Here is a 57,671-nt window from a genome sequence, read left to right as displayed (position 1 = left end):
ATGCTTCTGCATCATTATCTAGATAAATACCAGCTGCTTTTCTTAATTTCCCTCTACCTTCATTATCATGAAACCAATTATGATGAATTTTACCGTTATGCGGACCTCCTACCGTATATAATAAAGCACAATCATCATTGATTAAATTTGCCCTATAGATATCATTATAAGAAAATTCACTATTATTATTAAAAAATTGAATTCCATCTCTTCCTCCTCTAAAAATGGTATTATTCTTAAACAAAGTGTTTTTACCTCCTCTGGCATTTATTGGGGCATCATAAGATCCTAAGTAATTAAAATCGTGAATTCTAGAATTTAGAATTTTATTTTTATCACCACCTACTTTAATACCATTTGCAGCTCCAAAGGCTATTTCACAACGTTCTACGATGTTGTTATTTCCCTCCATTAATACGCTTTGTTTATTGGCTGAAAATCCTTTTTGAACACCTAGTATATGATTCCCATAAAAAGAGGAAACTCCATAAATTAAATTATTATTCGAATTTCTCGGCATATCGATTGACCCACCAAATACAGCTAGGTTTTTAATATGTATATAACTTCTGCTACTAAGATCAACAGTAACTTTTCTTCTTCTCATTTGTACAGATCCATTACTAGGTGCTCCTCCACCAGGCATTTGCACAAACAATTCTTTTGTTTGGGAATTAAACCACCACTCATTTTGATAATCTAATGCTCCTTTTACTCCTTCTAAATAAAAGTCTCCTTTATCCTTTGGTGCGTGAAATGTACGTATCCAAGATGGATTTTTATCCAAACTAAAATTTACTCTACCAGAAGTACTACTAGTAATAAATGCTTTCCAAGCAATCCATCCTGAACCTGGTTTATCTCCATAAAAGAAGACAGATCCTCCTGTCCAATTAATATTGGGAATTTGGGATGATGTTAAAAATGCACCATTCACAACATTTGCGCCACTACCTCCATCATTTCTGCGAGAATTTAACGTAAAAGGTGTACCATCGGTGTTATTAGGCCATCTAGCAAGGTCCATTGCAGTATTGCCATTTAAAACAAAATTTTCCTGACCTAAATCCCAATCTACTTTTATCTTATAGATTGCACCATTGTCCTTCTGCCAGCCACTTAAAGCCTGCATAGCTGAGATAATTACTTTTTCTCCATTTTTTGCAATATATGTTATAGGTTGACCAGCACGTCCTGATCTAGCAGGCCTAACAATTTCTTCATAGGTTCCTTCTCCAATAATAATAACATCACCTGCCTCTGCTACTGCAGATGCCTTTGCAATTGTCTTATATGGACTTGATTGTGTTCCTGAATTTGAATCATTTCCGTTTTTTGCTACATAGATATTTTTCGCTTGTATTGAAGACACAAATATGAATAAAAGTATCCATATACATTTTCGAAAAAAGGTCTTGAGAGTTTGATTGTTTTTCATTGCTAATTGTTGAGTTTGATTATTTTCGGCAAAAATAATATTACCCCTTATTTCTGTATCGCTTGTTCTATTAACCGCAGGTATTATCCTAGAATTCGTAAAATCGAACCACAAGTTTGAGATCTAAAAAGCTTCTTTATTTTTTCCAATAAATTCTATTTTTATTTGTTCTTTTTTTAGATTGATATAGGCGATTATTTATAATTAACCACCTATATCGATCTTATATTTATTATCTATTGTTAATTATAATTTTTCTTCTTGAAGTTATATTTTGAATAACATCTTTAATCTCTAAAATATAGATCCCTTGTTCTAGTTTATCTAATGAAAATGTAATTGTAGATTGCCTTTCTTTTGGATTGGCTTTTTGAATCACATTTCCTACCAAGTTTGTTAATTTTACTTCTGCTCTTTCTAGAATTTCAAAACCTGAAACACTAATATAATTTTTGGCGGGATTTGGATACACTTTTATATTTTCTAGTATATCCATTGTAGCAAAAGAAGTAGATGGTTCGATACCCCAAACTAAACTCCCATTCACATACAATGTCATCTCATTATTAAACTGAAAATCGGCAATTAATGGTTTATAGGAATAGTCATTATTTTCATCAAAAGCACTCCAGTTTGTTTTAGCAAACCTTGTTTGTATAGGTCCAGAATTCTCTCCAGGTAATAACTGTCCAGAAGCAGGATCAAATGAAATTTCGAGATAATCTATAGTATTTTTCTTACTAAAAATACCATTAACAAGCTCTGATCCCAATTGCGCCCAATCACACCAGAAATTAAGGTCACTATTATCTTCTGAAGTGAACCAATATCTAATAGTTACGTCTTGATAAGGAAGAGCCACATCACTGTTGTTTAAAATTCTAAAGTGAGGGTTGATCATGTTATCCGTGGCATTACCATTGCCTCCATCTTTATATGCTACAGATATATCTGAAATTGGAAGTATTTCTTGTACTTGAATTATTATCGTACTCGTATCAATTCTCCCTAGTCCATTAGTTACTTCAAGTGTTACTGTATAAAATCCAACCGTATCGAAACTATGCACAACTGTTTGACCAGTTTCTGTTGTTCCATCACCAAAATCCCAAGAGTAACTTAACACATTATTAGAAGGGTCTACAGAACCGGAACCATCAAATGTTACTTCTAAAGGAGCAGGTCCCGAAGTTACATCTGCAATAATATTTGCAACAGGATTTCCATCAGAAATCACGATTTTTCTTATTATTGAATCTTCAGCTTTCCCGTCGCTTACAGTTAGGGTTACATCAAATTCTCCAACCGTTTCAAATTGATAAGCAGCAATCACTCCTGTAGCCGTATCACCTTTGCCAAAATCCCAAGAATAAGATAACGTGTCATTGTTGGCATCTGTTGATTCTGACGCATCAAAAGTAATACGTATTGGTGCCATACCTGTTTCGAAATCACTGGTAAAAGCAGCAACTGGCGCTACATTCGGATCTGTCACTGTAATAATAATTGTTTCCGTATCTGTATTTCCGTTACCATCATCTACTGTAAGAGTTACTAGTGCTTCTCCAAATTCAGTAAATTCTTGTAATACTATGATATCTCTAGCAGTATTGCCATTTCCAAAATCCCAACTATACGTTAAAACATCTCCATTTGGGTCTGTAGATCCAGATCCATCAAATGTTACGGATAAGGGGCCATCTCCACTGATAGTAGAAGCTTGAATTACCGCTGTAGGAGTATCTATTGTTGTTCCGGGTTCAACACCACTAACTAATTTTCCATTAAGATATAAAGCTACTTTATCCCAAGCAGCAAATTCCTTTTTGGTTCCGTCATATGAATAATCATTTGTTTGATCCGTGTCCGACCAATTACTATTTGCTATTTTAGGTTCCATTCTACCAGAACCTGCATTTCTTCCTAATATTCCGGCAGCTGAGTCGAATGTAATTTCTAGATAATGTTGATTAGCTTCTGTATTAACAATTTGTCCTTTAACATTACTACTTCCTATCATGGCATAATCTATAAAAAAACTAAGTGGCAAATCAACCTCTGTCTCGAACCAATAGCGAATACTTAGATCTGAATATGCAACATCCTGAGAAGAATTATTAAATAATCTAAAATGTGGTTTTATTACGTTTGTTATCGCCTCTGTAGAAGCATCCTTATATTCTAACGACAATACACCTTCTCCTCCTATTTGGATATTTCTAGGTGTTGATCTTTTAGTCATCCCATTAATGCCTGTAGCCACTGAAGTAATAATATAATTACCATCTGGTAAACCTGATACATCTAACTCATAAGGTGCTGTAGTGTCTTCTCCTATCAATTCTCCATTGCTAAAAAACTCTACTTTATTAATAGTATTATTTTCATTAAGCAAATTAGCCTCTACGTGTACAATACTACCGGTTACATATTTATCTCCGGACTTAGGAGATAACAACGATAAATAAATAGCCTCTCCTCCAGACATTTCTTCCATTCTCAAAGCATGTTCTTTATAAATAGCTACTTCTACATCGCCTTCGAACACTCCAAATTTATCTCTAGGTGTATTATTATCAGGAAACCACCAAAAACCACTTGCTCCTATCTTATTTTCTTCAATAAAAGCATACATTTCTTCCCACCACTCATAACGCTCTTGAATCTCTACATTAAACTCTCCGATATACAAAGGTTTTTTTATGATATTATGAGATTCGTTTGCCCATTGTTCCATTAATTTCATGGTTTGCTCTAATGTAAAATTGGACCAACTTTCTCTAATATATGGATGTGCAGATGTAAAATCAATGTATGGTGATTCATGTATTTTTATAAAATCATTTCCTTCGTCTCCACCAAAATTATATTTGGTTCCGTGTGCTTCTAAACCAGTTCCTAACAAATGATTGGGATCAAGATCTTTAATAAAGGCTCCCATATCATCAACCCATTCCCTTAGAACATCAGAAGTTACATCATCTCCAAACCCTTGATATCTAGGTTCATTCATTAATTCCCAAGCTAAAATCGTAGGATCGTTTCTATATTCTACATTATCATAATGATTGACACGAGTAAGAAAATACTCCACATAATCTTTATATCCTTGTACAGCCGATGGATTAGTAAAAAATTGTCCCTGATCATGTTCTCCAGCACCTTGTACATCGATTCCTTCCCATTTAAGACGATCTTTGATACCTCCGTAATCATTCCAATAATTTTCTAAAGCGACGATTAATTTTATCCCATTAGCTTCAGCTGATTTAATGATATAATCAAATAAAGAAAATTGAGCTTCACTATATACTCCTTTCTGAGGCTCAAACCCATGCCAATCTTCATGGCTAAAGCCCCATAGTCTTACAACTCTGATTCCATTTTTATATAACCTGCGCATATGTCCATCGATACGCTCTTTGTCCATAAACTGTGTTTCAATATCGCCACTGGAAGACCCATAAGTAAAAAAATCATATACATTAGCTCCGGAAAAGTAATAAGGCTTACCGTCCAACATGAATTTTTCTTCTTCTGCATATACAAATCCCATCGGAGCAGCTTTTTGTTTTTGAGCGAATACATGCATACTAAAAAGTATACTCGCTATCAATAAAATCTTAATGTTAGTTTTCATTTTTAAAAGAGTTAGTTGTGTGTGTTTTAAATTTGAATTGATACTCATTATTCCAACTACTCTTACTTGTGAATCCCCCGATTCCAAAAACACTCTATTTTGAGTGCTAAAAATTATTTTTTTTGAAAATTTATTATTTGATTTCTATTTTAGAATCATTGCTAGATCTCTTTTTTAGAAAGGGATCTAGCAATGATTTTTTTATTTAGTAATTTGTTTAATTACTGTTTTTTGATTCTTCTGAATTTGTATAAAGTATATTCCCGATTGGAACATACTCATGTCTAATTCAGTTGTTTTTATATTTCTGTGAATACCAACAGATGAAAGGGTTTTTCCATTTATATCGACAATCCTAATCAGAGTTCCTTTTAAATTTTGATCACTTTGAATAGTTAAATAATCTATAACAGGGTTAGGAAATGCCTTCACTATTATAAAATTATCTTTTAATGGTTCGCTCAATTTATTATCGCAGCTAGGAGCATTGTTTTGATTACTAAAGTATATCGTAAATGCTCCACTTTTAGAAACCAGCGCAAAGTTATCTCCATCCATTACAACATCATAGGCACCATCAAAATTTGATATTCCTATTCCGGAAAAAGTTACTGTTGGTTGTTCTTGATTAAATGTTTGACTTACAATACTAGCTGTCAGATCAATCCACCAAGCAGGGTTACCATTATTTGTGTTCATAGAAAATTGCCATAACCCATTGTTTTGTAAATCCCAATTGATAGTAAAATTCGCCATATTACTCAAATCAGGACCTCCTTCTCCTAAAACATAGACATAATCATATGAGAAATTAGATAGTGTAGGCAATGGAGTACTCATAGGAGCTCCGAATGTGCAACCTGTTGTTCCTGTTGATTCGTTTACAATAAGCGTAGTTGTTTGATTATCTGACAAAACACCATCACTCACTGTAAGAGAAATAATATATTCTCCTGCTAGATTATAAGTATGGGTACTATTTACACTATCTCCAGTTGTTCCATCACCAAAATCCCACAAATATTCTAAATCGTCTCCATTCGCATCAAAAGAAGCTGAAGCGTCAAAACTTACTATTAAAGGAGCGACACCCGAAGTTACAGACATATCAAAATTAGCTTGTGGAGCAACGTTGCCCTCAAGAACACTAATCGTAACTGGATCAGAAATATCCGAATTTACACCATCACTAATCGTTAATGTAGTTGCGTAAGATCCGGAACTAATATAAGTATGAGACGGGTTGGCTAAATCACTAGTGTTTCCATCTCCAAAATCCCAAATATATGTTATGGCCGATCCATCCGGATAAATGGAACTAGAGGAATTAAAATCTACAACCAAAGGCACGTCACCTGATACAGGAGTTGCTGTGAAATTAGAAGTCAACACTGGTGTTTGATCAATTACAGTAATTATAACCGATGTAGTATCAGACCCACCATTTCCATCATCTACCGTTAATAAAACCTCATAATCACCTGGGGTTGTAAATATAAAATCATTAAGTATCCCAGTTGCAATATCACCGTTACCAAAATCCCAAGAATAACTTAAAACATCTCCATCTGGATCACTAGATGCCGAAGCATCAAAACTTACAGATAATGGTGATACTCCTGATGTTATACTAGAATCTATTATTGCATTTGGTTTTCTATTCGTTACTTCACTACCATCTGGCTCTAGTCCCCAAACTAACTCTCCTTTATAATACAATGTTGTTAATACATGTGGTTTCAGAGCGGTTTTCCCAGCATCATAAGAATAATCATTACTTTGATTATGAGTCTGAAAACCTGAATGATGTAATCTAGTTTGAATTTGACCAGATTTACTATTAGGGTTTAGGTTTCCGGAAGATGAACTAAAACCAATTTCTAAATAATTATATTCTAAATTAGTTTTAAAAGTTCCTACCGTTCCCACTACAGCAGAATAATCTATATTAAAATTCATTGCTTCTGCATGTTCTGGAGTGTACCAATATCTAATTTCAAAATCACTTAGTTCGTGACTTTCTGATGATTCACTCACTATCTGAAATACAGGTTTTAATTCTGGTGTAGATACTCCAGAACTGTTATCTCTATATTCTAAGCTAAAATCAGTATCCGGAAGATTATTAAATCGTTCATCAACAGTTATTGTAATCTCTGCTGAATCTCCAGTGATTTCTCCGTTTTCTGTGGCTAATGACAATACAATTGTATGTACACCTTCTGACAAGCCTGAAATTGGTATTGGTGTTATTTGAAACATAGAACCTTGTTCTATTCCATCAATAAAATATTTAATATGTTGCCCTCCCGGATTAATATCCCATTTATAAGTAGAAAATTCTATTTCGAAATCTGGTCCTACCAATCCTCCATCCGACGGAGATTGAATAATCGCTGTTGGATCTTGAGGCAATGGATCATTGGTCACAATTACTGTTATTGTTTCTCCCAGATCAGTTACGGAATTATCACTTCGTTCCATTTGTAAGGATAATTCATGAGGACCTTCAGTAAGAGCTGTTCCATCTGTAAATTCTCCTTCTGAAGTGATCAATCCACGATCTTGGCCGTCAATTTTAAATCTTAGTTTATACTGCTGGGATGGTAAATCCCATCCTTCAGTATTAAAATCTATTTTTAGAGGAGTATTTACCAATTCGCCTTCTACAGGTGATTTAAAAAACACATCTGGTAATGATCCAATTGGAGTATCTGCATCACCTCCATGTAAGGTCCATAAAACAGCTGCATCAAACATAGAAAGTCCTTGATCTGTTAATAAATGCATAAACTGATCTCTCAAAGGAAAAGCGACTCTTCTTGAAGGAATATCTATACTGGCCTCATATCCAAATAAAATGGGTTTAGTCCCAGCTTTTGCAATTATAACGGCTTCATCTGTAGGGTTCCCAAAAGGTAAACTTTGACTTATGGAATATATGGATGTTTCCATACCTGAATCTACAGCCATTGGATGTTCTGGGGACGTTATTGTAATTGAAGAAAACCCTTGTTCTGTAATACCAAAACCTGTATTCAATTCTCCCGTAACCATCCGTAATTTATTATACATAAACGGATTCCAGGTCATTAATGGAACTCTAGCTCCTTCCAGATCATTACCTAGTTCTCTAGGATCAACTGTGGAGGAAATTAAAGCCATATCAAATGGATTAGCAGATTGTGGGCTAGTTGCTTCTTCATCCGAAAATAAAGTGATTTTAAATCCAAATTGTTGCTCTAATCGAGATTTTATACGTTGGTCTTCTAAAGTAAGTGCATTCTTATCCCCAACTACAAACATCACTTTTATTACATTCTTAAATTGAACAGTGATTTCTGGAGTTATTGAAGCTGTATTTCCATTATTATAAAAAACCTTAGCGTTAATAGTGTAGTTTTTCCAGAGAACAGGTGTCCATGATGATTCGAAAGGAGCACTTAATACTTCTTCTGTCATTTCATTATCTACATAATATTGAACCTTTGTAATATCATCTATATTGGTATCCACACTTAAAACTTGTGACTCTGCCCTATCAATTAAAGCCCCATCGATGGGAGAGGCCATTTGTATTTGCCGTTCTGATACTGTACCTAATTCAGAACCATCAATCTGTTTTATGTAGGCCTCTAATTGTTTTATTTGATTAGCGCTTAAAGAAGATGTAGCTCCATGCGCATCATTATTATTATAAATCGTAAATACCTCCTCTAATGTTTTGGCTATTCCATTATGAAGATACGGAGCTGTTGCCCAGACATCTTTTAACGTTGGGACATCAATCCCTAGTAACTGATTATCTAAACGGTTTCCTGTAGTGCTTGTAATTGTACCAACATCGTGTAATTTTCCAAAATTACTATCCGTAAAATTGTTTCCACTATGACATTGATAACATTTTAGATCTTCAAATAAAGCTTTACCAACAACTCCATCTGCGGTAAGGGATCCATCATTATTTCTATAAGGGCTAGGACTAAAAGAATTTAAAGATTCGATATAAGCTGTTAATGCATCTAAATCAACTGATTTTCCAATTTTAGGATCTCCAATTGTTAATGCAGTTGTACCATCATTAAAATCTTGGTCATTCATAAAACCTTGTCCTTTAAAATGAGAACGAATATCATTTTCGAAATCTTGAATTTCATCAAAATTAGCGCTCCAATGTACTCTTCCATGAGCAGTTCCCGCTCTACCAACTAAAGAAATTGTATTTCTCAATCCTTCTCCTCTATCTGTAAAATCCCAAACTCTACCATCCTCTGTTCCATCTATATGACAAGTAGCACAACTCACATAACCATCTGTTCCCATCCTGATATCTGCTGCATCATAGAATATTTGCTTCCCCTTAAGTTCCGTAAGAGATAGTAATTCATTATCAACGGTCACAATTGTTGTTAACTCTTCTAAAGTACTGCTACCATTCTTTATCATGTTATCGGCATCAAAAACTGTGATAGAGCGATCCATAAAATTCTTTACAAATACTCTATTATTTATGGGATCTATTGTCAATCCTTGTGGAGCCTTTCCAACATCCTTCTTAAGCAACTCCAGTCCTGTTTTAGGATCTATTACTACAATTCTATTATTACCTTGCATTGTAACAAAAAGATAATTCCCAGTTGGCGTATACAAAGCAGACGAAGGCTGACCGTGATTATCTATATCAAGTCTTTTATTCAAATTTTCTTTATCTACTGTTAAATCAATAGATGATATTGCAGTTCTAACAATATTGTCAAACGAAAGTGGTTTTCCATCTCTACTTAAACCTCTAACAACATTATCTTTTTTAGCTACTGACCAAGCTAATTTATTATTTGGATGAATCGTTATACCTGAAACATAATTAGGTAATCCCCTTCCTTGGTTTCCATTATCAGGAGTAAAATCATCCAACGGAAGTCCAATAGTTGTGTCTAGGGTAAATGTATTTAAATCTATTTTCCATATTTGCCCTTCTGGATTTGGAGAAATAAATCTTGTTACTAAAAGTGTATTCCCTTCTCCATCTATTGCCATTGCTCTAGGTTTTTCTCCGACTGCTAACTCTTTAACAATCGAATTCGTAGCTGTAGAGAATTCTAATACTTTTCCTGAACCAAAAGTTGATATAAACCCTCTACTTCCATTAGGTGTAAATACAATTCCATAGGGTTGTGATCCTTTGTCTAATGATATTATTGTCTCTAGCAATCCATCTTTTCTCAAGATATAAATCTCGTCAGAATCTCGACATGTAATCCAAGCTTTTCCTTGGGTATCTAGTGCTAAATTTACAGGATCTTTTCCTACTTGGATTTCCTTTACAATAGATAAATCATCAGAATTGATAAGCGTTACCGAATTATTATCGGGGTTTACCGACCATACAACTCTGTTATCAATATCTACAGTAATCGGTCCTGATTGTGTCGGCAAAATATTATATCTAGCATCTACAACAACAATTGATTGGGACCCTACTACAAAACCTCCATTATTATCAGAAACTTGAACCTGTACAAGATAATTCCCTGACTCAGAATACGTATGACTAATTGATTCTCCAATCCATTCCGTTTTAGGAGAGCCATCACCAAAATCCCATCGATACGTTAAATCATTTCCATCAGGATCACTTGCATTCGCTGAGAAATTAATTGTTGAACCTATTTCTACCGGAGAAGGATTATCTATATCTATTTTAGATATTTCAGGAGATTGATTCGAAGTATCACCACCCGTTGTAAAATAAAACACATATTCCTCCATTCCATTCCCTACTGCATCTTTAATCCCACCTTCAACAAGCTTTACTTCATATGTTGTGTTAGGTAACAATTTTTCTTTCGGTGCATAATTTATAACCTGATATGAAGTAGTTGTTACATCTCCCTCAATTGGTGTACCTCCTAAAGGGCTTACTTGTATGGTCTTATCATTAAGAGTTAAATCATTTAATGTTTCATTGATCACAAAACCTATAGTGGAAGAAATCGGTTGATTAATTGCCCCAGAAATAGGAAAATGATGACCTACCGATGGAGGATTTGTATCAAGTCCATCCTGATGAGCAAAAATCGAAGTCTTATCATCTCCACTAGCTATCAAAATATGACCTATTGGCATCCACTGATTATCTATAAACTGAAGTGTTTCGTCACTTGAAGGAGGAAAAAACTCTTGCTCAATTTCCATGGTTTCAAAATTAAATTTGACTCCTCTATCAAAACGACCAGAAAAACCAAACTCATCCTGAAATATCATATATCGTCCCAATGTCGCTTGATCAGAATGTAAGCTAAAACCTAGTTTAACATCTGTTGGATCGCTTATATCAAATCCAACCAATGCATCTGGGCCTTCATTACCACTCATAAAAACTAAGTGATTTCTCCATAATTGAAATCCGGTACTATATTGTTCATGAGGAATATCTCCTCCAAATGATCCAAGGAACTTAATATTACTAGGATCGCCAAAATCAAATACACTTATATTTCCAGTTTGTGGAGCATAAAAAACATAGTTCCCAATTCTAACTACTACGTCTGGTAAAGAAACTGAAGCCGGGATATCATCTAACTGTTCTCCGGTTCTCATATCAAACACTCTATTACCATCTATCGTATGCGGAAAAGTTTCTAAGTTATCGTAATTAGATTGTCCATCCTGAACAGTATAGAGGATATCCGAAGAAGTAATAGGTTTCCTTTCTAACATATTAGAAAGATCAAGGTATTTATATCCTGTACCTTGAACTTCTGGAACAGAATACTCTCGATAAAAAAGATCTCCTCCTAATTTCCACCATCTATGACCATTGTTTGCTGCGTCACTAAATTGTACTTTCTTAGGAGCTGTTGGGTTCGAAACATCCCATATGCCGGTTCCTGCTTGACCATTAATCATCAAGTAATTACGATGATATGTATTAATTCTATCTCCCTCAGGAAAATTAGAAAGAAATGTCCCTGCTGGCCAAGTTTGAGTTGTCATCATTGGGCCATCCGTGCCATCATATACATCTACAAATGATATGACCGCAAGACCTAATGATATTGATATTGCTATTGTGTAAAAGAGTGCTTTACGAGTATTTTTTATATACGCACGCCATCCACGCTTATTGTTTGGTGTTGGTCCCATAATAAGTGGTGAGTTTTGTAAATTATTTTGCCGTTCTTTTTCTAAAAAGAAAAGTTCGTTGTAATTCTTAGAGTATTAGTATGAAAGAGACTGTCAATAAATATTAAAGTCTCTTTCACACTATTTTTTAAATTATTGCTTTATGATTTGTTTGGTTACAGTATTCTTTTGGTCAAATATTTTTATAAAATAAACGCCCGCTTTTAGTTCTGAAACATTTAATTCAATCATATTGGTATCAGTAATTGTAGAAAATGTTTTAATTACTTTTCCTGATATATCGACTATTTTCATTTGCGCATTATTAAAACTATTATCCTGGCTTATTATTAATTTATTTGCAACAGGGTTTGGGTACGTTTTTATTCTTATTTCACTATCAACAATTGGGTCTTTTAACTGCTCTTGACAATTAGGAGCTGCATTACTATTACTAAAATAGATTGTAAAAGCTCCACTTTTAGATACCAATGCAAAATTATCCCCATCAATTGTTGCATAATAAGCACCATCTAGATTAGGAAAACCTGTGCCAGTAATTGTAATGCTAGGCTGCGCAGTATTAAAAGTTTGAATAGTAATATTACTTTTTAGATCGTTCCACCAATTTGGAACTCCATTATTAGTATTCATTGATAATTGCCAAAGACCACTATTCTGTAAATCCCAATTGATGGTGAAATTTGTTACATTACTTAAATCAGGTCCACCTGAGCCTAGAACATACATATTATTGTACGAAGCATTAGAAATTGTGGGTAAGGGGTTTGATAATGGTGCCCCAAAACTACAATCACCACCAGTATTTGGTTCTGTAATAATTATAGTAGTAATTGCGGTATCAGAAATTCCATCTGCATTAGAGACTGTTAAAACAACATCATAACTACCTACATCTACAAATTCGTGATTTATAGTTACTCCAGAACCCGCAGTTCCATCTCCAAAATCCCAACTATATACTAATGTGCTTCCATCTGACGATGTCGATCCTGTAGCATCAAAATTGATAATTGATGGCGCTACTCCAGAGTTGTTATCTGTTACAAGATTAGCAGTAACTGTAGGTACCGTGTCATCTACAACAGTAATCGTTTTGTTACTAGTATGACTTAATGATCCATCGCTAACAGTAAGGCTAACTTGATAAGTACCTGGTTGGGTAAACAAATGAGATATCCCTACTCCAGTAGCAGTAGATCCATCCCCAAAACTCCAAGAATATGATAAGTTATCTCCATCAGGATCAGAGGATTCAGATGCATCAAACTGAACTGTTAAGGGAGCATTACCTGAATCTATATCTGAAGAAAATTTAGCTGTAGGAGGAAGATTTCCTGTTCCCCCTACAACATTAGGAATAAATGGTGCCAAATGGGGAGTTAGCACATCTAATTTCCATTGATTAACATTTGTCCAATCATCTTGTAAAATTCCTCCTGTATCGCCAGAATTAGGGTTCATACTCCAAAATGTCCAAGAATAAATATCTCCCATAAAATCAGTAAACTCCGTAAACCAAGTATAAGAGATACCGCCAAAAGCATCTTGATCTTTAATTCCAAATTCTCCTAAAAATAATGGAGAAGTACCTTCTTCATATAGATAATGAAAATTATCCGTCCATAAACCTGGCATATTTTGAGGAAAATCACTAGCAGTAAACCAATCTTGTTGGGATACCTCAGGACCATATTCATGAGCAGAATACATAAGTTTACTTGGGTCAGATAATTGAACTGGATATTTCTTTGCTCCCATTAATTGTCCACCCCACCAATATGAGTTTCCTTCAAATTCGCCAACACCTTCTATTATAATTAGAACATTCGGATTTGCTTGAAGAACGGCATTACCACAACGTTCTGCTGCCTTGTTCCAATCTGTGGCAGGGTTACTATCACCCCAAGTAGATCCATGTGGTTCATTATTTAAATCCATAGCTACCACTGCAGAATAATTCTTATAACGATCAGCTATAAAAACCCAGTCGTTAATCCAACGTTCTTCAGAATATTCTGGAGTATACCAAACCGCTTCATTCAAAAACCCATCTGCAGCTCTAGAATGATTATCTAATACGATCTTCATATCATTTTCCTGACACCATTTAACAAAAATATCAAGTAATTCTATGGGCTTACTTACCGTTGTTTCTTCTTCATTCATTGGTGATACTCCGCTATATGGATCAGTACCATAAGAGTTTATTGCAATTGTAGAACTAGGGTTTAACATCTCATTACACCAAGGAACTCGTATTGTATTAAAACCTAAGTCTTTAATTTGTTGTAAAACGCTTTTCATATCTCTCGACCAAATACCATGTGGAGAATAGTTTTGCGTTTCAAAACCAAACCAATTCACGCCGGTTAGTCGTACTTCTTTTCCTGTAGTATCATATAACTTATTTCCAGATACGGTAAGGAAATTCTGTTGCTGTGCTATAATTTCTGATATACTGCCGAAAAACAGTAACAGAATCATCATATAATTTATAAATCGTTTCATGTATATATTTTTTTCAATAACTAGCATTGTAGTTATAGTAATTGGTATTAATTGTCATAGACGTATGATTACTAAAGAGTATATGATACAACTATGTTTTAGCAAACTTTCATTCGCGTAACTATCTTAAGAAGATTTAGTTTTATTGAACTAAAAAAGAAAGAGAGAGGTTTCACAACCTCTCTCCTTTTAAAACTAATTTTTGATAATCTTATTTCTGAATTTATCTCCAGTAGTTATATCATAAATTTCTAAAATATACATACCAGAAGGCAATCCATTAACAGAAAGTCTAGTAGACTTTTGCTCATTTTTCATAGATTCTGTCCTAATCACATTACCTGCAATATCTATCATTCTAATTCTAACATTTTTCATATCAAAATTAGTAGAAACGGTAATATAATCTGAAGCAGGATTTGGTGTCGCACTTACAGTAAGCTCTTTTTCTGGAGCTTTAACTCCTGGTTCTTGATCTCCAAAAAAGAATCCAAACTCTGCATTTGCTAAAGCTACTTCAATCTGAGCCCAACTTCTATGATAGCGTTGTGTATATTCTTCCCCAGCATTGTACGCTGCTTCCAACCTATCAAAATCAGGATCATTTTTATAATCAGATCTTATATCTAAGAACGTAATTCCAGGTTTGATCTGATCTCCATTAGGCATTGTTCCGCTGAATCCATTAGGAATATAAACTTCTTCTTCAAAAATTCTGCTGAAATCTCCTCTATCTTCCGGAGAAGAGACTCCTTTATCATCTCTGTAGGTATTCCACATTCTATCTAATACTTGTTTCGCTAAATCACGAGATTCTGTATCTAAGGTAGCATGCTTTTGAGTAGCTGCCGCATAATAAATAAGTGCTTTTGCCATAGAAGCTGCTACACCTAAATCTTTACCATAATCTGTAACGACTACGCTTAGGCTATTATTACTTCCAGGACTATCAGGATTCCAGGTATCTGGTTCACCTGTCCACTCTAACGTAGCTGGTATTTCGAAATCATCCGTACCGATAAGTTTTACTTCGCTTTTTACCCAAGTAGCCCATTTGTCCATTAAAGATTTTGCCATAGGATCATTTGTGATATAGTAATACTCTGCCACTCTCTCCATAGACCATGCTTGCCATCCGAACCAAGTTCCACTTCCCGGATCATGATATACAGGATCTGTATCAAAAGCCATATCATAGAATGTAGATTTACCAGCAGGATATGGACTATAATCTCCGTTCCAACTATTAGTTGCTCCACCAGCGATAGCACCTTCTTTAGACTGCAACCAAGTATAAAATTCCATTTGTCTTTTTAAACTTTCGGTCCAATCTCTTTCTCCATTTTGAGATATTGGTTTTAACTCATCTACCTGAGTTAAAGCATATGCAGCCATAGGATTTTGATATCCAAAGTGGCAGTGACTAGAACTTATTCTAAAGGCCCATTGCGAAGCAGGATCTGCCGAACCACCCCAAGACATGTACCACGACATTAAGTAATGTGCACTGTCATATCCAGATCCCGCTCCACTGGTTGCACTTTGTACTCCCATGGGTTTAAAATATTTATCAAACATTGATAGCCTTAAGAAATCTCCCATTTTAGATGCTTTATCTAAATCCAAGCTTCCTAAACTCGCTCCTTGTTCTTTTGCATAAACTTGAGCCCAGTACATTGCCTGTACTGCTCTTGCATCTGCATCAGGGGCACTTGTATACCTCCACTGCTGCGCATAATTTTGATCTTCAATAAATAATGGAAGATATCCATTGGTACCTCCCCAGTCGAAACTCTCCCAAGATGGGTGGGGTACAGTTTCATAAACTGACTCCTGTTCTCCTCTCTGGAACGTATTGATATAAGAAGGTGTACTTACACCATCACCTCTATTTCCAAATCCGTAAAAATTATCATTATCCAATAACCAGTGCATCTGATAAATATCAGCACCATATGTCGCCGTTAAATCCGGTGAAACTGGATCTGATCCAACAGGAGCACTAAAATTAAGTGGTGCCGGATAATCACTTGGTAAAGGGAATTCACTAGCAAATGCTGCTGGTGATGAAGCATTATAAGCTCCATTACTAGGTTGATCTGCTGTAGTAGGAATTATAAATTCTTCGATTTTATTCCAAACATTATTTAATGGAGCCCAATCTTTTGTGATTCTTCCATTCATCACTTCTAACCATAACCAATATGAATATAACTCACTAGTAGACTCATGACCGTAATCAGGAGCTTCTACGATTAATGTCTCTACTGAATGATGCGGAGAACCATCTGCACTAAAATATCCATTAGCAGGGTCATAAAATTCATTTCTCATTTCGATAAAACGATCGATATATGCATTTTCACCAGTAGGTGGGTTAATTATGATATCACCATCAGTTACCGTAATTGTTATAACTGCTTGATCAGTTCCTCCATTACCGTCATCTACGATTAGAGTCACCGAATAATCTCCTATGGAAGTGAATGTATTTTCTACAGTGACTCCATTAGCAGTATTACCATCTCCAAAATCCCAAGCATAACTTAATGCATCTCCATCCGCGTCAGTAGAGGCAACTGCATCAAAAGTTACTAATAATGGAGCTTCTCCAGAAATAGGCGTTGCAGAAATATCCGCTACAGGATCTGTATTACCTCCACCATTATTATCACAATCAGGTGCTGTAGAAGTTAAACTAAAATAAAGTGTAAATCCACCATTCTTAGAAACCATTACAAAATTATCTCCATCTACAGTAACCCAATACTCGCCATCCAAACCAGTAACCTGAGTTCCTGATAAAATTGCTTCTGGTTGAGGAGCATTAAAATTATGCGTTAGATTTCCAGTAAGGTCTATATACCAGTTAGGAGTACCGTTATTTGTATTAATAGCAAATTGATACAATCCATTATTTTCTAAATTCCAATTGATAGTAAACTCTCTAATGTTACTAGGATCTGGACCTCCATCACCTAATACAAATATGTTAGTATATCTATTATCTATAGATGGTAAAGCCGAAACAACCGGAGTTTCAAAAGTACAATCACTCCCTGTAGAAACTGGGTTTCTTACAACTGTTATAGAATTAGAAAAATCAAAATCTCCCACTAATGCGGATACATTGGTATCTGGTGTTAATCCTTGTAACCCATCCTCGTAACTAAGATGCCAAATTAAACAAGTTCCTGTTCCTGCTCCGTCAAAATCAACATCTTCTATATTTCCTGGTAATCCTAAAATAACATTCTGATCATCGGTTACTACCCATTGAGAATTAGCACCTGTATTCCCTGTTAAAGAAATTCCCGAAACATTATCTGCAATACCATCTCCTACAGTAAATGTAAATGGACCTCCTGAGATAACTCCTCCATCAGTTCCAGGCTGATCTACTGGATTTCTTACAACATCTATTGAATTAGAAAAGTCAAAATCCCCTACTAAGTCTGAAACATTAGCATTTGCATCCAAACCTTGCAATCCATCTTCATAACTCAGGTGCCAAATTAGACAAGTTCCTGTTCCTGCTCCATCAAAATCAACATCCTCTATATTTCCAGGTAATCCTAAAATAACATTCTGATCATCGGTTACTACCCACTGAGAATTAGCACCTATATTCCCTGCTAAAGAAATTCCTGAAACATTATCTGCAACACCATCTCCTACAGTAAACGCAAATGGACCTCCAGTTATAGTACCTCCATCGGTTATTATTGGATTAGAAATTCCTCCATCACAATCCGGTGCGGTAGCAGATGTACTAAAATAAATAGTAAATCCAGCTGTCTTAGAAACTAAAACAAAATTACCTTCATCGATTGTTACATAATATGAACCATCAAGCCCTGCAAAACCAGAACCTGTAATTGTAATTTCCGGCTGTGAAGAATTAAAATTTTGAGTAATATTTGGCAGGAAATCATTCCACCAATTAGGAGTACCATTATTAGTATTTACAGAAAACTGATATAATCCATTGTTTTCTAAACTCCAGTTTATGTTAAATTTAGCAACATTATCCAAGTTAGGACCTCCATCACCTAAGACGAATACATTTTGAAATTCTTCGTTAATAGAAGACAAGGCGTTAGGTATCGGTGTATCAAAAGCACAGCTAACGCTACCATCTGTAACATTAATAGTTTTTGTTTCTGAATCCGTATCGCCTAAAGCATTAGTCACGGTTAACGTTATAGTTATTTCTCCTATATCCGTATAAGTTGCAGAAGTTGCTATTGTAGAAGCAGTTTGACCATTTCCTAAATCCCAACTATATGAAAGGCTTCCTCCAGTTGGATCTGAGGACCCAGAAGCATCAAACGTAACATCTAGTGGAGCAATTCCTGAATCAGTGCTTACTGTAAAAGCAGCAACTGGACTTCCATCTGTAACCGTAATCGTAATTGTTTTTATATCTTCTTTACTACCATCACTTACGGTAAGTTGAGCATCATATTCTCCTATAACTGCATATTCATGTGCAATTGTTACTCCAGACCCTGATTCTCCATCACCGAAGTCCCATATATATGTTAACGAATCACCATTTTCATCAGAAGAAGTTGATGCGTCAAAATTTACGGTTACTGGAGCTACTCCTGTAGTTGGTGTAGCAGAAAAATCAGCTATCGGCGCTATATTACCATCAAGTACAGTAATTGTTCTTGTAAATTCTGAGGAAGTATTCGTTCCATCATTTACCGTAAGAGTTACTAAATAAGATCCTATTTCTGTATATGTAATTAATGGATCGGCTACCGAAGATGATTGACCATTACCAAAATCCCAATTATAACTCAATGAATCACCATTAGGATCTGAAGATGTAGAAGCATCAAATGATACTTCTAACGGAGCTGTTCCTGATTCTGGAGTAGCTGTAAAGGATGCTATAGGTACTTCTCCTCCATTTGGCTCTCTTCCTCCTACCAATACTCCATCTGCATAAATTGGTACATTATCAGAAATTTGTAACCCACTAGTTAATCCTTGATAAGAAAAATCGTTTGATGCATCCCATGCTGTTTCTGGTGCACTTGTCGGTAATGAAACTCTTAATTGAATCTCACTTCTATACTCACCTTGTCCTCCAGGAAAAGGCATATTATCTTGATCTACTTCTATTTCCGCATAATAAATATTACTAGAAGCATCCCATTCTTGTAACGCATTAATAGTAGTATTTCCAGCTCCACGAGCTGTAAGTTCATAATCGCTAACATTAAATCCTGCTGCAATACCTTCAGAAATATCCACAAAATAACGTGCAGTTAATGTATTAGGAACTCTTGCAGGCCATCCAGAACGGTTATTTAACCAAATTGCTACTTCAGTAAATTTTGATTGATCATTATTTAATTTCACCTCATTCGCAAACTCCAATCCAGGAGTTTCTGGTTGAGGAAAATTAGGTAAAGATGATCCTCCGAACTCCATTACCATTCTAGCCAATACTCCTTGATAACAAGCATTATAATCCGTAGCTACTTCATTTGCCTGAAAATCATCTCTGTCTTCAATAAAGAAATCATCAGGTTTAGCAGGACCTCCCATCAATGCTCCCCACATGGTATGTCTTGACTCTACAGGGTTAGCACTACTCCTAGACCAACTAGAATGTTGCCCTCTATGGTGAGGTTTTGTAGGTGGATTAACTCCAAATCCAGTTACTAAACTTCTATTATTTGGATTATCACCTAAAGCGTAGTTTACCTGATTTATAGCAAAATTACGATATTGAGCACTCTTAGGAGTATTCACATTATCACTATATATAAGAGCGGTTAATGAAGCATTCATTGCATGACGTAAGGAACCCCATTGTGTTAAATGCGCTTGACCTCCAGGAGAATAATTAACGCCTCCATTTCCTTCTTGCCACCAGTCTAAATGACGTTCTGCATCAACTTTATAGATTTCTTTTCCCGTAATAATTGATAACAAAACCATGTTCCCATAAGATTTATCTTCCCATACAAGACTCCATAAAAAATCCGGTTGTGCATATTCGGCTTCAGCCTTATCTAAGTACTTTTGATCTCCTGTAGCTTTGTATAACCAAAGTGCTCCCCAAGTTAATTCATCTTGAAAATTACCTGAAGTATAAGTTCCCACGGCAGGTATATTACCTTCAGAAGTGTAAAGTCCTCTATGGTTATCACCAAACTCATACAATTCTATAGCATGATCTAATAATGTTGCACTATAAGCAGGATCACTATCTTTAAAAATAATACTAGCTGAAGCTAGCGCAGCTGCTGTTTCGCAAGCTACATCTGTACCAGGATTACTAGTAGTTAACGCATACGATTTTCGTTGTCCATACATTGGATGTACATCAACCATCTCTGCTGGCATCCAAAAATTATGGTCCTGTGATTTACTATCCGCTACTTGCGCATAAAAAACATTAGGAGATGGGTGACACTTTATGAAGTAATCGGTTACCCATTTTATGTTTCTTTTAAAATGTTCCGTTTGATTTGCCGTATCATAACCGTCTTTGTACTCAAGGAATCCCCAATTTAGTGCGGTTACAGAAAAAGCCATTGGGAAACCAAATTTAACATGATCTCCAGCATCGTTCCAGCCTCCTGTAAGATCAAGTCCTACATCGGCACCATCATTGACTCCTGAATCAGATCGCCAACTTATTCTATTCCAATCGGGTAATTTTCCAGATTGTTGTGTCTCATAGAAAAGCAAAGATTTCTGCAAAGCTTCTCCATAATTAAACTGTGCGGATGATTTGGCACAGAATAAGCACAATAATATCATAGTGCTTATTTTAATTAAATTTCTCATTGTTAGTGTAGTTTTAAGAATTGTGTTTTGAAAATTGTTTTTTTTGATTTTGTTGTTAAAAAAGCATTGAAAGTAGTCTTATGCGAACTACTACTATACTTCAAATTATTAAATGGTCTGGTTTAAAGAGAATTCGTATTAGAAGGATTAGTATTCGATAAATAAATTGGTCAACCAATTTATTTATCTATATATCCTTTGTTTAAAACGAACTTTCTTTAAAATTTTAGTTAAGTATGTATAAGAGTCCTAAACGGTTCGGCTAAGACAAATTGATTTAGAATGATGATAAAAATTCGATTCTAAATAAAATAGTATAGAAGACAATGCTATTTTGTTGTTAGTAAGTTTGTTCATAGGTAGTATAGTTTTAAGTTAATTGTCATTAAAACCATATCAAACATAAATTGGGAAAATGCCTGACATGACGATTGTTACGTTTACTTGTCCGTTCATCGATAAACTATTTTTCAAAATCTTGATCTTGTAATTTTGATTTGGTATAGAAATATCGTTTGAATCGTTGAATAAAGTTATGACAACTCCGAGGTAAAAAAGTAACACCAATCACCTTTACTAACTCTTAACAAGTTTTATCTATAACTTTTTATTTTTAACTATTAATCTCAAAGCTTACTGTTTTTGGGCTATAAAAGAAAAGCCAATTTGTTTTTCTTAATTATTAAAAAACGAAAAAAGTTTCGTTGTTAAGAAGATGCTAAGAAAAAAGAATGAAAAAAAAGACAAAAAAAAAGACGATTTACAAGAAAAGAAAACTTCGCCAATGGTAAAACCACAGCATAATTTAACGAAAAATCATTTTTCAATAATATTTCTTATAAAAATTTTCATAAAAAAGTTAAATTCTTAAACAAGAAACAACTTACATTGTTTTTTCAATTTCACACAATATCAGACGAAAAGCGCAAATTCCCCCAAAAAATTATAATGTATTAATATAATATCCGAAGGTTTTTATCTATTAAAATACGAGTGATTTCTGAATTTTTATTTGAACCGTTCCAAAAATTTTACTTAACTCCATATTTATCGAAGAGATATACCAAACTTGCCATAGTAGCAGCACCTAATTCCAATTCTCTCTTATTGATAGCATCAAAAGTGTCATTTTTAGCATGATGATAATCAAAATAGCGTTGAGAATCTGGACGAAGTCCAGCTAATACAATTCCATCCTTTTTTAAAGGACCTATATCAGCTCCACTACCACCTCTAGCAAAATAATGAACTAAATAAGGCTCAAAAAGTGATTTCCAACTTTGAATCTGATCAAAATTATTACTGTCACAATCAAAAGAGAAACCTCTCGGTGTAAACCCCCCAGCATCGCTTTCTAATGCAAAAACATGATTCTCATTTTTGCTTTTGGCAACTTTTGCATATTTCTTTCCACCTCTTAACCCATTTTCTTCATTCATAAATAAAACTACTCTAATAGATCTTTTAGGTTTGTATCCAGTTTCTTTAAACAATCTAAGTACCTCCATAGATTGAACTACTCCGGCCCCATCATCGTGTGAACCATCACCTAAATCCCAAGAGTCGAGGTGTCCACCTACAACCATATATTCATTAGGAAATTCACTTCCTGTAATTTCTCCAATTACATTAAAAGATTCTACATCTTTCCAGCTACGACAATTCATATTTAATAAGAACTTTATTTTTGGATTTAGAGTTAACATAGAATGTAATAATTCTGCACCATTAGTACTTATAGCAGCTGCCGGAATTTTTTCTAAATCAGTTAGGTTTCCATAACTCATGGTACCTGTATGCGGAAAATCATCTAATCTTAAATTCATTGATCGAACAATTACACCTACTGCACCAAACTTAGCTGCTTCAGCTGCTCCGGAATATCGTTGATCCACACATCCTCCATAGGCTTCAAAAGTATTTATTAGATCAGCTTGCATTGGACGATTATAAAATACTATTTTTCCTTCTATATTATCTGTACCAAGTTTTCGAAGGTCTTCTAATCCTTTTACCTCAACTATTTCGGCTTTTACTCCTCCGATAGGTGTAGGTACTGACCCTCCAAGAGCACATATCGGAACATTAGTTGTTTGACCTGGATCAGTTTCTATATAAGCAAACTCAGTAACTCCTCTTGTCCACTTAGGAACCATTACAGATTGTAACCATACTTTATCCAATCCAACATCCTTAAGCTCTTGTTCCGTCCATTCAACTGCTTTTTGAGCGTTTAGAGATCCTGATAACCTTGGACCTATCTGATTGGACAAGTAATCTAACCAAGTATAACTTTTACCTTCTAATAATGAAGTATTGTAAAAGTTTCTAATTGCTATCGAATCTTCTTTTTTATTGTCCCTTTGACTATAAGAGGAAAAGGAAAAAGCTATAAAAAGGATAAGGACTATATTTCTCACAGAGGTATTTTTTTTATAATATTATTGTAATTATTCTATTATTCGTTTTCTAGTTGTTGTTTGTATTGTTCTATATTTGATTTGGTCTTTTCATCCAATTCTGGTTCTCTTATATCATCAAACTTTATCAAGGTATCGTATAATGTTTTTGCAACAATATACCTTGCCGTAGGCTTATCGTCCGCAGGAATTACATACCAAGGAGCATATGGTAAAGACGTTTTATTTATTGCATCCTGATAACAAGATTGATAATCATCCCAAAGTTTTCTTTCCTTAAGGTCTCCCGAAGAAAACTTCCAATTTTTCTCTTTCTTTTCTAACCTACGAAGTAGTCTGTTTTTTTGTTCATCTTTAGATAAATGAAGATAAAATTTATAAACTAGTGTTCCATTTTCTGCTATGTGTTTTTCAAAATTCCTTATCTGTTCAAAACGTTTTTCCCAAAACGCATCATCAATATCCGCTACTGAATTAATATTCGGTAGCTTTTCTCCCATAATATATTGTGGGTGTACTCTAGTCACTAAAACATTTTCATAATGTGTTCTATTAAAGACAGAAAATCTTCCTCGTTGTGGCAAGGCTATATAATGTCTCCATAAGTAATCATGACCAAGCTCTAATTCTGTTGGAACTTTAAAACTATGAACTACAATTCCTCTTGTATTAAAATCTTTAAAAACTTCACGGATAAGACTATCTTTTCCGGCCGTATCCATTCCTTGTAAACAAATTAGAATTGCATATTTATCATGTGCATATATTGTATCCTGAAACTTTCCTAATTTCTCCCGAACCTTTTCAAGTTCTTTTTCAACTTTTTTTTCACTTTCTCCCAAATCATATGTTGTAGGAATTTTTGACAATTCTATTGGTTGAGAAACTCTGAAATCTTCGTGATCTATTTTATTCATAGTTGGATTTGTATTATCTCTGGTAAGATACTAAAGTTTTAGATTGGTGAAAAAAGAAAAATGTTAAGTAAGACTAAATACCTAAAGAATATGTAAGACCAAAGGAGAATGTATCATAACGCCTTCCAAAACTCTTTAGATTTAACTCCAAAAACATATGTATAGGAGTAATAACATTATATAAACCTCTAAATTTAAGCTCTACGCCATGATTAAAATTTTCTGTAGAAAAAAAAAAGATTAGATGTGTCTTCTGCTTTGCTTAGTACTTCATAATCATTTCCTACATATCCAATCCCTCCTGTAACACTTAAACTTTCCCAATGAATTAATCGTACATTATAAGCAACACCAAAATCATTGTAGACCTCTGTATTTTCAAACTCTTTAATAAAAAAACGATTATACTCTACTATATATGTAGATTTTTTTGTCGAAGACGTAAACTGAGATCTTATATTAAAACCTACTTCTTCTTGTAGACCAACACTTATTACGGCTCCTAAGCCAAAATCTATACTCCCGTTTTCATAAGAATCTTGAGAAGATATCACGGTCGAAACTAAAAGAACAAAAACAAAGAGCACTATTTTCATCATAGAAAAATAGCATAATTATCTTGCATCAAAATCATAACTAAATCCAATTAGAAACGTATCATATCGTCTTCCCAAACTTTTTATATTAAATTCAGCAAAAATATGAACCGGAACCGCAATCTGATGTAAAGCTCTTAATTTAATCTGAGCTCCATGATTAAAGTCTCCGCTTGTAAAAGCTATTAATGCATCATCTTCAATTTCTTCAAAAGCACTTGAATCATTACCAATATAACCAAATCCAGCAGTTATAGTAGTAGGATACCAGTTAAACAAAATTAGATTAACTCCAAGAGCAAGTTCATTATATCCTTCTACTTCATCACTAGTCCCAATCGAGAACAAGCGATTATACTCTCCCATATAAGTTGTATAACAATTAGGAGCGTATTCTATTCTCACTCCTAATCCAACTTCTTCTATGGAACTAAAACTCTTAACGGCTACTACTCCATAATTTATAGCACTTGGTTCATATTGCGCATTCAACACAGTTGAAAGACAAGCTAATATAATTACAAACAGTATTCTCTTCATTTTGGGGTGAAAATATTTTAGAGGTAAGTCGCAATATAATGATTCTTCTTACTTAGCTGCAAAAAGTTTAACATCCTCCTCACTAACTTCTTTTCCTCCAAGTATAATAAGACGTTCTACTACATTGCGTAACTCTCTTATATTACCTGTCCAATCATATTGTTGTAATTGCTTAATTGCTTTATCGGAAAAAGTCTTAGACGGCGACCCTTGCTCATTAGAAATCTTTTTTGTAAAATAATCCACCAATAAAGGAATATCTTCTCTACGATCATTTAATGCTGGTACTTTTATCAGAATAACAGCAAGTCTATGATATAAATCCTCTCTAAAATTATTTTCAGCTATTTCCTTTTTAAGGTCTTTATTTGTAGCAGCAACTACTCGAACATCAACTTTGATATCTTTATCACTACCGACTCTCTGTATTTTATTTTCTTGTAAAGCCCTAAGCACCTTAGCTTGAGCAGAAAGACTCATATCTCCAATTTCATCAAGGAATATAGTACCTCCATTTGCCGCCTCGAATTTACCTGCGCGATCCTTATTGGCAGAAGTAAATGCACCTTTCACATGACCAAAAAGTTCACTTTCAATTAATTCTCCAGGAATAGCTGCGCAATTCACTTCAATCATTTGACCTTTAGATCGTTCACTTTTTTGGTGTATCCAATGCGCAACTAACTCTTTACCCGTACCATTCGGCCCGGTGATAAGAACTCTTGCATCTGTAGTAGCAACTTTTTCAATAATGTTTTTTATATCAGAAATAGCTGTTGACTCACCGATCATCTCATAATTTTTAGAGACTTTCTTTTTAAGCATTTTATTTTCGACAACTAGCTCTTTCCTATCTAAAGCATTACGAACTGTATTCAGTAATCTATTAAGGTCTGGCGGTTTAGAAATATAATCAAAAGCTCCTAACCTCATGGTATTAACAGCCGTATCTAAATCTCCATGACCAGAAATCATAACCATCGGAACCTCTGGTTTTATTTTCTTTACGGCTTCTAATACTTCTACTCCATCCATTTTAGGCATTTTGATATCACAGAGCACTAAATCGAAGTCTTCATTTTTGATTTTCTCAATCCCCACTAATCCATCTTCTGCTTCAAAAACTTCATATTTATCACTTTCTTCTGATAATATCTTAACGAGCACTCTTCTGATTGCCGCTTCATCCTCTATTACTAATATTTTTGCCATTATAATTTTAATTTAATTCCACCTCTCAGATAAAATGTATTTCTATCGTTGAGAATTAAAACATTTTCTTGATTCTTATCTCGTAAGCGAATTTCATTACTTAGTGTATATCCGCCATATGCAAATAACAATAAGTGTTCCGTAAAATAATACTCATACCCCAAAGCACTATTTATTAATAACATTGAAGCATTTTCCGCAGTTTTGGTTTCTCCATTTTCATCCACAAAAACTCTATTATTCTGTATGTTACCATAAAACCTATCTAATCCGATAAACGCTTGTAAAGTATTTGTTTCATTAAAAAAATACTTAATACTCGTTTTTGGTGTTCCTATCGAATACGACCAACTTGGATGAAATCGCCTAGTATAATTAATTATGGGTAAGGGGAAATTAATACTTGCTGGAGATGCATATCGCAATCCTAAAACTAACCTTGAAGATTTTGGAGAAGTCTTTTTTCCATAACTTTTCACAAAATATACAGACCCTACATATCTAAAATCATCACTTTCTATACCAGAACCTTCGAGATTAGAAGAAAGACGCGTTCCAATTTTAGCACCAAATCTCCAATTATTTTTCATTTTATAAGTATACCCTAATTCAAATCCAATGGTATGAAATTCTTCAAGACCATTTTTATCAACAATAATGGAATCATCATTTAATTGTAAATTATTCAATCTATACTGAAATGACATAACAAGATATGTACCCTTGTCATTCATTTTAATTGGATAGTTCCCAGAAATTCTTAAACTACTATATTCATTATCACTATTAGCCTGCGGAATATACGCGTACTCTACCCTAGCTAAATTAGTATCCTGCGATCTAACTGTAGTAAGAATACAGCAGATGATGATACAATTTATTAGTAGGCTTTTAGTATTCATTTCTTACATCTAGGGGCTATATTACTGTTTGGGTTTTAAGATAGTCACTTCGCGTTGAGGGAACGGGATATTTATCTTATGTTCTTTAAACAAACGATCAATTTCAAATCTTATTTCACTTTTTGGAATTCCTGCCTGAAAGCTATCATTCATCGTGAAAATAAGTTTAAAATTTAGTGAACTATCACCAAAACTAGTAAACAATACTAATGGTTCTGGAGTTTTCAGAATTTTGTCATTATCCTTTGCTATTTTTATCAGTAATTGTTTTACCAAGTTTACATCACTACCATAGGCAACTCCTATCTCAACGGACTCTCGTGTAATTGAACCATTTTGAGTCCAATTATAAAGTGTAGATGTAAGGTATTTATGATTAGGAATCACAAGCACTTTATTATCAATTGTTACGGCTCTAGTAGTTCTTAATTTAATCTCTTCTACCCTTCCTATTTTTCCATCCAATTCTATAATATCACCAACATGTACAGACTGATCAATAAAAATAAAAATTCCAGAAATTATATCCTGTATTAAAGTCTGTAAAGCTAAACCAACTCCTACCAATAGAGCTGCAGACGCAGCAAAAATTGCTGTAATATTAAAACCTATACTATCTAATGTAATAAGAACTATTATAATATAAACAAAGTATTTGGCAAAGGAGAATACTGAAACGAACTTCACTTTATCTTCTTCTGGAAGTTTTCTAGTAACTAATTTTCTAGTAAATTTTAAAAATATAGAAGTAACAAACAGAACGAAAACTACAAATAATAATAGCCCTACAGTAAGTACGATAGGGTCTTTATCAGGACCCAAATGAAAAATCTCAAAATCCAAGAACTTTTTGATAACGCCCCAAACATCTTCCTGGATTACTTCTTTGACTTGTTCTGTTATTTCTTCCTGAATCATATTAATACTTCAACCATTTAAATAACTCTTTGTAACTAGGTTTTTTACCGTACATCAAGATACCAATTCTATAGATTTTACCAGCAAACCAAATCATAAAAATGATACTACCTACAAGTAATGTTATAGAAATTAGAATTTCCCACCAAGGAACTCCGAATGGTATTCTCATAAGCATAACTATCGGAGAAGTAAGAGGAATCATAGAAAACACAGTAGAAACGGTTCCATGCGGATTTTCAATTACCGCAAAAAAACCGACATATATCCCTAGCATCAATGGTAATATAATCGGCAACATAAACTGCTGAGAATCTGTCTCACTATCTACCGCCGCTCCAATGGCTGCATATATAGAACTATATAAAAAATACCCTCCTATAAAGTATACAAAAAACGATAATACTAACGTTAGTAATGGGAGTTTTAGAATATCTTGAATCAGAAGTTGAATTTCCTGTTGATTGTTTTCTTGTAAGGCTATCGATGGATCTACTCCTACTGGCTGCGGATCAATCCCAAACAAAGATGTAGCAACCAAAAGAAGAACTCCTCCTAATAAAACCCATATAAAAAACTGTAGAATTCCTGCAAAAGATGTACCCAAAATTTTACCCATCATTAATTGCATCGGTTTTACAGAAGAAATGATAATTTCAATAATTCTATTCGTTTTTTCTTCTATTACAGAACGCATTACCATATTACCATAAATAATGATAAACATCATTAACAAATATCCTGCAAAACCACCAAATGCCATTTTTACATAATTAGACATCTTAGAAGTTTTCTCTCCAGAGAAATTCTCTATCTGAATATTTATTCTGGCTTTTGAGCTTTCTATTGCTTCTAAATTTAAACCTTCAGCTTTATAATTTTGATTCGTAAGTTTATTCGCTATTATTCCCTCTATCCTATTTAATATTGAAAAATTGGGAGACTCTTCGGCATAAAACTGTATAGATTCCGAAAGTTCCTTGTTCGTAGATTTTTTAGGGATGTATAGTAAGCCATATATTTTTTTAGAAATAACAGAATCTTTTGCCCTTTCTAGATTGTATTCACTAAAATCAATATATTCTACTTGATCAGTATTCTTAAGGTCTGTAGCAAATGATTTTGTCTCATCTACAAAGGCCACTGTCTTAACCTCATCATTATTAAGAGTCGTTAACCAGGCGATCAATGCAATCATCCCCACTACGATTAAAGGACTCAGAAAAGTCATTACAACAAAAGTTCTATTTCGAACACGAGATATAAATTCTCTCTTTATAATTAACTGTAAATTATTACTCATTTTCGGTGATGGTTTTAATGAATATTTCGTTTACACTTGGTATTACCTCGTTAAACCGAACAACTTGCCCTTTCTCGGACAAATACTTTAATAAATCATTTGAAGTAGTATTGGTATCCAAAGATATTTTTAATTTTAGTTGATCTTCAATAGTTTTAAAATCAGCTGGTTCAGTTACAAACTTATCACTTAAAGTTTTCTGTAATTCTAATATATTCTCCGACAACAGTCCTACTTCAAATGTGTTCGATTTATACTCCTTTTTAATATCGGTTACTTTTCCTTCTAATATTTTATTAGATTTATTTATTAAAGCAATATGATCGCATAATTCTTCTACACTTTCCATGCGATGTGTCGAGAAAATCACCGTAGCTCCTTCATCACGTAACTGAAGTATTTCATCTTTAATCACATTTGCATTTATCGGATCAAATCCACTAAAAGGCTCGTCAAATATAAGTAGTTTGGGTCTATGCAATACAGTTACTATAAATTGTACTTTTTGCGCCATCCCTTTTGATAATTCCTGTATTTTTTTATCCCACCAATGTGAAATATCAAACTTATCAAACCAATATTTAAGACGTTCTTTTGCATCTTTTTTACTCAACCCCTTTAATTGAGCTAAGTACAAGGCTTGTTCTCCTACTTTCATAGACTTATACAATCCTCTTTCTTCTGGCAAATAACCAATATCTTTTATATGATGAGGTTGTAGAGGTTCCCCATCTAAAAAAACACTTCCAGTATCTGGTAATGTTATTTGATTGATAATTCTTATTAAAGTCGTTTTACCAGCTCCGTTAGGACCTAATAAACCAAAAATACTTCCTTTAGGTACTTTTATAGAAACATCATTTAACGCGATAAAATCTCCAAATCGTTTCGATGCTTGTTGTACCTCTAAAAGATTGGTCATAAAAAGGTATGGTTTATTGAAAAATTAAAAACAATGCTAATTAAGTCAAAATATTAATGAAATGAAATAAATAAAGTATTTAAACTGATTACACAATACTAAGATTATCCATAGAAACAAAACACCAATCTAATTTAGCATTTCAATTACTTCAGAAATTCTTATTCTATATAAAAACAAAACCCACCCTAAATACAAGTATTAAGGATGGGAAAAAAATTGCTATGAAAAAGAAAAATTATCACTAAATGCGCTAGTGATGTTTCAAATATACGAATTTTTATTAAACAAAAATTAGCATTTGACAATGATTATAGTTATATTATATCATTCTCTTTTTTATGAAAACATATCTTTAACTTTTTCAAAAAATGATTTGTCTTTGCTATCAGGACTAGGTTTAAAATGATCATCCTGAGCCATTCTTTCAAAAAACTCTCGTTGTTCTTTATTTAATGTTTTTGGTGTCCAAACATTCACATGCACTAAAAGATCTCCTTTTCCGTAACCATTGATACTAGGAATTCCTTTACCACGTAATCTTAGTATTTTACCACTCTGTACACCTTCTTCTATTTTAATACGAACTTTTCCCGATACTGTATCGATTTCTCTAGATGCTCCTAAAGCAGCCTCAGAAAAACTAATATAAAGATCGTAATGAAGATTATCACCCTCACGTTGTAATTCTGTATGATCTAATTCTTCTATCGCAACTAAAAGATCTCCAGCGACACCATTTCCAGGAGCTTCATTTCCTTTCCCTGAAACTTTAAGTTGCATACCATCCTCTACTCCGGCAGGTATTTTTATACTTACAGTTTCTTCAGAAACTTTTAAACCTTGACCATCAGCGTCAGTCGGTTTTTTATCTATAACTTGTCCAGCTCCTCCACAAGTAGAACATGTAGTAGAAGTCTGCATTCTACCCAAAATGGTATTGGTAATTCTTGTCATCTGACCACTACCATTACACGTACTACACGTTTTATATGTAGTTCCTGGTGCCTGAACTTTACGTTTTACTTTAATCTTCTTTTCTACACCATTAGCAATTTCTTCTAATGTAAGTTTTACGCGGATACGAAGATTACTACCTTTTACGCGGCGTTGTCTTCCACCGCCACCAAAACCTCCGCCGAAACCACCTCCGCCAAAGATATCACCAAACTGACTAAATATGTCATCCATATTCATTCCGCCACCTCCGAAACCGCCACCAAAACCGCCGCCGCCTTCGAATGCCTGATGACCAAATTGATCGTAGCGAGCTTTTTTATCAGCATCACTTAATACTTCGTATGCCTCAGCTGCTTTTTTAAATTTCTCCTCTGCTGTAGCATCTCCTGGGTTTTTATCCGGATGATATTCTATCGCTTTTTTACGATATGCTTTTTTAATTTCAGCTTCAGTAGCATTTTTGCTAACACCTAAAATATCATAAAAATCTTCTTTCATCATTTATCTTATTGTCCGGTTACTACCTTAGGAAAACGAATTACTTTATCTCCTAATTTATATCCTTTTTCTATAACGTCTACGATTTTACCTTTTAATTCGTCTGTTGGTGCTGGAATCTGAGTTATTGCTTCGTGATCATCTGCATTAAAAGAATCTCCTGCTGCTACTTCTACTTCAGATAAACCTTTTCCTTTTAAAGCTTCCTTCAATTTATTATGAATAAGCTCTACACCTGTTAGTACATCCTTATCCGCAGACTTCTCGATCTCTTTCATCGCACGATCAAAATCATCTAAAACTGGCAGCATCGATTGCATTACATCCTGACCAGCTGTCTTGAATAATTCTATTCGTTCTTTAGAAGTACGTTTCTTGTAATTCTCAAATTCTGCAAAAAGTCTTAAAAATTTATCTTTTTCTTTCTCCAGATCTTCTTTTAATTGTTTTTCTACATCTACTTCCTCTACCTCAGTATCTTCAACAGTAGTTGTATCAAGCACTTCTTCTACTTGATCTTTTATATCTTCTGTATTTTTATTTTTCTTACTCATGTAACAAGTACCTTTTATAAGTTTCTTTTTTGAAGATGCAAAAGTACTGCCATTTTTGAATTAATGTCATAATGTCACAGGAATATTTTAGTATATATTTAAGAGTATTCATTTTCTAAAAAAATAATTTTGAAAGCTAGAACTTTAAACTAACATTATTATGAAGACCAAATTAATTAACCTATTCGCTATAACTGCTATTATTGTAGCTGCAACTTCTTGTAAAGGTGAGAAAAAAAACGAAACTGAAGCTACTGCAGCGGAAGAGGTAGTAGAGGCACCAGCAGAAGCAATTACTTTTATTGTGGATAATGCGGCTAGTACTATAGACTGGGTTGGAAAGAAACCTACCGAGAATCACACAGGAACAATCAACATTGCAAAGGGTAAAGTAAAAACACAGGATGGGAAAATCCAAAGTGGATCGTTTGTAATTGATATGACTTCAATCAACGTAACGGATTTAGAAGGTGACCAAAAAGCGGGATTAGAAGGACATCTTAAAGGAGAAGGAGAAGGCAAAGAAGACCATTTCTTTAATGTAGCTCAGTTTCCAAATGCTTCTTTTGAAGTGACAAGTATTTCTGAAAAAGAAGGTAAAACAATGATTGAAGGTAACCTTACTATTAAAGGTATTAAGAAAAATATTTCTTTTCCAGCGTCAACTTCTGTAGAAGGAAACACAATGACTTTAAATAGTGAAGTTTTTACTATCAATCGTACGGATTGGGGTGTAAACTATGGATCTAAATCAGTTTTTGAAAACTTAGGAGATAAATTTATATTAGATGATATTGAATTAAAAGTGAGCTTAAAAGCAAACAAAGCTTAATTCAAAAAATTATTATCTTATAAAAAAGGCCAACATTAAATAATGTTGGCCTTTTTTATATATTAAATTTACGGTATTAAATTAAATCTTCAACCGCCTGCGTAATGTTATCGTATTTAAATTGAAAACCTGTTTTTAAAATTTTATCACAACATACCCTCTGACTACTAAAAAGGAGTACATGCATTTCACCAAGAACAAGTTTCATAACAAAACGTGGAACGTTCGGTAAAACTATTTTTTTATCCATTTGATCCGCAATAACGTGCGTTAGCCTTTTATTAGAAATTGGATTAGGTGCCACTGCATTATACAAACCAGTTAATTCTTCTTGTACGACATACATAAACATTCTTGCCAAATCTTCCACATGTATCCAACTTTGCCATTGCTTTCCATCGCCAAAAATCGCTCCAAATCCTTTCTTAATAGGTTTAGCTATTTCCGGAAACGCACCTCCTTTATCAGAAAGTACTAAACCAATCCTTAGTAAACTAACATCTATATTTAGTTCATTAAATTTTTCAACAGCAGACTCCCATTTTTCAACTACCTCTCCTAAAAATCCGTCATCTACCTTACTTGAATCCTCCATATAATAATTCTGAAAAGAATCTGGATAAATTCCAATAGCACTAGCAGATACTATTTGACGAACTGAATGCTTTGTTTCTCGTAAAGATTCTAGAATTAGAGAAGTAGTAATTATACGACTATCGATTATTTCTTGCTTGTAACTACTAGTCCAACGCTTAGCAACTGTTGCACCAACTAAATGGATAATTACTTCTACATCTTTAAAACAATCTAAATCAATTTCTCCAGAACTTGGGTTCCAATAATATCCTTGATAATTCTTTTCAGATGTCAGTTTATTTTTACTTGTAGTAAGATAGTTCACATCAATTTCTGATTGATGACATAACTTTACAATCTCCTGACCGATCAGTCCGGTAGCTCCAGTAATTAAAACTTTCATAATAAAGTAATTTAATGCAAAATAACACGAGGGTTTAACATAACCTATCCATTTATTATAGGTTTAACAAACTAATAAAATTGAATCCTAACTTACAGAAATCTATTATCAATTCTATATATTTTTAGTAGCGCGAAGCATTTCTCTTTTTCCTGGAGGACCTGGAAGTCTTTCTACAATAAAACCTACTTCTTGCATAGCTCTTCTTACACTTCCTTTTGCAGAATAAGTAACTAAAACTCCACTATCTAAAAGCGCATCGTACATTTTTCTAAAGATCTCCACTTCCCATAACTCAGGCTGCACTCTTGCTCCAAATGCATCAAAATAAATTAAATGATACCTTGATTCATCTACAATATCCTCGAAAAACTGTTGTCGCTTAGTAAGAAAAAATGTGTCAGTTATCGCTTGTTGATTCTCCCAAGAAGATTGATGAAATTGATCAAAAATCATTAATTGATCTTGAGCTGATAATTGTTTTACATAATTTAAACATTCTACTTCTTCCATTAAAACAGGATACGCTTCCACCCCAACATAATTGATCTTTTGACAAATCTTAAGCGCTTTTAGATACGTTATAAAAGCATTTAAACCTGTTCCAAAACCAATTTCTAAAATATGTAATTCAGAAATTTTTTTAGATGCTAAAATATGATCAAAACCATTCTTAATGAAAACATGTTTTGACTCGTTGATAGCTCCATGTTTAGAATGGTAATGTTCATCTAGTTCGGGGAAATGTATGGTTGTCGAACCATCAGAGGTAGTAATAATTTCCCTTTTTAGATCCTTTTTCATTATTGCTTTACTAAAACTCCTTCTGCCATAAAAGAATATGTTTTCTTAGGAGCAGTAATTGCAGCTATTTCAGTTTCAGATTTTCCTGCATCAGAAGCTAAATGGCGCAACTCTTCAACTGAAGTTTCAGAAACATAAGCTCTTCCTTGCACAATTATTGTATCATTTTCTATATCCTTTGGCACAAAAAAACCGTAGTCCTTAAATTTCACCATTGTTTCCTGGTCATCGTTTAAAGCCACTTTCATCCAACATCCTTTAGCTTTGCAAACATCATTTACAGTACTAGAAAAAGCAATATCAATAGTATCTCCTTCATTAAGATCTTTATATTTTTCCGCTATTGCTTCTTTGTACAAAACTGCTTCTGATGATATTTCTTCACCAAAATTATCGTATTGACTTATTGTAATATCTTGAATTGAGAAAGACTCTTTTTCTTTTTCAACAGAATTACAAGCTACCAGACATGATAATCCAGCAAAAAATAGTGTGATTTTTTTCATGATACATTATTATTAATGATGTTTCGCAAAATTAAACATTTTTAAAATTCTTAATTTACAAGAAAAGGGTATTTTTGTTCAAAATCGTAACTAGTATACTTACTTATTGTTTTTTTTTAAGACTTATACAACGATTAATAAAACTTTCATAACCCAATAAATAATCATCGGATGAGAAATGCAGTTCCGCAGGAGATCGAAATCACCAAGATAAATGAATCAAAAATTAGTCAAGTAGATTTTGAAAACTTAGCTTTTGGTAAAGTTTTTACAGATCATATGTTTATATGTGATTATGTCAACGGAGAATGGCAAACCCCTAAAATTGTCCCATATGGACCTCTTACTCTAGATCCGTCTGCACGAGTATTTCATTATGGACAAGCAGTTTTTGAAGGAATGAAAGCATATAAAGATGATCAAGGCGATACTTTTCTATTTAGGCCTGACGAAAATTTTAAAAGAATTAACAAATCAGCAGAACGTTTGGCAATGCCAGAATTTCCTGAGGAGTATTTTTTTGATGGACTAAACACCTTATTAAAACTAGATGATCAGTGGATTAAATCTGGTTTTGGGAACTCATTGTATATACGTCCATTTGTAATTGCTACGCAACCAAGTGTTTCTGCATCAGAGGCTGATGAATATCGTTTTATGATTATTTGTTCTCCTGCACAATCTTATTACAGTGGTGATGTTAGCGTATTAGTTGCAGAAAAGTTTAGTCGATCAGCTAGTGGAGGTTTTGGATATGCAAAAGCTGCCGGTAACTATGCCGGTCAATTTTATCCAACCAAACTAGCTAAAGAGCAAGGATATCAGCAAATAATCTGGACAGATTCTAACACACACGAATATGTAGAAGAAGCTGGAACGATGAATGTTTTCTTTAGAATTAATGATACTTTATTAACGGCCCCAGTTAGTGATAGAATCTTAGATGGGATTACTCGTAAAAGTTTGATTGCGCTAGCAGAGAAACAGGGATACAATGTAGAAGTAAGACCTATTAAAGTTAGTGAAGTTGTAGATGCTTTTAATAATGGTAGTCTTAAAGAAATATTTGGAGCTGGAACCGCAGCTGTGGTAAGTCCAGTTAAAGCTTTTGGATATAAGGGAGAACATTATGAGCTAGAAAAACAAGAAAATTCTTATGCTTCCTATTTCAAAAAATCATTAATGGATATCCAATATAATAAAGCAGAGGATTCTTTTGGTTGGAGAACTAAAGTGTAATCAAAACACAACATAAAATCATATAACAAAAATCCGGAAATATTTTTCCGGATTTTTTATTTATCTATCGATCTAGAATTTCCTTAATGTTTGGTTTAAAATAATTGGGTCCTTTCAGTACTTTACCATCTTCTCTATATATTGGTTTCCCATCTTCTCCTAATTTACTCATATTACTTCGCTGTATCTCAGCAAACACTTCTTCGATTTTATGTTGCATTCCATGTTCTATAATAGTACCGCATAAAATATAAAGCATATCACCTAATGCATCCGCCACTTCTACAAGATCATTGTTTTGCGCAGCCTCTAAATACTCTTCATTTTCTTCTTTCATTAAGTTAAAACGTAGCGTATTTTTAGCTTCACCTAAATCAGCAATAGGCTCGTTTTTATATCCTATTTCGAATGCTGTATGAAATTCCTGTACAGCAGTAATTTTATCTTTCATGTATTTCTTGTAATAAGTTATCTTTGCCGTAAAAATAGCATAAATATGTTTAGTACAGGTCAATGGATATTTGCAGGGTGTTTTGTTGTAGCTTTTATTGTTTTAATGATCATTAGCTACCGAAAAGATCTCAAACTACATCGCAAATATTACAAAGGCAGTATTTTTATTCTCATCGGTTTTATTATCTTTATTTTGTTGCTTTTTGTACTTAAAACGTATTTAAGGCCGGAATAAAAAAACTATACCCCTAGTTTTCAATTAAATAATTACAAAAATCACTAGTATCAATCGATCACTAGCTAAGTATTCTATTGGTGTTTTTTAGATATCATAAGAAATATACCTTGTATTGGGTATGGGAAAATTATATTATAAAATGAACCTTTGTTCAAGCAGTTAATATTTAATTTTTAGTCGTTATGAATTATTGGAAAAAAAGAGCTGAGAAGTTCCAAAAACTAAAAGAAAAATACGATTCTTCTTTTCAAGAACCAAGTCCTAATGGTAGATACATTATTTTATCACAAAATGATCATAATGCTAATAGGATAGAAAAAAATATCAAACGTAGTGATCTTAATTATGAACCAATCAGCTATGACAAGGTTATAAGACAAAAAAAGAGTATCGATAATGTTCTTTCTGAAAAAAAAGTCATTGTAATTAAAAAAACAGGTATCGGTATCATCAAGCTATCTGATGAAGAATTTAAATCCTCCAATAAACATTCAGACTTCTTAATAATTCCTGACTTAAAAATTCAAAATTCTAATCAGCAGTCCTCAGAAGAAATCTTAACTCACGATGACCCAAATGCCAAGATGACTTATGGAATTAGAATGGGAGAAATTAAACTTGATTCTCATTTTAAAGGAAAGCAAGTTTCAATAGCAATACTTGACACAGGAATAGATAAAAAACACCCAGATTTAAAAGACAAGATTGCGGATGGAAAATCATGGGTTGATAATGAAAATGATTTTTGTGATACAAACGGTCATGGTACACATTGCGCTGGTATAATTGTAGGAGGAATGGACTCCAATGGACTAAGGTATGGTGTTGCTCCAGAGGCTAAGTTATTCGTTGGAAAAGTGTTAGATCATAATGGGGAAGGTTTTTTATCTAACTTACTATGCGCTATAGACTGGGCTATAAAAAATGAATGCAACATTATATCAATGTCTTTAACCTCCAAATTATACGACATTAGTAATGCTGTACATTCTGACTTATTTGAAAAAGCAGAGAAAAAAAGAATTGTTATGATTGCAGCCGCTGGTAACAATAGTGATCATTCTTCTGGTACGACCCATATAATATCAAACCCTGCTGCTTCACATTCTGTAATTGCGGTAGGAGCAATTGACGAATATTACAAACTATATAACAAAAGTAATGTTGGGGTGTATCCGAGACTCCCTTTAGGCTTTGTAGCACCAGGAGTAGATATTTATTCAACTTGGTTATCTAAAAATGGAGAAAGAAACTATAAAACTTGTACCGGAACAAGTGCTTCCGCTCCATTTATTGCAGGTATATTCGCTTTAACAATTTCAAAATTTCATAACAACAGAAGAATCAATAGTTACAGACGTAGAGCTAGTCCAGAACAATTATTAAACGCAATTAATAGAAATGTTTTAGATCCATGGGACAATTCTAATCTATATGGTATTGGACTTCCACTTGCACCTAAATAATAACTAATAACCAAATATTTATAAAATGTCAAACTTACACATCGGAAATGTTGATCTTACTGATAAAGAAAACTTTCAATTTTTATACGGAAGCCAACTTTACGGAACTCTTTTTGGAATTTATGGGAAATTTACCACAGCAAACGCTGATGAAGGATATTATATAAAAGAAATAGAGTTCAAAACAATTAATTATAAAGGAATATTGGATATTAACATTTCTGAAATTAAACGACCTGAATCTAAAGATTACCAACCTCCTCAAGATCCAGATGCTAATGAAGAAAGTCCAATGCCGACACCACAAAAAGTTCTAGTTTTCCTAATAGAAGTTCAAGCATTAAAAACTGCAGATTCAGATATCCAATACATGAACTTTATTCATCAAAATGGTGGTAATGAAAACGGTATAAAAGTTGACAAAAACAATTTTTTACATTTTGATAGAAGATTAAAGAAAATACACGAGAATGGAGAAGCATTAAAAAACAATGTTTTTGATTCGGAGTTTTATTATAGAGAAGGGATTCTTCTAGATGGAGAACAATATCCAGAAGTATGTCCAAAACCAAAAACTCAATCTGATGGACCTGTTAGTTTATTAATGTCTCATTCAGGAGGAATTTGCCCTAGAGGCACTGTTAAAATAAGATAGTTATAAATGATAAAAATATTATTCTTTATTTCCCTTTACGGTTGTTGTTTTCTTTCAACAACCGTTTATTCATTTTCCAGTAACAAGCAAACTCAAGAGTTGATCATTAATAACATTGTTAACCTAGAGTATGAGAATGCAAATAGATTAATAGAAAAAATTGAAGATTGGCAATTAAAAGAAAGTTTAAAAACTTTAAATCTAATACTATACAACCAAGGTCAAGAGATTCAAGATTCCACTTCGGTTAGTTATCAAATAAATCTAAATACCAAAGACAAGCTTCTTCTTATTCTTAATAATCTTGCATTCGGATATAATGAGTTGTTTCACAAACCCAATGAAGGAACATCTTTTACTTACTTTTTTGAGGCTTACCGATTGGCAAAAGAAAAAAATGACACTAATTTAAGAATACTAACCTTATTAGGTATACTTGAATATTATCACTATGAATTTGTTCTAACTAGCAGACAATACGAAAAATACTTATTAGAACTCAAAAGTGTTGCAAAAACTCCAATTTTATATTCTTGGTATTATTTACACTACATCTATTTCAAATTAGAAAGTACTAACAAAAATGAACGAGAAGTATCTAATGAAATAGATAAACTCGAACAACAAATCAAATTGTTAAAAAAAAATCATAGAATTAGACCACTCTTTCTTTCGCTAAAAGCTATCAACTTAGGAAGACAAGGAAAAATAGAAGGGTCCAAAGAATTTCATCTAAAAACTTTAAAAGAATCTGCTGATTTTCCGTTTTTAAAATACATTAGATTCAGAACTTGCTATAAATTAGCCGAATTATACAATTTTAACTACTATACTGAGGATGGTTTGAAATATATTAAAATGGCCGAAGAACATATTGATATTTCAGATAAACTGAGAAGTCAAGTTTTTATATCAAAATACATATCCGAAAACTATAAAGCTTTAGCCGAAAAATATATTGATTCTTTTTATGCATTAAAAAAAGATAAAAGTTTATTCAGAATTGACTCAATGGCTCAAAAAGCTTTCTTGAGCTATCGAGAATCCTACACAAAATTTACACGATCTGTTCAATTAGAACATGAACTGGATTATCAAAAAAACACTTCAGACAATATTAAACTTAACAAACAACTTCAAACGGCAGAAAAAGAAAAACAAATACTAATAGAACAACAAAAAAAGAAACGTAATCAAAATATAGCCATTGGATTAGGTGGATCTCTTTTTTTAGGAAGTGTTATTGCGATTCTTATCTATAGAAACACCAAACGAAAACAACGTATCGCAGAACAGGAAAAAGAGATTGAAGTACAGAAAACAGAAAAACTACTCAAAGAACAAGAACTAACAGCAATCGATGCTATGATTTCTGGCCAGGAAAAAGAACGGCAGCGACTAGCCAATGATTTACACGACAATTTAGGTAGTACACTAGCGACAGTGAAACTGCATTTTGATCACCTAAAAAACAATCGAAATAATCCCAAAATAGAAAATATAGAAGAGTTATTCAGTAAAACAAACAACCTACTAGATGAAGCGTATCAAAAGGTTCGTACCATTGCACACGAAAAAAACAGTGGTGTTATGGCCAAACAAGGATTATTGCCTGCTGTTAGAAACCTTGCAAAAAAAGCTTCTAATGGCAATAGATTACAAATTGAAGTTCAGGATTATGGACTAGATGAGCGGCTGGACAATGCTCTGGAAATTTCCATTTTTAGAATTATTCAGGAACTGATTACCAATACTATCAAACATGCTAACGCTTCAGAAATTGCCATTTCTCTAACTAATCACGACTCTTTATTGAATATTATTGTAGAGGATAACGGAAAGGGGTTTAATGCCAAAGTATTACCAGAAAAAGATGGAATGGGGTTAAAAAGTATTGAAAAACGTATCGAACATCTCGAAGGAACTTTTGAGATTGATTCTACAATAGGAAAAGGAACGAACATTATCATAAATATACCTATATGATCACAGTAGCTATAGCAGAAGATCACCAATCGCTTATCGATGGAATAGATTTACTTCTCAAATACGAAGAAGAAATAAGCATTATCGGCAAGGCAAATGATGGCGAAGAATTGTTAGCTATTGTTAGAAGAAAACAACCAAAAGTAGTATTAATGGATATCCGTATGCCCAAAATTGATGGTATCGCAGCCACTAAAATCATCAAAAAAGAACTACCACATACCAAGATAATTGCTTTCTCGATGTTTGATCAAGAAGATGCAGTAAGACAAATGGTAGCAGCAGGAGCGTCTGGATATTTACTAAAAAACTCCCCTTTAGAAGAAGTATTGACTGCTATACAAGAAGTAATGAAAGGCAATACATATTATGACGCTACAATCGATCCTTCTTTTTTTTCTGACAAAGCAGAACAACGAGTAAAAAAGCAGGTACTCTCAAAAAGTGAACGTGAAATATTAACACTTATTGGACAAGGAAAAACCTCATCTGAAATAGCCGCGATTCGTTTTAATTCTATTTCTACAGTAGAAACGCATCGTAAAAACATTATTCGAAAACTGGGACTGCAAGGAAAAGGAGAATTATTGCGATATGCTATTGAAAAAAAATATGATTTTTAAAAGCTAAAATGTAGTTAATACAAACTAAAAATACCCTGTTACGGGTATTTTTTTATGCTCATTTCGAAGGTAGATTTGGTGTAAACAAAAAATACCATTCAAATGAAAAATCTTTATTTTATTACGTTTATTGGACTACTATGTTGCTACAGTTGTAGCGAAGACAATGGTGATTCGGGAAACCCTGGAATTTCTGATCCTGCGCAAATCGCTAACATCATGAACGACAATCTAGTACTACCTCCTGGTTCTTTTACTGTAGATCCAAGTACAGTACAAATTGATGAATCTATTAGTATAGGTAACGGGTCATCTAGCACTGTACCGATCGCATCGGGACAATCCATGACTAATTCTATATCATTTAACGCACCTAATGGAAATGTCAACGCTGTAGGAATGCGATTCGGAACAACAGGGCCAATTTATTTTGTTCCTGTAAACACCAACGGTGCCACTGCAGGTACTGGAAATTTTGATTTTTTAATCAATCAAGGAATCTGTGCAGACTTATCACAAGTATGTCATGACATCAAATGTTATGAATTTGCACAAACATCTTCTGGAAATATTTCTAGAGCTAACATCAGAGATGTAGCTATGCTCTGCGGTAATTGTGATGAACCTTCGTGTCAAGGTTTAGTTGACGTATCTGATTGCGGAGGATTAGCTGGACAAGATGGAAGCCCTAGATTCAACCTTACTTGGTCCGGAAGTGCTGATTTAGACTTATATGTTCAAGACCCAAATGGCGAGACTTTATCTTTTAACAATACACAATCCAGTTCTGGAGGCGCATTAGATGTAGACTGCACAGGGAATTGTTCAGGAGGTAATTCAGAGAATATCACTTGGGCTAATGGAGGGCCATCAGGCACATACCAATTCTATGTAAATATTTTTAGCGGAAGCTCTACCTCATACACCATAACTGTAAGAGATAATGGTAATACTGTAAATACATTTAGCGGAACTATTAGTACTGGAAATTCTAATACATTGACATACACAAAAAACTAGATCATTATTTTTTATTGAGTTCGTTAAGCTAATAAAATACCCTCAATTGGGTATTTTATTATGCTGATCTACTTTCTAATTTTAACAAAACTTTTAAATTTTTAATTATGACTAAATTAAAACTTTCAGATTTTGAAATTGACAATGTTTCTAAGAGCTACAATTTCAGAAGGACATTTTATTCAGCTCTATTAGTGTCATCTCTAGCGGTGACAACTTCTTGTACTACAGACAGTCCTATTTGTACTGATAGTAATAGTGGTGATGCAGTCGGGGCTGGTGTTAATTGTGCTGACTCAGATTAGTTTACTGTCCGATTTCAAAAACAAAAGAAGTTACTTTGTTATTTGGCAAAATTGTAACTGGAAAAATACCCTCTTTTGGGTATTTTTTTTCACTTAATTCAATTGTAGTTTTAACGTAACACTAAACATTTAAGCTATGATTAAAATTCTTACACACTCTGACAAATCATTAAAAAAATTAAAGAAGATACCTGTAAAGAAGATCCACCTTATTATTTTCTTTTCGATTCTTATGAGCTACTCCTGCTCTTTTCATCAACCTATGATCTTATAATTACAAAAACTAATATTAAAAACAACATTCTCCTTCCTAAAGCATTAAAATGAATCTACAAGAGATATTACACCCTATTACAACAGATACTTTTTTAAAAGAATATTTTGAAAAAAAACACTTAATAATAAAAAATAGAGATCGAGATTTCTTTAACAAACTTCTCTCAATACAAGATCTAGATTCTATTTTATTTTCGTTAACTAATCACCACCCGGATTTTAGGTTAGCAGATCATTCAAAAAATGAAAAACCCGATTCTAAAGAATATACAATAAAAGATTCTGATATTATTGATCCTTTAAAATTTTCTAATGCATTTGAAAATGGAAGTACTTTGGTTATGTCTGGGCTACAAAATAAAATATATAGCTTAAGAAAATTAACCAATGAGTTAGAAACATTTTTTAAGCATCGAATACAAACAAACATCTATCTTACTCCAAAAAAATCTCAAGGATTTTCTACTCATTATGATACCCACGATGTATTTATTTTTCAATTTGAAGGTTCTAAACATTGGCGTATCTACGATCAACCCGTTCCTTTAGCAGATAAAACAACTCCGTTTAATAAAGAAGAATTTATACCGGGAAAAGTAATTAATGAATTTACCTTAGAAAAAGGAGATGTATTGTACATTCCTAGAGGAATTGTTCATGATGCATATTGTACTAATCAAAATTCTGGGCACATTACAACTGGAATTATCGGTAAAACCTGGGCAGAGCATTTAGCAGAAGTTCTTTTGGAAAAATCTAAATCTATGTTACCATTAAGAAAATTTACTAAATTTCATACGATAGATGAAAACGATAAAAATAACGAAATATTAGAAGTTACTAAAGTGGTAACAGCACTTATCAAAGAACTACAAGGAGATGAAGAAATTATCGATGATTTTTACAGTAGGCAGAAAGCTATAGCCCAAGGTCAACTCAGTCAAATCATACATATTGATAGCATTAATAAAGATTCTAAAATAAAGATTCGAGAAAAAAGTAAATTTAGAATGGTCACTAATTGCGGAAAAATAAATGTAAAATTTTATGATTTAAAGCTATCCATGCCTATACAATGTAAGTCTTTCCTTAGTACTCTCATAAAAGAAGATAAAGCATTACCTATTCACAAAATTAATTGTAATCTTGATGATGAAAGCAAAATTTTAGTTACCAAACAACTTTCTAAGATTGGAGTGTTAGATATTGTTTCTTAAAATAAAAATAAAAGAATCACCTTCTAAGAGAATTTCTTTAGAAGGTGATTTATATAGCAAAGTATCTTCTTGTTAATTCACTTCAGGTAAGAAACCATATGTCTTACTATACTCTAACATTTGAGTAACAAAATCTTTTGGTTGCGTTACTTTTATCTTAATAATTTCTCCATTCTCATCCATTTCAGGAACCAATACTGGATTTACAAAACCGCTATAAGGAGCAGCAGTAAATTGTTCATTCCTTTTTAGAACTTCTGCATGAATAGTTTGGTCAACTTTCACACCATACCCCTCTACTAATGCTTCTGCTGCTTTGAAATCCCCTTCAGACTTAATACGTTGTGTTTCACGCAATAAACGTCCAAAAATTTCTCGTAATTTTGTATAATCATTAATATTGTAATACGTTTTACCTTCTCTAGTTACCTTTTCAATTACGTTCTCCTTTGCACCTTGTTCGAAAGCCCATGCACTCACCCATTGGCGATTACGCATATGAGCTTCTTCTACATCGTCGCCTAGATTAAGACGAATCAACTGGGTCATTAATCCATTTCTTATATATCCATCATAAGCTGCTTTTCCAACTTTTTCCCAATCGTCTACTAGACCTAATTCTTGTAATTTAGGGTCCATTAAATAATATAACCCAACTAAATCAGCACGTCCTTCTTCCATTGTGGATGCATAATTCTTTAACGTTTCTTTTGTTTCACCAACTCCTGGATTTAATTGTCCAGAGGCGTGCCCAACAACTTCGTGTAAAGCCGTATGTAATTTATCACCTAGTTGTCCATATTTTTCCTCCAATTCATATTCTTCATCATCGTGAACATATTCTTTAAGGCGTCCTGATCCACCAGCATTATTATACGCATTAGTAATGTTTCCTAATGAAACTGATTTAGATCCAACCGCTGCTCTAATCCAGTTAGCGTTAGGAAGGTTTACTCCAATTGGTGTGCTAGGAGATGCATCCCCAGCTTCTCCAGCAACTGTAACTACTTTATAAGTCACTCCAACTACACTATCTTTTTTATGCTCTTTCATTAATGGAGAGTTATCCTCAAACCATTGCGCATTTTCTGAAAGTACAGCCATTTTCTTAGACATGTCAAAATCTTTAATCTGTACAATTGTCTCATAAGAACCTCTATATCCTAGAGGATCATTATACACCTCGATAAAACTATTGATGTAATCAATATTACCATCAGTAGCGGCTGTCCAAGCAACATTATAATCATCCCATATCTGTAAATCACCTGTCTTATAATATTGAATTAATAATGCTAATGCATCTCCTTGTGCCTGATTTTCGGCAACTCCTTGAGCTTTTTCTAACCATTTAATGATTTCATCAATAGCAGTTCCATATAAACCTCCTGATTTATAAACTCTTTCTTTTAATACTCCATTCTCCTTTACTAATTGAGAATTCAAACCATAGGATAAAGGTTTTTTAGGGTCTGGAGATTTTAAGTTAGTATAAAAAGAAGTAACATCTTTATTGGTTACACCAGGACCATAAAAATTCACTGCTGATAATGCAACGTTATCAACTCCTTTCGCCTGATTTACTTTTTTTGTGTCATCCTCATTAAAAATCACATTAACAGCATCTTCTGATAATTCAGTTTTAGTTTCCGTCAAAAGAGAAGTTAAGTAATCTTTGTTAAATTCTGGTTTGATCTTATCATTGCTATAATGATGGTGGATTCCATTAGAAAACCAAACTCTTTTTAGATATGTTTCAAAAGATTTCCAATCATCAGATGTTTTATCTCCTGTATATGAAGTATACACTTTTTCTAATGATTTTCTAATTGATAGATTATGACGATAGTTTTGATCCCACATAATATCTCTTCCGCTAAGTCCTGCTTGTGTAAGATAATAGACTAACTTTTGTTCTTTAAGAGAAAGGTTCTCCCATCCCGGAATTTGATATCTAAGAACTTTTATATCAGAAAATTGTTCTACAAGATGATCAAATTTTTCTTCTACTACTTCTTGTTTCGTTTCTTCTTGATTAATCTGATCCTGTATACTTGGATCCTTTTTACAAGCTATTAGCATTGCACTAATGGCTATGAAAAATATTATACGATTAAATTTCATTTGTTTATGTTTATTGTTTGCAGCAAATGTAACGAAATAAAAAAAATCCCAAATTTGAACCATTATAACATCTAAGAGCAATTTTGTCTAATAATCTAAATTACCATAACCCACTGAAAGTCTTTAGACTAAAACCCATTTTAAAAATTGATTATATTAGCTTCTGAAAAAACCTAAACTAACTAACATGAAAATCATAAAATATCTATTCTTTCTCTTACTAATTATAGTTATCGGTGGTGGCGCTTATGTAGCTATGACTGATGGCAAATTTCAGTTAGAAGAAAGTAGAGTAATTGATGCTCCAGACGAGCTTATTTTTAATACTGTTAATGACTATAAAACTTGGGAAAATTGGAATCCTTGGATGGACGATTCTGAAGATTTGATTTTAGAATACGCTAACCAAACTAGTGGTAATGGAGCTTCTTATAGCTGGAAAAGTGAAACGCAGGAAGATGGACAAATGAAAACCATAAAGGCTGCTCCTTTTTCGAGTATTGAACAAAAACTTTCAATTGTTTTACCGGTAGTAGATGAAATTACTAATGATGTTTATTGGAAATTTGAAAAACTTGAAAGCAAAAAAACAAAAGTTACTTGGGGAATAAAAGGAGAACAAGGTTTTATGGAGAAATTATTTTGGATGACAAAAGATAGTACTGCATCCGAAAGCATGAGACCTATGTATAAAGAAGGACTAGAGAAATTAGATGCCTATTCTATTGAAAAAATGAAAGAATATTCTATCAATGTTGATGGAGTTACTGAACATAGAGGAGGTTTTTACATGTACATTGCCACAGCATCATCTATTGCTGAAATTTCTCAAAAAATGGAGCAAATGATACCTTCTGTTGTATCATATGTACAACAGAATAGCCTTCCTCAAACTGGCATGCCTTTTACTATATACAATGAATATAATGAAGCTCAAGGAACAGCTATCTACTCTACTGGTGTTCCTGTAAGAGAAGAAGTAGTTACACCAGCCGACAGTAATATTTTATGCGGCTCATTACCTAAACAAAGAGTTGTAAAAATCACATTAAAAGGAGACTACATAAACTTAAAAGAAGCCTGGGAAGCTGGTTACAAATACATAGAACAAAATGCATTAGAAGCTAATCCTGCATCTCCTGCTTTTGAAATATATCGATCTAGTTCTGATTTACAACCGAATCCAGCCGAATGGATTACGGAAATTTATATACCAATAATATAGTAGTTACTAATATTAAATGAAACAATTACTTCTAGTATTTATAGGAGGAGGCACAGGTAGTGTAGCTAGGTTTCTTATCAGTAAATATCTGAATAATGAGGCTACTGGAATTCCTTATGGAACTTTTGCAGCAAACATTCTAGGTAGTTTTCTGATAGGTATCGTTTTGGGACTAGCTCTAAAAAACAATGTTTTATCACAGAATACTATTTTATTTCTTGCTACAGGGTTTTGTGGTGGGTTTACGACATTCTCTACATTTGCCTATGAAAATCATATGCTTTTACGATCTGGTGACTTTATAAACTTTGGATTATATGCCATAGGTACTTTTGTCATAGGGTTTCTTTTAGTATTTTTAGGAATGTGGATTGTAAAATAATAGCATCTACTAATTTATATTATTCTTTTAAAACCCTTTATCCTCATTAGATTAATACCATAAATAACAAATGAAAAAAATAGAAGCAATCATTCGTAAGTCAAGATTTAAAGAAGTTAGAGATGCATTGCATGAAATAGAAGTAAACTTCTTTACCTACTGGGATGTTACTGGTGTAGGTAATGAACAAAAAGGTCATGTTTATAGAGGTATTAGTTACAGCACCACTGATATACAGCGTAGATATCTATCTATAGTAGTTTCTGATGAGTTTGAAAAAAAGACAGTAGATACTATTATTAATGCTGCCAAAACTGGAGATGTTGGAGACGGAAAGATTTTTGTCTCGGAAATACAAAACACCTATAGAATACGAACAGGGGAGCATGGAAATCAAGCTTTGAACTAAAATAAAAAATATCTTAAAAAAAAGGCTTATCAATATGATAAGCCTTTTCTATTTTTAATACAATTCTTAACCTTTATTGATACATAATTTAACAAATTATAAACACTAAAGTTGTTTTTAACTTCTGAAATTCAAAAAATCACTTTAAAAATTCTTAAAAAATCGCTTATTAAACATTAATGTCTAATTTTTTGAGGGCATAAAATTAAAAATATGTAAAAATAACCAATCAACCCCCATTTTTTATTGGGGTAAAATTGTTTTAACATAGTTTTACGGCTCCAATTAAAAACAAATTAATACCAATTAATGTTTATTATGAAAACAAAAACCGTAACAAAACTTTTCAAAAAAGTATGCCTTCTTTCTCTTGCGCTAGTCAGCTTTACCACCATAGCACAGGAAGAAGAAAAAAAATGGTTCGATAACTTTTCGGTTAATGGATCTGTTGATGGATATTTCAGATATAATTTTGGAGCACAAAATGACAATTCTACCGCACCAGCGACTTCTTTTGCCAATCAATCTGGGTTTGCACTAGGTATGGCAAATCTAATTCTTGGTTATGAGGGAGAAAAAGTAGGATTTGTAGCTGATCTTGTATTTGGGCCAAGAGGTGAAGATGCCGTATTTCTTTCTGATGGTTCTTCGCAAATTGTAAACCAATTATATGCATACTGGAATGTAACTGAGAAATTCAAACTAACTTTTGGAAACTTTAATACGTTTCTTGGGTATGAAGTAATTTCTCCAACAGGTAATTTTAATTACTCCACTTCTTATATGTTCTCCTATGGGCCTTTTTCTCATACAGGACTTAAGGCTGATTTCGCTATCAATGATAGTTGGTCTGCTATGGTAGCAATTATGAACCCTACAGATTACACAGAGAATAATCCTTTTGACACTTATATTTTTGGTGCGCAAGTTGGGTATGCTGCAGATAATGGTAGTGCATATTTAAACTTTAGATATGGAAATGAAGGTGAGCCAGGGTTGGTAGGACCTACTTTTCAAGTGGATCTTACTACAGGATGGGATCTTTCTGAAAAATTTTACTTAGGAGTAAATACAACATATTTAACTACAGAGGATCAAGGAGATGCTGATGCATCTGGATTTTATGGTGTAGCATTATATCCACAATTCAAAACTACAGAAAAGTTCACCCTAGGATTAAGAGGAGAATATTTCTCTGTATTTAATGGAGGATTAGTTGATGTCGTTGGTCTTGATGCTGAAGGTGATGGTAGTGTGATTGCTGCTACACTAACAGGAAGTTATGATATTGGTGATCTTACGCTTAAACCTGAATTAAGATTAGATTCTACTTCTGAGGATTTCTTCTCAGACAATGATGGAGAAGCAACAAAAAGTCTTTCGTCTTTTGTGCTTGGAGCCATCTATAAGTTTTAATATATTATAGTTTAATATATTTGTTTGTTTATGCAAAAAGCGCTCTGATTTTTCAGAGCGCTTTTTATTTATTTGTTTACCTCGTGTTTATTATATTTTTTAACACCAACTGGTATTTCCAATTCTAAATGATTCTCTTCTGGAGGAATTGGGCAAGAATATCGTGCACTATATGCACAATAAGGATTATATGCCTTATTAAAATCTATAACAATTGTATCAGCATCTGGAATCTTAAGATCTATAAAACGTCCTCCTCCGTAACTAGTTTCTCCATTTGTTAAATCCGTAAAAGGAAGAAAAAGATAATCTTCATACTCAGGTTGTGTTTTTAGTCCTTGGTTTTGATAAACATTCAATATCCACTCTCTATCCTGTAGCATAAAATGAGCTTCTCCATATTTCACATAAACGGGTTCTCTATCCGTTGTAGTTTTCATGATAAAAGGAGTTTCATATGGAGTTCGAATAAACTTTGCAGTAATACTATACGTAGTATCAATATCAAAAAAATCAAGCTCTTTAAATGTCTTAAAATCTTTAGGTGTTAAGGGTGATTCTTCTTCAGAGGCAAATTCTTTATTTAGCTCTTCTTGAAAAGTTAATATTTTTTTTATGGTCGTAGAATCTTGAGCCATTACATGACCAAAGAATAGTATTAGTAAAAAAGATAATTTATGCACTGTCCCCTTATTTTTTGCAAAAGTACAAACCATTAGCAATAAACAAGTTAATATTCTCTAAAATTGCAGTTAGTTTTTCGACAAAAGGTTACTTTTATGGGTTTTTAGAAAACTAACCATAGCTACCGTGAAAAAACTTTTACGTAATTATATTGACACTTTTTCTGGGTTATCAAAAGAAGTTTGGTGGTTAGCACTTATTACATTGATCAATAGAATGGGTGCCATGGTCATTCCTTTTTTATCTTTATACCTGTCTGATAATTTATGTTTTTCTTTAGGTCAGATTGGTTGGGTAATGACAAGTTATGGACTTGGTTCTCTATTAGGTGCTTGGATAGGAGGAAAATTAAGCGATACAATAGGTTACTACAAGGTAATCTTAAGTTCTTTACTATTAACAGGACTCTCATTTTTTGTTGTTCAATATTTCACTAGCTTCTGGAGTATCTGTATTAGTTTTTTCGTATTAATAGCAGTTGCTGATGCCGCTCGTCCTGCATTTTTTGTTGCGCTAAGTGCTTATAGCAAACCTGCCAACAAAACCAGATCTTTAACTTTTATTAGATTAGCAATAAACTTAGGATTCTCTATGGCTCCTGCGTTAGGAGGTCTTATGATTGCCACAATCGGTTACTCTGGATTGTTCTGGGTTGATGGAATCACGTGCATTATTGCTGGAATTATCATGATTAAGACTTTACACCCTAAAAAAGCAAGAATAATTGACAAAGAAATTATCGTAGATAACCCAACTCCGGCTTATAGTGATAGTGTGTATATAATGTTTTTAATAGCACTTACTCTATTTGGATTTATTTTTGTCCAATATTTTTCCACTATTCCTCTTTATTATAAAGAGGTCCATTTCTTATCCGAAAGAAATATAGGTTTAATACTGGCTATGAATGGAGTGCTAATTTTTATATTTGAAATGCCATTGATAGCTTATTTAGAATCTACTTCGTTATCAAAAATTGGAAATGTAATTAATGGTTTTCTCTTAACCGGAGTTAGTTTTATATTATTAATAATAACTCCCTGGGCGGGGATTGTAATTATTGGTATGATCATCGCAACTGTTGGAGAAATGATTTCGTTTCCATTCGGAAATGCTTTTGCTTTAGATCGATCAAAAAAAGGAAGACAAGGTGCCTATATGGGGCTATACAGTATGTCTTTTTCCTTTGCTCATATATTTGGCCATAATTCAGGAATGCAATTTATAAATCAATATGGTTATAACAACACTTGGGTATTAATGACTATCATTTCCATGGTTGGAATATTTTTATTGTTTGTTGTAAAGCAAAAGGTCAATAAAGAGAATACTTCAAAAGAATTAAAATCTGTTTAAGAAATAAATTATGAGAAAGATATTATACACAGTTTTTCTATCTGCAATAATAATTAGTTGTCAAGAAAAGAAAGAAGAAAAAAATATTCTAAACGAGAAAGAACAGGCAACAAAATTAGAGAAGAAAAAAATATTTCCAAAACTAGTGCCAAACCGTTATAATGTAGCTTTTTTATTGATGAATGGTACTTACAACACCGAATTCACAGCTCCTTTTGATATTTTTCAACACACTCAATATCGTGAAAACATAAAGCAAATGAATGTTTTTACAGTTGCTAATACAGATGACCCAATTACTACTTTTGAAGGTGTAAAAATAATCCCTGATTATAATTATTTAAAAGATGTATTACCTAAAATTGATATTCTTGTAATACCAAGCGCAGAACATCATCTTGATACAGATCTAGAAGATACAGCAATGATAGATTTTGTAAAAAAAGTGAATCAAACTGCCTTGTATATGACTTCTCATTGTGATGGCGCTTTTGTATTAGCGAAAGCAGGAGCGTTAAATAATATAGTTTCGACAACTTTCCCTAGTGATATTGATAAAATGAGAGAAATGTTTCCTGATTTAGATATTAGAAAAGAAATCTTGTTTGTTCATGATGGAAAATACATTACTTCTGCTGGTGGTGCCAAAAGTTTTGAGGCAGCTTTATACCTGTGTGAGCATTTATATGGAGCAGAGATCGCACAATCTCTAGCGGGCGGACTTGTAATTGACTGGAAACTAGATGATGTTCCTCATTTAATAATCTCGAAATAGTTATAGATCATCACAAAAAATATAAAAGCGCTCCTACTAAGGAACGCTTTCATCAATTTTAGGGCTAATTACGTACTCTCTTTAGCTTCAAGATTTGGGGTCTTTCAGACTAATGTCCTCACACCTAATAGGCCCTGATGTATTCCAAACTAAAATTTTAAATCCATATCGTCATACAATTTAAAATGTTAATTCTGGCCATACATCGAAATGTTTTTAAGCACACGTAAATATATTGTAAAAAAATTGTTAACACAAAATTTTTAACGATAAAAAACAATAAAAATCGATGAAATACACAAAAAATGTATTTATCAAAGGTTTTGTCATCAATAAAAACTGATTAAAGTTTTATTTTACACAGTAATTCTCCCCCTTTATCCTTTTAAAAAAATCTGTTAAAAAAGAAAAGCGATCTTTTTCAAGATCGCTTTTTCATACGGGGCAAATTACGTACTCTCTTTAGTTTTTAGATTCGGGGTCTTTAGACTAATGTCCTCACACTTAATTTATCCCAATGCATATTCCAAATTAAAATTTCAAATCCATATCGTCATATTTCTTGATATGTTAATTTCTACAATACACACCGTTCATATTTTACGTGTTATAAAGATATATGAATTTTTACTTCAAAACCGTAATTCAAAAAAAAGTTATTAACAAAATATCGATTAAGTGTTTATTACTATCGTTAAAGTGCGTAATAACTTATGTTTTAGTCAAAATTGAAATACTTTGAAGTCCCCAAATATTGTTTGATAATACCATTATATTCTTTTGAAACCCTCAATGCTAAAGTTCCTTCGATAGCATAAAGCTTATCAATATCCTTATATCCTTGCTGAAGCATCTTTTCTAAATAAAACAACGCTGTTTCGTTATCATTATCTATTGTGCTTAATGAAATAATATTACGATAGGATTCAAAATCATTTTTATCAACTATTGTACTTAATATATTTAAGAATATTTTTCTGTCTTCTTCCTTTTTATAATTAATAACTTCTTTTTTATAATCCGACAAAACGTTTTTCAGAAAACCTTTTATTCTTATTACCATATTACTGGCATATATCTCCTTATTCTTATGTATCTTTTCTAGTTCACCAATCTTATATTGCCACCATCCAAGATTGCCATATTGATTAAGCTCTATGTCTTCTTCCATAGAAAAAAATAATGATTGTCTTAAAAATATTTCCTGATTTTGGTATTTTGATCTTAATCTTCTTTCTTTTTTGTAGTCATCAACTTTTCTAATTTCCTTCTGCTCTTCTTTAAGATTATCCACATTAAGAAATAATCGATACCTACTTCTCATTTTAGTTAACTCATCATAAGCCTGTAGATACTTTTTTTCTTCTTTCAATAAAGAAACTAATTCTCGATCTTTTTGATATCTGTTTTCTATCCAAATGGAATCCTTAGGAATAGTTCCTTTTGCCATTGCAGCCATTGTAAAATGTGGTAAAGCTTTTGCTATTATATTTGGAGGCGGGAGCTCTTCATTACCATTGAAAACATAAACTTCTGAAACTGCACCTTTTTTTCTAAGATATTTATTGGTATCCTCAAAATCTAAAGATCTAAAATTCTTATTTCCAACCATTCCAACGTAAGAGAAGTAATTATTTCGATTCAACTTTTGACTATAATTATAACTATTACCTATCGCTATTACACCTTCAAATTGCTCATATAATAAAGGTAGAGAAGTATTAAGCGGAGCATCTTTTCCTGTCCCAAAAACATACATTCTTTTATTCTGAATTGGAAAAAGAGAAACAATATGTTTGATAAAAAGTGATATATAACTCGATTTATCCTCAGAACTAAGGCTTTCTCCATAATCAGAAACCACTACTATATACCCAAACTCTTCTGCAGATTTCTTAAAAGTGTTCGTAAGAGCGTTTTGATTCCTGGCACTATCAAATCCAAAAAGTACTGGCCACCCGCTATTTAGATCAAATGATTTTGGTAAATAGATACTATAAATCCCTTTACTCGAAGGCACTTTAAGAGAATCTATAACCTCACCTTTTTTAAGTCTTAAAGTATTTTGCGAATAAGAACACGTTATAGAGCATATAAATACAAAAAATAGTATGCTCCGGATAGAGATGAATTTCATAGGTGAAAATTTTAACTAAAATAATAGCTACAAAAAAAATGCCACTTACACTATTTTTGTATAAAACATGTGTTTATAAATTATACTCCAATGCTTCCCAATTCTACACCTTCTGAGTATGCCACTTTTATATCGTGCTCACTAAAAGCTTTTTTAATCTCTTGATGAGTCATAAAAGTTACCTCCCAAAAATCATCAGGCTTTACATAAGGTCTAACAGCTATTAAAATATTATGAGAATCGAAATTTTCGATCCCTATTTCTGTTTTAGGGTTATCCAGAATTTTATCGATTGGCGCTATTGCATTTTCAATTACTCGTTTGACTTTTGAAAAATCTTCATTATAAGGCATCGTAACACCAATCTCTAATCTTACAACTCCTTTTTTGGAATAATTCGCAACAACATCATCGGTTATTTTAGCATTAGGAATAATTAGAACCTTATCTCCTGGAGTTATCACTACAGTACTAAAAATACCTATTTCCTCTACTTTTCCAAAGGAATCACCAACCTGAATCCAATCTCCAGCTTCATACGGCTTTAGGAACATAATTAAAATCCCTGAAGCAAAATTACCTAAACTACCTTGCAAAGACATTCCTATAGCAAATCCAACTGCAGCAAGAATAGCTAATAAACCGGATAGATCTACTCCTAGAATTGTAACGATTGCAAAAATGACCGCTATTTTTAGAATTACTGATATAATTGATAACAGAAAAGGACGCATCGTATCTGAAATGCCTGTTTTCTCTAATGTCTTATCTAAAAGTTGTAGTATTTTTTTGATAATTTTAAACCCTATCCAAAATACCAAAGCGGCTCCAATAATTCTTGGAGCAAAAAAAACAACTTTATCAATGGCTATTTCAAAATATTCGTATAATTTTTCCATGGTTAGATTTTTATAATCTCTAAAATAGAAAAATAAAATAAAAAAACGCTCAGAGTTTTACTCGAGCGTTTTTCTTATCCTTTTCCCGTACTATCTTTAGTTCCTCAGAACCAATGTCCTCACACAAGATTTTGATAAATTCTATACACTTATATAATATCAAATCTTATGCCAAAATACCTAAACCATAGGTCTTAAGTCAATTTATTATCGGAAATAGCTTTTTTATATTTCTTCAACTCTTTTGCTACTCTTGGTGCCATCAAAAATAGTCCTATCATATTAGGTACAAGCATAGAAAAAATCATTGCATCCGAAAAATCAGTTACGGCTGTTAAACTCGCTGCCGAACCAATAATTACACAAATACAA

40 protein-coding genes (2 of these 40 cut by a window edge) are annotated in these 57,671 nt (G+C 33.1%); 15 read left to right on the top strand and 25 right to left on the bottom strand.

The window, feature by feature from the left end; genetic code table 11:
• The 16 genes from BMY33_RS16220 to BMY33_RS16145 form a co-directional block, all read right to left on the bottom strand.
• Positions 1-1,372, bottom strand: the 5' portion of a protein-coding gene (locus BMY33_RS16220) for a right-handed parallel beta-helix repeat-containing protein (protein ID WP_211482407.1). Its footprint begins 1,820 nt before the window's first position; only the first 1,372 of its 3,192 coding nucleotides appear in the window; the start codon lies at positions 1,370-1,372; the stop codon falls past the left edge of the window.
• Between the two features lie 298 nt (positions 1,373-1,670).
• Entirely contained in the window at positions 1,671-5,078 is a 3,408-nt protein-coding gene (locus BMY33_RS16215) for a PKD domain-containing protein (protein ID WP_170837099.1), read from the bottom strand.
• A gap of 201 nt (positions 5,079-5,279) precedes the next feature.
• Positions 5,280-12,224: a PKD domain-containing protein gene (locus BMY33_RS16210; protein WP_091410514.1), complete on the bottom strand. Its 6,945-nt coding sequence runs from the start codon at positions 12,222-12,224 to the stop codon at positions 5,280-5,282.
• Positions 12,225-12,356: 132 nt separating this feature from the next.
• The gene (locus tag BMY33_RS16205) at positions 12,357-14,735 is read right to left on the bottom strand and encodes a cellulase family glycosylhydrolase (RefSeq protein WP_091410513.1); all 2,379 of its coding nucleotides are present in this window, start codon (positions 14,733-14,735) and stop codon (positions 12,357-12,359) included.
• A gap of 195 nt (positions 14,736-14,930) precedes the next feature.
• Positions 14,931-21,551 carry a glycoside hydrolase family 48 protein gene (locus BMY33_RS16200; RefSeq protein ID WP_244543041.1) on the bottom strand — a complete coding sequence of 2,207 codons (6,621 nt, stop codon included), beginning with the start codon at positions 21,549-21,551 and terminating at the stop codon, positions 14,931-14,933.
• 1,031 nt (positions 21,552-22,582) lie between these two features.
• The gene (locus BMY33_RS16195) at positions 22,583-23,971 is read right to left on the bottom strand and encodes a M20/M25/M40 family metallo-hydrolase (protein WP_091410511.1); all 1,389 of its coding nucleotides are present in this window, start codon (positions 23,969-23,971) and stop codon (positions 22,583-22,585) included.
• A 38-nt stretch (positions 23,972-24,009) separates the two neighbouring features.
• On the bottom strand, positions 24,010-24,888 hold the full coding sequence (locus BMY33_RS16190) for a PPK2 family polyphosphate kinase (RefSeq protein ID WP_091410509.1): 879 nt from the start codon (positions 24,886-24,888) through the stop codon (positions 24,010-24,012).
• 212 nt (positions 24,889-25,100) lie between these two features.
• Complete coding sequence (locus BMY33_RS16185; protein WP_139195683.1) at positions 25,101-25,487, bottom strand: hypothetical protein; 387 nt, start codon at positions 25,485-25,487, stop codon at positions 25,101-25,103.
• 15 nt (positions 25,488-25,502) lie between these two features.
• The gene (locus BMY33_RS16180; protein ID WP_091410505.1) at positions 25,503-26,024 is read right to left on the bottom strand and encodes a tautomerase family protein; all 522 of its coding nucleotides are present in this window, start codon (positions 26,022-26,024) and stop codon (positions 25,503-25,505) included.
• Positions 26,025-26,072: 48 nt separating this feature from the next.
• Positions 26,073-27,236, bottom strand: a complete 1,164-nt coding sequence (locus BMY33_RS16175; protein WP_091410503.1) for a sigma-54-dependent transcriptional regulator — start codon at positions 27,234-27,236, stop codon at positions 26,073-26,075.
• Entirely contained in the window at positions 27,236-28,138 is a 903-nt protein-coding gene (locus BMY33_RS16170) for a DUF6268 family outer membrane beta-barrel protein (protein ID WP_091410501.1), read from the bottom strand. The genes BMY33_RS16175 and BMY33_RS16170 overlap by 1 nt, the downstream gene beginning before the upstream one ends.
• Positions 28,139-28,159: 21 nt before the next feature.
• Positions 28,160-29,056: a mechanosensitive ion channel family protein gene (locus BMY33_RS16165; protein WP_091410500.1), complete on the bottom strand. Its 897-nt coding sequence runs from the start codon at positions 29,054-29,056 to the stop codon at positions 28,160-28,162.
• A gap of 1 nt (position 29,057) precedes the next feature.
• Positions 29,058-30,359 carry an ABC transporter permease gene (locus BMY33_RS16160; protein WP_091410498.1) on the bottom strand — a complete coding sequence of 434 codons (1,302 nt, stop codon included), beginning with the start codon at positions 30,357-30,359 and terminating at the stop codon, positions 29,058-29,060.
• The gene (locus BMY33_RS16155) at positions 30,352-31,281 is read right to left on the bottom strand and encodes an ABC transporter ATP-binding protein (RefSeq protein WP_091410496.1); all 930 of its coding nucleotides are present in this window, start codon (positions 31,279-31,281) and stop codon (positions 30,352-30,354) included. Before BMY33_RS16155 ends, BMY33_RS16160 begins: the two co-directional genes overlap by 8 nt.
• Before the next feature lie 339 nt (positions 31,282-31,620).
• On the bottom strand, positions 31,621-32,739 hold the full coding sequence (gene dnaJ / locus BMY33_RS16150; protein WP_091410494.1) for a molecular chaperone DnaJ: 1,119 nt from the start codon (positions 32,737-32,739) through the stop codon (positions 31,621-31,623).
• An 8-nt stretch (positions 32,740-32,747) separates the two neighbouring features.
• Positions 32,748-33,293 carry a nucleotide exchange factor GrpE gene (locus tag BMY33_RS16145; RefSeq protein ID WP_091410493.1) on the bottom strand — a complete coding sequence of 182 codons (546 nt, stop codon included), beginning with the start codon at positions 33,291-33,293 and terminating at the stop codon, positions 32,748-32,750.
• A 160-nt stretch (positions 33,294-33,453) separates the two neighbouring features.
• Here BMY33_RS16145 and BMY33_RS16140 point away from each other — a divergent pair, with 160 nt between their 5' ends.
• Positions 33,454-34,125, top strand: a complete 672-nt coding sequence (locus tag BMY33_RS16140) for a YceI family protein (protein ID WP_091410490.1) — start codon at positions 33,454-33,456, stop codon at positions 34,123-34,125.
• A gap of 76 nt (positions 34,126-34,201) precedes the next feature.
• Here BMY33_RS16140 and BMY33_RS16135 read toward each other — a convergent pair whose 3' ends face one another.
• The 3 genes from BMY33_RS16135 to BMY33_RS16125 all read right to left on the bottom strand — a co-directional run bounded on the left by BMY33_RS16135 (position 34,202) and on the right by BMY33_RS16125 (position 36,414).
• The gene (locus BMY33_RS16135) at positions 34,202-35,104 is read right to left on the bottom strand and encodes a TIGR01777 family oxidoreductase (protein ID WP_091410489.1); all 903 of its coding nucleotides are present in this window, start codon (positions 35,102-35,104) and stop codon (positions 34,202-34,204) included.
• A gap of 114 nt (positions 35,105-35,218) precedes the next feature.
• A complete protein-coding gene (gene mnmC2, locus BMY33_RS16130) occupies positions 35,219-35,908 on the bottom strand; it encodes a tRNA (5-methylaminomethyl-2-thiouridine)(34)-methyltransferase MnmC2 (protein ID WP_091410487.1) in 690 nt (229 codons plus the stop codon).
• Positions 35,908-36,414 (bottom strand): DUF4920 domain-containing protein, encoded by a 507-nt coding sequence (locus BMY33_RS16125; protein WP_091410485.1) that lies wholly within the window; start codon positions 36,412-36,414, stop codon positions 35,908-35,910. Before BMY33_RS16125 ends, mnmC2 begins: the two co-directional genes overlap by 1 nt.
• A 171-nt stretch (positions 36,415-36,585) precedes the next feature.
• Here BMY33_RS16125 and BMY33_RS16120 point away from each other — a divergent pair, with 171 nt between their 5' ends.
• Positions 36,586-37,653, top strand: a complete 1,068-nt coding sequence (locus tag BMY33_RS16120; RefSeq protein WP_091410484.1) for a branched-chain amino acid aminotransferase — start codon at positions 36,586-36,588, stop codon at positions 37,651-37,653.
• 64 nt (positions 37,654-37,717) lie between these two features.
• Here the strand turns inward: BMY33_RS16120 and BMY33_RS16115 are convergent, their stop codons facing one another.
• Positions 37,718-38,104 carry a pyrophosphohydrolase domain-containing protein gene (locus BMY33_RS16115; RefSeq protein WP_091410482.1) on the bottom strand — a complete coding sequence of 129 codons (387 nt, stop codon included), beginning with the start codon at positions 38,102-38,104 and terminating at the stop codon, positions 37,718-37,720.
• Positions 38,105-38,526: 422 nt separating this feature from the next.
• Between BMY33_RS16115 and BMY33_RS16105 the strand changes: the two genes are divergently transcribed.
• The 7 genes from BMY33_RS16105 (at position 38,527) to BMY33_RS16075 (ending at position 45,892) form a co-directional block, all read left to right on the top strand.
• Entirely contained in the window at positions 38,527-39,810 is a 1,284-nt protein-coding gene (locus tag BMY33_RS16105) for a S8 family peptidase (protein WP_091410479.1), read from the top strand.
• 25 nt (positions 39,811-39,835) lie between these two features.
• Entirely contained in the window at positions 39,836-40,465 is a 630-nt protein-coding gene (locus BMY33_RS16100) for a hypothetical protein (RefSeq protein ID WP_091410478.1), read from the top strand.
• A gap of 99 nt (positions 40,466-40,564) precedes the next feature.
• A complete protein-coding gene (locus BMY33_RS16095) occupies positions 40,565-42,451 on the top strand; it encodes a sensor histidine kinase (protein ID WP_170837098.1) in 1,887 nt (628 codons plus the stop codon).
• Positions 42,448-43,074, top strand: a complete 627-nt coding sequence (locus BMY33_RS16090; RefSeq protein ID WP_091410475.1) for a response regulator transcription factor — start codon at positions 42,448-42,450, stop codon at positions 43,072-43,074. Before BMY33_RS16095 ends, BMY33_RS16090 begins: the two co-directional genes overlap by 4 nt.
• Before the next feature lie 102 nt (positions 43,075-43,176).
• Entirely contained in the window at positions 43,177-44,094 is a 918-nt protein-coding gene (locus tag BMY33_RS16085; RefSeq protein WP_091410473.1) for a YfaP family protein, read from the top strand.
• 107 nt (positions 44,095-44,201) lie between these two features.
• Positions 44,202-44,399: a hypothetical protein gene (locus BMY33_RS16080; RefSeq protein ID WP_091410471.1), complete on the top strand. Its 198-nt coding sequence runs from the start codon at positions 44,202-44,204 to the stop codon at positions 44,397-44,399.
• Between the two features lie 323 nt (positions 44,400-44,722).
• Positions 44,723-45,892, top strand: a complete 1,170-nt coding sequence (locus tag BMY33_RS16075; protein WP_091410468.1) for a cupin domain-containing protein — start codon at positions 44,723-44,725, stop codon at positions 45,890-45,892.
• Between the two features lie 72 nt (positions 45,893-45,964).
• On the opposite strand, the gene BMY33_RS16070 is transcribed toward BMY33_RS16075, so the two are convergent.
• Positions 45,965-48,016 carry a dipeptidyl-peptidase 3 family protein gene (locus BMY33_RS16070; protein ID WP_091410968.1) on the bottom strand — a complete coding sequence of 684 codons (2,052 nt, stop codon included), beginning with the start codon at positions 48,014-48,016 and terminating at the stop codon, positions 45,965-45,967.
• Positions 48,017-48,203: 187 nt separating this feature from the next.
• Here BMY33_RS16070 and BMY33_RS16065 point away from each other — a divergent pair, with 187 nt between their 5' ends.
• The 4 genes from BMY33_RS16065 to BMY33_RS16050 all read left to right on the top strand — a co-directional run bounded on the left by BMY33_RS16065 (position 48,204) and on the right by BMY33_RS16050 (position 51,448).
• A complete protein-coding gene (locus BMY33_RS16065) occupies positions 48,204-49,241 on the top strand; it encodes an SRPBCC family protein (protein ID WP_091410466.1) in 1,038 nt (345 codons plus the stop codon).
• Positions 49,242-49,257: 16 nt separating this feature from the next.
• On the top strand, positions 49,258-49,623 hold the full coding sequence (gene crcB / locus BMY33_RS16060) for a fluoride efflux transporter CrcB (RefSeq protein ID WP_091410465.1): 366 nt from the start codon (positions 49,258-49,260) through the stop codon (positions 49,621-49,623).
• A 70-nt stretch (positions 49,624-49,693) separates the two neighbouring features.
• Positions 49,694-50,032 (top strand): P-II family nitrogen regulator, encoded by a 339-nt coding sequence (locus BMY33_RS16055; RefSeq protein WP_091410463.1) that lies wholly within the window; start codon positions 49,694-49,696, stop codon positions 50,030-50,032.
• Between the two features lie 318 nt (positions 50,033-50,350).
• Positions 50,351-51,448, top strand: coding sequence for a porin (locus BMY33_RS16050; protein WP_091410966.1), 1,098 nt, complete (start codon positions 50,351-50,353; stop codon positions 51,446-51,448).
• Between the two features lie 68 nt (positions 51,449-51,516).
• Here BMY33_RS16050 and BMY33_RS16045 read toward each other — a convergent pair whose 3' ends face one another.
• Positions 51,517-52,131, bottom strand: coding sequence for a DUF1684 domain-containing protein (locus tag BMY33_RS16045; RefSeq protein ID WP_244543040.1), 615 nt, complete (start codon positions 52,129-52,131; stop codon positions 51,517-51,519).
• A gap of 127 nt (positions 52,132-52,258) precedes the next feature.
• On the opposite strand from BMY33_RS16045, the gene BMY33_RS16040 reads away from it, so the two are divergent.
• The gene (locus BMY33_RS16040; RefSeq protein ID WP_091410461.1) at positions 52,259-53,488 is read left to right on the top strand and encodes an MFS transporter; all 1,230 of its coding nucleotides are present in this window, start codon (positions 52,259-52,261) and stop codon (positions 53,486-53,488) included.
• 10 nt (positions 53,489-53,498) lie between these two features.
• A complete protein-coding gene (locus BMY33_RS16035) occupies positions 53,499-54,263 on the top strand; it encodes a DJ-1/PfpI family protein (RefSeq protein WP_091410459.1) in 765 nt (254 codons plus the stop codon).
• 718 nt (positions 54,264-54,981) lie between these two features.
• Here BMY33_RS16035 and BMY33_RS16030 read toward each other — a convergent pair.
• From BMY33_RS16030 to BMY33_RS16020, 3 genes are all read right to left on the bottom strand, one after another.
• Positions 54,982-56,400 carry a hypothetical protein gene (locus BMY33_RS16030; protein WP_139195682.1) on the bottom strand — a complete coding sequence of 473 codons (1,419 nt, stop codon included), beginning with the start codon at positions 56,398-56,400 and terminating at the stop codon, positions 54,982-54,984.
• An 80-nt stretch (positions 56,401-56,480) separates the two neighbouring features.
• Positions 56,481-57,299 (bottom strand): mechanosensitive ion channel family protein, encoded by an 819-nt coding sequence (locus BMY33_RS16025; protein ID WP_091410456.1) that lies wholly within the window; start codon positions 57,297-57,299, stop codon positions 56,481-56,483.
• 194 nt (positions 57,300-57,493) lie between these two features.
• Positions 57,494-57,671, bottom strand: the 3' portion of a protein-coding gene (locus BMY33_RS16020) for an alanine/glycine:cation symporter family protein (RefSeq protein WP_091410453.1). 1,421 nt of this gene lie beyond the right edge of the window; the window shows 178 of its 1,599 coding nt (coding positions 1,422-1,599); its start codon lies off the right edge, out of view — the gene reads right to left on this strand; its stop codon occupies positions 57,494-57,496.

Source organism: Aquimarina amphilecti (assembly GCF_900109375.1).
Classification (GTDB): domain Bacteria; phylum Bacteroidota; class Bacteroidia; order Flavobacteriales; family Flavobacteriaceae; genus Aquimarina; species Aquimarina amphilecti.
This window is presented reverse-complemented; position numbering and strand designations above follow the sequence as displayed.

Bases quoted from the DNA above. Each gene is read 5' to 3' on its own strand.
- BMY33_RS16215 (WP_170837099.1), bottom strand. From the start codon at position 5,078: ATGAAAACTAACATTAAGATTTTATTGATAGCGAGTATACTTTTTAGT.
- BMY33_RS16210 (WP_091410514.1), bottom strand. From the start codon at position 12,224: ATGGGACCAACACCAAACAATAAGCGTGGATGGCGTGCGTATATAAAA.
- BMY33_RS16205 (WP_091410513.1), bottom strand. From the start codon at position 14,735: ATGAAACGATTTATAAATTATATGATGATTCTGTTACTGTTTTTCGGC.
- BMY33_RS16200 (WP_244543041.1), bottom strand. From the start codon at position 21,551: ATGAGAAATTTAATTAAAATAAGCACTATGATATTATTGTGCTTATTC.
- BMY33_RS16190 (WP_091410509.1), bottom strand. From the start codon at position 24,888: ATGAATAAAATAGATCACGAAGATTTCAGAGTTTCTCAACCAATAGAA.
- BMY33_RS16185 (WP_139195683.1), bottom strand. From the start codon at position 25,487: ATGATGAAAATAGTGCTCTTTGTTTTTGTTCTTTTAGTTTCGACCGTG.
- BMY33_RS16180 (WP_091410505.1), bottom strand. From the start codon at position 26,024: ATGAAGAGAATACTGTTTGTAATTATATTAGCTTGTCTTTCAACTGTG.
- BMY33_RS16175 (WP_091410503.1), bottom strand. From the start codon at position 27,236: ATGGCAAAAATATTAGTAATAGAGGATGAAGCGGCAATCAGAAGAGTG.
- BMY33_RS16170 (WP_091410501.1), bottom strand. From the start codon at position 28,138: ATGAATACTAAAAGCCTACTAATAAATTGTATCATCATCTGCTGTATT.
- BMY33_RS16165 (WP_091410500.1), bottom strand. From the start codon at position 29,056: ATGATTCAGGAAGAAATAACAGAACAAGTCAAAGAAGTAATCCAGGAA.
- BMY33_RS16160 (WP_091410498.1), bottom strand. From the start codon at position 30,359: ATGAGTAATAATTTACAGTTAATTATAAAGAGAGAATTTATATCTCGT.
- BMY33_RS16155 (WP_091410496.1), bottom strand. From the start codon at position 31,281: ATGACCAATCTTTTAGAGGTACAACAAGCATCGAAACGATTTGGAGAT.
- dnaJ (WP_091410494.1), bottom strand. From the start codon at position 32,739: ATGAAAGAAGATTTTTATGATATTTTAGGTGTTAGCAAAAATGCTACT.
- BMY33_RS16145 (WP_091410493.1), bottom strand. From the start codon at position 33,293: ATGAGTAAGAAAAATAAAAATACAGAAGATATAAAAGATCAAGTAGAA.
- BMY33_RS16140 (WP_091410490.1), top strand. From the start codon at position 33,454: ATGAAGACCAAATTAATTAACCTATTCGCTATAACTGCTATTATTGTA.
- BMY33_RS16135 (WP_091410489.1), bottom strand. From the start codon at position 35,104: ATGAAAGTTTTAATTACTGGAGCTACCGGACTGATCGGTCAGGAGATT.
- mnmC2 (WP_091410487.1), bottom strand. From the start codon at position 35,908: ATGAAAAAGGATCTAAAAAGGGAAATTATTACTACCTCTGATGGTTCG.
- BMY33_RS16125 (WP_091410485.1), bottom strand. From the start codon at position 36,414: ATGAAAAAAATCACACTATTTTTTGCTGGATTATCATGTCTGGTAGCT.
- BMY33_RS16120 (WP_091410484.1), top strand. From the start codon at position 36,586: ATGAGAAATGCAGTTCCGCAGGAGATCGAAATCACCAAGATAAATGAA.
- BMY33_RS16115 (WP_091410482.1), bottom strand. From the start codon at position 38,104: ATGAAAGATAAAATTACTGCTGTACAGGAATTTCATACAGCATTCGAA.
- BMY33_RS16105 (WP_091410479.1), top strand. From the start codon at position 38,527: ATGAATTATTGGAAAAAAAGAGCTGAGAAGTTCCAAAAACTAAAAGAA.
- BMY33_RS16100 (WP_091410478.1), top strand. From the start codon at position 39,836: ATGTCAAACTTACACATCGGAAATGTTGATCTTACTGATAAAGAAAAC.
- BMY33_RS16090 (WP_091410475.1), top strand. From the start codon at position 42,448: ATGATCACAGTAGCTATAGCAGAAGATCACCAATCGCTTATCGATGGA.
- BMY33_RS16085 (WP_091410473.1), top strand. From the start codon at position 43,177: ATGAAAAATCTTTATTTTATTACGTTTATTGGACTACTATGTTGCTAC.
- BMY33_RS16080 (WP_091410471.1), top strand. From the start codon at position 44,202: ATGACTAAATTAAAACTTTCAGATTTTGAAATTGACAATGTTTCTAAG.
- BMY33_RS16075 (WP_091410468.1), top strand. From the start codon at position 44,723: ATGAATCTACAAGAGATATTACACCCTATTACAACAGATACTTTTTTA.
- BMY33_RS16070 (WP_091410968.1), bottom strand. From the start codon at position 48,016: ATGAAATTTAATCGTATAATATTTTTCATAGCCATTAGTGCAATGCTA.
- BMY33_RS16065 (WP_091410466.1), top strand. From the start codon at position 48,204: ATGAAAATCATAAAATATCTATTCTTTCTCTTACTAATTATAGTTATC.
- crcB (WP_091410465.1), top strand. From the start codon at position 49,258: ATGAAACAATTACTTCTAGTATTTATAGGAGGAGGCACAGGTAGTGTA.
- BMY33_RS16055 (WP_091410463.1), top strand. From the start codon at position 49,694: ATGAAAAAAATAGAAGCAATCATTCGTAAGTCAAGATTTAAAGAAGTT.
- BMY33_RS16050 (WP_091410966.1), top strand. From the start codon at position 50,351: ATGAAAACAAAAACCGTAACAAAACTTTTCAAAAAAGTATGCCTTCTT.
- BMY33_RS16035 (WP_091410459.1), top strand. From the start codon at position 53,499: ATGAGAAAGATATTATACACAGTTTTTCTATCTGCAATAATAATTAGT.
- BMY33_RS16030 (WP_139195682.1), bottom strand. From the start codon at position 56,400: ATGAAATTCATCTCTATCCGGAGCATACTATTTTTTGTATTTATATGC.
- BMY33_RS16025 (WP_091410456.1), bottom strand. From the start codon at position 57,299: ATGGAAAAATTATACGAATATTTTGAAATAGCCATTGATAAAGTTGTT.